At 68.4% G+C, this 55,024-nt stretch carries 56 protein-coding genes, 1 tRNA gene and 1 riboswitch (2 of these 58 only partly in view); of the genes, 19 read left to right on the top strand and 38 right to left on the bottom strand.

Going from position 1 to position 55,024, the window contains the following annotated elements:
* The 3 genes in view from queF to yaaA are tightly spaced (at most 32 nt apart) and all read right to left on the bottom strand, a layout consistent with a single transcriptional unit that may run on beyond the window.
* A protein-coding gene (queF, locus tag Talka_RS08605) for an NADPH-dependent 7-cyano-7-deazaguanine reductase QueF (protein WP_143890704.1) crosses the window boundary here: on the bottom strand, nt 1-668 show its 5' portion. 208 nt of this gene lie to the left of the window's left edge; the window shows 668 of its 876 coding nt (coding positions 1-668); it begins with the start codon at nt 666-668; its stop codon lies off the left edge, out of view.
* A 14-nt stretch (nt 669-682) separates the two neighbouring features.
* Entirely contained in the window at nt 683-1,522 is an 840-nt protein-coding gene (locus tag Talka_RS08600) for a 2OG-Fe(II) oxygenase (RefSeq protein WP_143890703.1), read from the bottom strand.
* A 32-nt stretch (nt 1,523-1,554) separates the two neighbouring features.
* Nucleotides 1,555-2,328, bottom strand: a complete 774-nt coding sequence (yaaA, locus tag Talka_RS08595) for a peroxide stress protein YaaA (protein ID WP_143890702.1) — start codon at nt 2,326-2,328, stop codon at nt 1,555-1,557.
* 152 nt (nt 2,329-2,480) lie between these two features.
* Here yaaA and Talka_RS08590 point away from each other — a divergent pair, with 152 nt between their 5' ends.
* Nucleotides 2,481-5,444, top strand: a complete 2,964-nt coding sequence (locus Talka_RS08590; RefSeq protein WP_143890701.1) for a valine--tRNA ligase — start codon at nt 2,481-2,483, stop codon at nt 5,442-5,444.
* Between the two features lie 59 nt (nt 5,445-5,503).
* On the opposite strand, the gene Talka_RS08585 is transcribed toward Talka_RS08590, so the two are convergent.
* Nucleotides 5,504-5,731 carry a sulfurtransferase TusA family protein gene (locus Talka_RS08585; RefSeq protein WP_143890730.1) on the bottom strand — a complete coding sequence of 76 codons (228 nt, stop codon included), beginning with the start codon at nt 5,729-5,731 and terminating at the stop codon, nt 5,504-5,506.
* Between the two features lie 82 nt (nt 5,732-5,813).
* The gene (gene cysM, locus Talka_RS08580; RefSeq protein WP_143890700.1) at nt 5,814-6,773 is read right to left on the bottom strand and encodes a cysteine synthase CysM; all 960 of its coding nucleotides are present in this window, start codon (nt 6,771-6,773) and stop codon (nt 5,814-5,816) included.
* A 114-nt stretch (nt 6,774-6,887) separates the two neighbouring features.
* Between cysM and Talka_RS08575 the strand changes: the two genes are divergently transcribed.
* Nucleotides 6,888-6,974 (top strand) — tRNA-Leu (locus Talka_RS08575).
* A gap of 105 nt (nt 6,975-7,079) precedes the next feature.
* Here the strand turns inward: Talka_RS08575 and Talka_RS08570 are convergent.
* Nucleotides 7,080-7,901, bottom strand: a complete 822-nt coding sequence (locus Talka_RS08570) for a LemA family protein (RefSeq protein ID WP_185970112.1) — start codon at nt 7,899-7,901, stop codon at nt 7,080-7,082.
* A 156-nt stretch (nt 7,902-8,057) separates the two neighbouring features.
* Here Talka_RS08570 and Talka_RS08565 point away from each other — a divergent pair, with 156 nt between their 5' ends.
* Nucleotides 8,058-9,041, top strand: coding sequence for a calcium/sodium antiporter (locus tag Talka_RS08565; RefSeq protein ID WP_143890698.1), 984 nt, complete (start codon nt 8,058-8,060; stop codon nt 9,039-9,041).
* Here the strand turns inward: Talka_RS08565 and Talka_RS08560 are convergent.
* Nucleotides 8,999-9,946 (bottom strand): SDR family oxidoreductase, encoded by a 948-nt coding sequence (locus Talka_RS08560; protein WP_143890697.1) that lies wholly within the window; start codon nt 9,944-9,946, stop codon nt 8,999-9,001. The genes Talka_RS08565 and Talka_RS08560 overlap by 43 nt on opposite strands.
* A gap of 101 nt (nt 9,947-10,047) precedes the next feature.
* Here Talka_RS08560 and Talka_RS08555 point away from each other — a divergent pair, with 101 nt between their 5' ends.
* Nucleotides 10,048-11,097 (top strand): CDP-6-deoxy-delta-3,4-glucoseen reductase, encoded by a 1,050-nt coding sequence (locus tag Talka_RS08555; protein WP_143890696.1) that lies wholly within the window; start codon nt 10,048-10,050, stop codon nt 11,095-11,097.
* On the opposite strand, the gene Talka_RS08550 is transcribed toward Talka_RS08555, so the two are convergent.
* From Talka_RS08550 to Talka_RS08515, 8 genes are all read right to left on the bottom strand, one after another.
* Nucleotides 11,094-12,131, bottom strand: a complete 1,038-nt coding sequence (locus Talka_RS08550; protein WP_185970111.1) for a putative bifunctional diguanylate cyclase/phosphodiesterase — start codon at nt 12,129-12,131, stop codon at nt 11,094-11,096. The two genes, Talka_RS08555 and Talka_RS08550, sit on opposite strands and share 4 nt — an antisense overlap.
* Before the next feature lie 13 nt (nt 12,132-12,144).
* On the bottom strand, nt 12,145-13,488 hold the full coding sequence (locus Talka_RS08545; protein WP_143890694.1) for a GGDEF domain-containing protein: 1,344 nt from the start codon (nt 13,486-13,488) through the stop codon (nt 12,145-12,147).
* Nucleotides 13,485-14,309, bottom strand: a complete 825-nt coding sequence (locus Talka_RS08540) for a phosphate/phosphite/phosphonate ABC transporter substrate-binding protein (RefSeq protein ID WP_185970110.1) — start codon at nt 14,307-14,309, stop codon at nt 13,485-13,487. The genes Talka_RS08545 and Talka_RS08540 overlap by 4 nt, the downstream gene beginning before the upstream one ends.
* Nucleotides 14,310-14,531: 222 nt before the next feature.
* Entirely contained in the window at nt 14,532-15,119 is a 588-nt protein-coding gene (locus Talka_RS08535) for an SCO family protein (protein ID WP_246100635.1), read from the bottom strand.
* 65 nt (nt 15,120-15,184) lie between these two features.
* Nucleotides 15,185-16,099, bottom strand: coding sequence for a heme o synthase (gene cyoE / locus Talka_RS08530; protein WP_425472658.1), 915 nt, complete (start codon nt 16,097-16,099; stop codon nt 15,185-15,187).
* Nucleotides 16,100-16,104: 5 nt separating this feature from the next.
* Nucleotides 16,105-17,256 carry a COX15/CtaA family protein gene (locus Talka_RS08525; protein ID WP_185970109.1) on the bottom strand — a complete coding sequence of 384 codons (1,152 nt, stop codon included), beginning with the start codon at nt 17,254-17,256 and terminating at the stop codon, nt 16,105-16,107.
* A 21-nt stretch (nt 17,257-17,277) separates the two neighbouring features.
* The gene (locus Talka_RS08520; protein WP_143890692.1) at nt 17,278-17,988 is read right to left on the bottom strand and encodes an SCO family protein; all 711 of its coding nucleotides are present in this window, start codon (nt 17,986-17,988) and stop codon (nt 17,278-17,280) included.
* Entirely contained in the window at nt 17,933-18,664 is a 732-nt protein-coding gene (locus Talka_RS08515; protein WP_185970108.1) for an SURF1 family protein, read from the bottom strand. Before Talka_RS08515 ends, Talka_RS08520 begins: the two co-directional genes overlap by 56 nt.
* 45 nt (nt 18,665-18,709) lie before the next feature.
* On the opposite strand from Talka_RS08515, the gene Talka_RS08510 reads away from it, so the two are divergent.
* Nucleotides 18,710-18,934 carry a twin transmembrane helix small protein gene (locus Talka_RS08510; RefSeq protein ID WP_143890690.1) on the top strand — a complete coding sequence of 75 codons (225 nt, stop codon included), beginning with the start codon at nt 18,710-18,712 and terminating at the stop codon, nt 18,932-18,934.
* A 142-nt stretch (nt 18,935-19,076) separates the two neighbouring features.
* On the opposite strand, the gene Talka_RS08505 is transcribed toward Talka_RS08510, so the two are convergent.
* From Talka_RS08505 to Talka_RS08475, 8 genes are all read right to left on the bottom strand, one after another.
* Nucleotides 19,077-19,958: a cytochrome c oxidase subunit 3 gene (locus Talka_RS08505; RefSeq protein ID WP_143890689.1), complete on the bottom strand. Its 882-nt coding sequence runs from the start codon at nt 19,956-19,958 to the stop codon at nt 19,077-19,079.
* Nucleotides 19,959-20,019: 61 nt separating this feature from the next.
* Nucleotides 20,020-20,235 (bottom strand): DUF2970 domain-containing protein, encoded by a 216-nt coding sequence (locus Talka_RS08500; RefSeq protein WP_185970107.1) that lies wholly within the window; start codon nt 20,233-20,235, stop codon nt 20,020-20,022.
* Nucleotides 20,235-20,843, bottom strand: a complete 609-nt coding sequence (locus Talka_RS08495; RefSeq protein WP_143890687.1) for a cytochrome c oxidase assembly protein — start codon at nt 20,841-20,843, stop codon at nt 20,235-20,237. The genes Talka_RS08500 and Talka_RS08495 overlap by 1 nt, the downstream gene beginning before the upstream one ends.
* A gap of 27 nt (nt 20,844-20,870) precedes the next feature.
* Nucleotides 20,871-20,987, bottom strand: coding sequence for a cytochrome oxidase small assembly protein (locus Talka_RS12005; RefSeq protein ID WP_221933872.1), 117 nt, complete (start codon nt 20,985-20,987; stop codon nt 20,871-20,873).
* Between the two features lie 44 nt (nt 20,988-21,031).
* Nucleotides 21,032-22,657, bottom strand: a complete 1,626-nt coding sequence (gene ctaD, locus Talka_RS08490; protein ID WP_143890686.1) for a cytochrome c oxidase subunit I — start codon at nt 22,655-22,657, stop codon at nt 21,032-21,034.
* Between the two features lie 28 nt (nt 22,658-22,685).
* Nucleotides 22,686-23,810, bottom strand: coding sequence for a cytochrome c oxidase subunit II (coxB, locus tag Talka_RS08485; protein ID WP_143890725.1), 1,125 nt, complete (start codon nt 23,808-23,810; stop codon nt 22,686-22,688).
* A 177-nt stretch (nt 23,811-23,987) separates the two neighbouring features.
* Nucleotides 23,988-24,476, bottom strand: coding sequence for a DUF2244 domain-containing protein (locus Talka_RS08480; RefSeq protein WP_185970106.1), 489 nt, complete (start codon nt 24,474-24,476; stop codon nt 23,988-23,990).
* A 128-nt stretch (nt 24,477-24,604) separates the two neighbouring features.
* Entirely contained in the window at nt 24,605-25,573 is a 969-nt protein-coding gene (locus Talka_RS08475; RefSeq protein WP_185970105.1) for a methyltransferase domain-containing protein, read from the bottom strand.
* A gap of 344 nt (nt 25,574-25,917) precedes the next feature.
* On the opposite strand from Talka_RS08475, the gene Talka_RS11930 reads away from it, so the two are divergent.
* The 6 genes from Talka_RS11930 to nrdR all read left to right on the top strand — a co-directional run bounded on the left by Talka_RS11930 (nt 25,918) and on the right by nrdR (nt 30,628).
* Nucleotides 25,918-26,340: a ComF family protein gene (locus Talka_RS11930; protein WP_185970104.1), complete on the top strand. Its 423-nt coding sequence runs from the start codon at nt 25,918-25,920 to the stop codon at nt 26,338-26,340.
* A gap of 9 nt (nt 26,341-26,349) precedes the next feature.
* The gene (gene trmL / locus Talka_RS08465; RefSeq protein ID WP_143890683.1) at nt 26,350-26,841 is read left to right on the top strand and encodes a tRNA (uridine(34)/cytosine(34)/5-carboxymethylaminomethyluridine(34)-2'-O)-methyltransferase TrmL; all 492 of its coding nucleotides are present in this window, start codon (nt 26,350-26,352) and stop codon (nt 26,839-26,841) included.
* Between the two features lie 30 nt (nt 26,842-26,871).
* Complete coding sequence (locus Talka_RS08460; RefSeq protein ID WP_143890682.1) at nt 26,872-27,306, top strand: DUF1841 family protein; 435 nt, start codon at nt 26,872-26,874, stop codon at nt 27,304-27,306.
* A gap of 551 nt (nt 27,307-27,857) precedes the next feature.
* On the top strand, nt 27,858-28,703 hold the full coding sequence (locus Talka_RS08455) for a lytic transglycosylase domain-containing protein (protein ID WP_246100631.1): 846 nt from the start codon (nt 27,858-27,860) through the stop codon (nt 28,701-28,703).
* Between the two features lie 15 nt (nt 28,704-28,718).
* Nucleotides 28,719-28,857, top strand: a riboswitch (ZMP/ZTP riboswitch).
* Nucleotides 28,858-28,929: 72 nt separating this feature from the next.
* Complete coding sequence (gene glyA, locus Talka_RS08450; RefSeq protein ID WP_143890681.1) at nt 28,930-30,174, top strand: serine hydroxymethyltransferase; 1,245 nt, start codon at nt 28,930-28,932, stop codon at nt 30,172-30,174.
* A gap of 4 nt (nt 30,175-30,178) precedes the next feature.
* Nucleotides 30,179-30,628: a transcriptional regulator NrdR gene (gene nrdR / locus Talka_RS08445; protein ID WP_143890680.1), complete on the top strand. Its 450-nt coding sequence runs from the start codon at nt 30,179-30,181 to the stop codon at nt 30,626-30,628.
* On the opposite strand, the gene Talka_RS08440 is transcribed toward nrdR, so the two are convergent.
* Both Talka_RS08440 and katG read right to left on the bottom strand, forming a co-directional pair.
* A complete protein-coding gene (locus Talka_RS08440) occupies nt 30,597-31,607 on the bottom strand; it encodes a sensor histidine kinase (RefSeq protein WP_143890679.1) in 1,011 nt (336 codons plus the stop codon). The two genes, nrdR and Talka_RS08440, sit on opposite strands and share 32 nt — an antisense overlap.
* A gap of 68 nt (nt 31,608-31,675) precedes the next feature.
* The gene (gene katG, locus Talka_RS08435; protein WP_143890678.1) at nt 31,676-33,856 is read right to left on the bottom strand and encodes a catalase/peroxidase HPI; all 2,181 of its coding nucleotides are present in this window, start codon (nt 33,854-33,856) and stop codon (nt 31,676-31,678) included.
* A 205-nt stretch (nt 33,857-34,061) separates the two neighbouring features.
* Here katG and Talka_RS08430 point away from each other — a divergent pair, with 205 nt between their 5' ends.
* Nucleotides 34,062-34,691, top strand: coding sequence for an NnrU family protein (locus tag Talka_RS08430; protein WP_143890677.1), 630 nt, complete (start codon nt 34,062-34,064; stop codon nt 34,689-34,691).
* A 31-nt stretch (nt 34,692-34,722) separates the two neighbouring features.
* Here Talka_RS08430 and Talka_RS08425 read toward each other — a convergent pair whose 3' ends face one another.
* The 4 genes from Talka_RS08425 to Talka_RS08410 are packed head-to-tail and all read right to left on the bottom strand — an operon-like array spanning nt 34,723 to nt 39,178.
* Nucleotides 34,723-35,919, bottom strand: a complete 1,197-nt coding sequence (locus Talka_RS08425; RefSeq protein ID WP_143890676.1) for an MFS transporter — start codon at nt 35,917-35,919, stop codon at nt 34,723-34,725.
* Nucleotides 35,916-37,019, bottom strand: coding sequence for a chorismate synthase (gene aroC, locus Talka_RS08420; RefSeq protein ID WP_143890675.1), 1,104 nt, complete (start codon nt 37,017-37,019; stop codon nt 35,916-35,918). The genes Talka_RS08425 and aroC overlap by 4 nt, the downstream gene beginning before the upstream one ends.
* A gap of 8 nt (nt 37,020-37,027) precedes the next feature.
* Nucleotides 37,028-38,686: a Na/Pi cotransporter family protein gene (locus tag Talka_RS08415; protein ID WP_246100630.1), complete on the bottom strand. Its 1,659-nt coding sequence runs from the start codon at nt 38,684-38,686 to the stop codon at nt 37,028-37,030.
* Nucleotides 38,687-38,692: 6 nt separating this feature from the next.
* On the bottom strand, nt 38,693-39,178 hold the full coding sequence (locus Talka_RS08410) for a CBS domain-containing protein (protein WP_143890674.1): 486 nt from the start codon (nt 39,176-39,178) through the stop codon (nt 38,693-38,695).
* An 82-nt stretch (nt 39,179-39,260) separates the two neighbouring features.
* On the opposite strand from Talka_RS08410, the gene Talka_RS08405 reads away from it, so the two are divergent.
* The 3 genes from Talka_RS08405 (at nt 39,261) to amt (ending at nt 44,987) form a co-directional block, all read left to right on the top strand.
* Nucleotides 39,261-40,571 (top strand): O-acetylhomoserine aminocarboxypropyltransferase, encoded by a 1,311-nt coding sequence (locus tag Talka_RS08405; protein ID WP_143890673.1) that lies wholly within the window; start codon nt 39,261-39,263, stop codon nt 40,569-40,571.
* 18 nt (nt 40,572-40,589) lie between these two features.
* On the top strand, nt 40,590-41,426 hold the full coding sequence (locus Talka_RS08400; protein ID WP_143890672.1) for an alpha/beta fold hydrolase: 837 nt from the start codon (nt 40,590-40,592) through the stop codon (nt 41,424-41,426).
* A 177-nt stretch (nt 41,427-41,603) separates the two neighbouring features.
* Nucleotides 41,604-44,987, top strand: a complete 3,384-nt coding sequence (gene amt, locus Talka_RS08395; RefSeq protein ID WP_143890671.1) for an ammonium transporter — start codon at nt 41,604-41,606, stop codon at nt 44,985-44,987.
* Here amt and Talka_RS08390 read toward each other — a convergent pair.
* Entirely contained in the window at nt 44,984-46,231 is a 1,248-nt protein-coding gene (locus Talka_RS08390) for a YihY family inner membrane protein (RefSeq protein WP_143890670.1), read from the bottom strand. The genes amt and Talka_RS08390 overlap by 4 nt on opposite strands.
* Nucleotides 46,232-46,250: 19 nt before the next feature.
* On the opposite strand from Talka_RS08390, the gene Talka_RS08385 reads away from it, so the two are divergent.
* From Talka_RS08385 to Talka_RS08370, 4 genes are all read left to right on the top strand, one after another.
* Nucleotides 46,251-46,712 carry a DUF2069 domain-containing protein gene (locus Talka_RS08385; RefSeq protein WP_143890669.1) on the top strand — a complete coding sequence of 154 codons (462 nt, stop codon included), beginning with the start codon at nt 46,251-46,253 and terminating at the stop codon, nt 46,710-46,712.
* Nucleotides 46,709-48,142 carry an FAD-binding oxidoreductase gene (locus Talka_RS08380; RefSeq protein ID WP_143890668.1) on the top strand — a complete coding sequence of 478 codons (1,434 nt, stop codon included), beginning with the start codon at nt 46,709-46,711 and terminating at the stop codon, nt 48,140-48,142. The genes Talka_RS08385 and Talka_RS08380 overlap by 4 nt, the downstream gene beginning before the upstream one ends.
* A gap of 78 nt (nt 48,143-48,220) precedes the next feature.
* Nucleotides 48,221-49,033 carry a thymidylate synthase gene (locus Talka_RS08375; protein WP_143890667.1) on the top strand — a complete coding sequence of 271 codons (813 nt, stop codon included), beginning with the start codon at nt 48,221-48,223 and terminating at the stop codon, nt 49,031-49,033.
* Nucleotides 49,034-49,081: 48 nt separating this feature from the next.
* Nucleotides 49,082-49,498 carry a DMT family transporter gene (locus Talka_RS08370; RefSeq protein WP_246100629.1) on the top strand — a complete coding sequence of 139 codons (417 nt, stop codon included), beginning with the start codon at nt 49,082-49,084 and terminating at the stop codon, nt 49,496-49,498.
* A gap of 128 nt (nt 49,499-49,626) precedes the next feature.
* Here Talka_RS08370 and Talka_RS12240 read toward each other — a convergent pair whose 3' ends face one another.
* The 8 genes from Talka_RS12240 to Talka_RS08335 all read right to left on the bottom strand — a co-directional run.
* Nucleotides 49,627-49,755, bottom strand: coding sequence for a hypothetical protein (locus tag Talka_RS12240; RefSeq protein WP_281289651.1), 129 nt, complete (start codon nt 49,753-49,755; stop codon nt 49,627-49,629).
* The gene (locus Talka_RS08365) at nt 49,752-50,510 is read right to left on the bottom strand and encodes a hypothetical protein (protein WP_143890666.1); all 759 of its coding nucleotides are present in this window, start codon (nt 50,508-50,510) and stop codon (nt 49,752-49,754) included. The genes Talka_RS12240 and Talka_RS08365 overlap by 4 nt, the downstream gene beginning before the upstream one ends.
* Nucleotides 50,503-50,877 (bottom strand): helix-turn-helix transcriptional regulator, encoded by a 375-nt coding sequence (locus Talka_RS08360; protein ID WP_143890665.1) that lies wholly within the window; start codon nt 50,875-50,877, stop codon nt 50,503-50,505. The genes Talka_RS08365 and Talka_RS08360 overlap by 8 nt, the downstream gene beginning before the upstream one ends.
* Before the next feature lie 38 nt (nt 50,878-50,915).
* Nucleotides 50,916-51,287 (bottom strand): cupin domain-containing protein, encoded by a 372-nt coding sequence (locus Talka_RS08355; RefSeq protein ID WP_246100628.1) that lies wholly within the window; start codon nt 51,285-51,287, stop codon nt 50,916-50,918.
* Between the two features lie 21 nt (nt 51,288-51,308).
* The gene (dcd, locus tag Talka_RS08350) at nt 51,309-51,875 is read right to left on the bottom strand and encodes a dCTP deaminase (RefSeq protein ID WP_143890664.1); all 567 of its coding nucleotides are present in this window, start codon (nt 51,873-51,875) and stop codon (nt 51,309-51,311) included.
* Nucleotides 51,876-51,999: 124 nt separating this feature from the next.
* Nucleotides 52,000-53,058: an adenosine deaminase gene (locus tag Talka_RS08345; protein WP_143890663.1), complete on the bottom strand. Its 1,059-nt coding sequence runs from the start codon at nt 53,056-53,058 to the stop codon at nt 52,000-52,002.
* 13 nt (nt 53,059-53,071) lie between these two features.
* Nucleotides 53,072-54,028: an aromatic ring-hydroxylating oxygenase subunit alpha gene (locus Talka_RS08340; RefSeq protein WP_143890662.1), complete on the bottom strand. Its 957-nt coding sequence runs from the start codon at nt 54,026-54,028 to the stop codon at nt 53,072-53,074.
* Nucleotides 54,028-55,024, bottom strand: the 3' portion of a protein-coding gene (locus Talka_RS08335) for a BMP family ABC transporter substrate-binding protein (protein ID WP_143890661.1). The gene runs 155 nt beyond the window's last position; 997 of the gene's 1,152 nt are visible here — the last part of the coding sequence; its start codon lies beyond the right edge, outside the window; the stop codon is at nt 54,028-54,030. The genes Talka_RS08340 and Talka_RS08335 overlap by 1 nt, the downstream gene beginning before the upstream one ends.

The following is a 55,024-nucleotide window of genomic DNA, read 5'->3' as shown; positions in this document are numbered from 1 at the left end:
AAGCCTTCCTGGTCGATCGGCGCGCCGGTGTAGGCGATCTGCACGCTGGCCCAATCCGGCTGGCCCGTTACCGGGCACAGGCTGCGAAACAGGTCGGAGGTCAGCACCTCTTGCACCGGCGGCTGGGTGGCGTCGGCGCGCAGCAGCGCCGTATCCGGCTCATCGTGCGTGCACTCGACATCGAGCCGATCCAAGCTTAGCCCCGGCAGCGCGCCGTGCAGCTCGCCGCCCCATTGTGCAGGTGTCCACAATTGCACTCCAATGTGGCCAGGGGGCTGCTCGCTGCCGCGCCACAGCGCCTCGGTCAAATCCGCGCGCAGCCGCGCGCGCACCTCCTCAAGGCTGGCCATGCGCTCGTGATTGAGGCTGTTGAGGTAAAGCTTGAGCGACTTGCTTTCGATCAGGTTGGGCGTTTCAGCGGGAATGGTGAACTGCGCCATGGCCACCTGCGGCTTGCCGCGCGGGTTCAGCCAGCTCACTTCGTAAGCGGTCCAGACGTCGGCGCCGGTAAACGGCGGCAGCCCTTGCAACGCCAAAGCCTGGCGCGCCGCTGCGCGCGGCAGCGGGCACAGCAGGCCCGGGTCGTAACGGTCAGGGTAGGCGCTGGATTGCCCCAGCGGCGTCGTGTGCAACCACGCGGCAGGCGCGCCGCCTTCAGCCTCTTGCATGGCGTCCTCAAAGGTCAGGGCGTAAACGGCCGTTCGCGCAGCCATTTGGTCGCGACCCACTTTTCGCCTTCCAGCACCGGCGCGCCGCCGTGCAGCGTCAGCGTGGCGGGATCGGGCTGGTCATAGGCGAAAAACACGGCGCTGCCGCGCTGCGGCAACACCTCCAGCCCCACGTCCGGAAAGGTGGTGCCGCCGCCTCGCTCAGGTTCGTTCAGATAGATGACCACCGTGGCCACGCGCTGGCCGCCGCGCGCCGTCAAGCGCGCAGTGCCCGCCGCTTGGGGGTCGAAATAATCGTAATGCGGCTTGTATTGGGCGCCGGCGCGGTAGCGCAGCACCTGCAAGCCCTCGCCGTGCTCCACCGGCCAGTGCAGCAGGCGGCTCAGCCGCGCCTCGATGCGCTCGATCAGCGGCGTCTCGCCGCGGCGGAAAAACATGCCGTCGCTGGTGCGGTCGGGGTTGAGTTCCTCGCCGCCGGTGCTGGTTTGCACCGTGCGCGAGCGCTGCAGGCGCGGCGCCGCCAGCGCGATCAGCGCCTCGCACTCCTCATGCGACAGCACATTGGCCAGCACCGCCAAGCGCGGTCGGCGCAACGTGGCGATCACCTGCACCACGCGGTCGCCCGCATCCAGCGCCCGAGGCCCGCCGTCCAACGCCAAGTGGGGACGGGGCAAAGAGGTCGTCATCGGCAAAGTCGCCAAATGCGCTTGAAGGACCTCCTCCATCGCGGTCAGGGCCACGTCCTCGTCCCAGCCGGCGCGGCGCATCGCGGCCAGCACAGACTGCGGCGTGCAGCCCGCTTGCGCCTGTTGCACGATCCAGGCGCGCAGCTCTGGGGTGATGGTCTGGCTCATCGCGCCGCAGTGTAGCGCGCGGCACGCCGCTTTCAGCCGCGCTCGTCGCGCCGGAACACCAGCCGCTCGGGCGTGGAGGCTTGCGGCGCGTAGCGGTAGCCCTCGCTGTCGAAGCCTTGCAGCGTCTCGACGTCGGCGGCGCGGTGCAGCGCCGCCCAACGCGTCATCAGGCCGCGCGCGCGCTTGGCCAGAAAGCTGATGACCTTGTAGCCGCTGCCGCGCCGCTCCTCGAACACGCAGGTGACGACGCGCGCGCGCAGCGCCTTCGGATCGACGGCCTTGAAGTACTCCTCGCTGGCGAGGTTGACGATGAGGCCGTCGTCCTCGGCGGCGCGCTGCGACAGGTACTCGGCGATGCGCGGGCCCCAGAACTGGTAGAGGTTGCGTCCGCGCGGCGTGCTCAAGCGCGTGCCCATCTCCAGCCGATACGGCTGCATCCAGTCCAGCGGGCGCAGCACGCCATAGAGGCCGCTCAGGATGCACACGTGGCGCTGCAGCCAGTCGAGGTCGTCCGGCCCCAGGCTGCGCGCGTCCAGCCCCTCATAGACGTCGCCGTTGAACGCCAGGATCGCTTGCTTGCTGTTGTGCGGGCCGAACTGCGGCTGCCACGCCTGGTAGCGCGCCACGTTGAGCTGCGCCAGCGCGTCGCTCAAGTCCATCAACTCGGCCACCTCCTGCGGCGACTTTTGCCGCAGGATGGCGATCAGCTCCGCAGCCTGCTCGACAAACAACGGCTGCGTGGCCACTGGGGTGGTGGGCGGCGTCTCATAATCCAGCGCCTTGGCAGGGGATAGAACCAGCAACATTGCGCAAGCCTCCGCAACCGATGATAAGCCCTGCGCGAGGCCGCGTTGCTGTGGCCGCCAGCCTGCTGCCTACAATCGAAGGTTTTTGTTGGCAAGCTTGGGGGCCGAATGGCCCGCCCTGCCCTTGTTGGATTCCTGCCCGCTCGAACGCCATGTCCACCGCTGAACCCGTCGCCCAACCTGCGCTGCAAAGCCTGTCCAAATCGTTTGAACCCGCCGCGGTCGAACGCCGCTGGGCCCAGGAATGGGAAGCGCGCGGCTTTGGCCGCGCGGGCTGGCGCGGCACCGGCCAGCCCCAGCCGGACGCGCCGTCGTTTGCCATCCAGCTGCCGCCGCCCAACGTCACCGGCACGCTGCACATGGGGCACGCGTTCAACCAGACCATCATGGACGCGCTGACGCGCTACCACCGCATGCGCGGCTTCAACACGGTCTGGATCCCGGGCACCGACCACGCCGGTATCGCCACGCAGATCGTGGTGGAGCGCCAGCTGCAGCAGGAAGGCCGCACGCGCCATGACCTCGGCGCCACGCCGGAAGAGGCGCGCAGGAACTTCGTCGCCCGCGTCTGGGAATGGAAGGAAAGGAGCGGCAACACCATCACGCAGCAGATGCGGCGCCTGGGCGACAGCGTGGACTGGAGCCGCGAGTACTTCACGATGGACGAGCGGCTCTCGAAGGTCGTCACCGAAACCTTCGTGCGGCTGTACGAGCAGGGCCTGATCTACCGCGGCAAGCGCCTGGTCAACTGGGACCCGGTGCTGATGAGCGCCGTGTCGGACCTGGAGGTGGAAAGCGAGGAAGAGGACGGCTTCCTGTGGCTGATCGCCTATCCGCTGGCCAGCGGCGAGGGGCAGCTGGTGGTGGCCACCACCCGCCCCGAGACGATGCTGGGTGACGTGGCGGTGATGGTGCACCCGGAGGACGAACGCTACCGCCACCTGATCGGCCAGCGCGTGCGGCTGCCGCTGTGCGAGCGCGAGATCCCCGTCATTGCCGACGCCTACGTCGATCCGGCCTTCGGCACCGGGGTGGTCAAGGTCACGCCGGCGCACGACCCCAACGACTACGCCGTCGGCCAGCGCCATCAGCTGCCGCTGATCAACATCTTCCATCTGGACGCCACCGTCAACGACCAGGCCCCGGCCGCCTACCGCGGGCTGGACCGCTTCGAGGCGCGCCGCCGCATCGTCGAGGACCTGCGCGCCGCCGGGCTGCTGGTGGAGGTGCGAAAGCACCGCCTGATGGTGCCGCGCTGCGCGCGCACCGGCCAGATCGTCGAGCCGATGCTGACCGACCAGTGGTTCGTCGCGATGACCAAGGTCAGCCCGCAGGACCCCACCGGCAAGAGCATCGCGCAGAAGGCCATCGACGCGGTGGCCAGCGGCCAGGTGCGCTTCGTGCCGGAAAACTGGGTCAACACCTACAACCAGTGGATGGCCAACATCCAGGACTGGTGCATCAGCCGCCAGCTCTGGTGGGGCCACCAGATTCCGGCCTGGTACGACGCCGAGGGCAACGTCTACGTCGCGCGCAGCGAGGCCGAGGCGCGCGCGCAGTTCGAGGCCTACGTCGCCCACCTGGGGCCCGAGCAGCGCGCCCCGCTGCTGGAAGCGGGCCTGAAGCGCGACCCGGACGTGCTGGACACCTGGTACTCCAGCGCCCTGGTGCCGTTCTCGACGCTGGGCTGGCCCGAGGCCGCGGAGGGCTCGGGCACCCCCGGCGCCTTGAGCGACTACGACCTCTACCTGCCCAGCACCGTGCTGGTGACCGGCTACGACATCATCTTCTTCTGGGTGGCGCGCATGATCATGATGACCACCCACTTCACCGGCCGGGTGCCGTTCCGCCACGTCTACATCCACGGCCTGGTGCGCGACGCGCAGGGCCGCAAGATGAGCAAGTCCGAGGGCAACGTGCTCGATCCGGTGGACCTGATCGACGGCATCGACCTGCCGGCGCTGCTGGACAAGCGCACCACCGGCCTGCGCAAGCCGGAGCTGGCGCCCGCGATCCGCAAGGCCACCGAAAAGGAGTTCCCCAACGGCATCCCGGCTTACGGGGCCGACGCGCTGCGCTTCACGTTCGCGGCGCTGGCCTCGCTCGGCCGCTCCATCAACTTCGACAGCAAGCGCTGCGAGGGCTACCGCAACTTCTGCAACAAGCTCTGGAACGCCACGCGCTTCGTGCTGATGCACTGCGAGGGTCACGACTGTGGACTCGCCGAGCACACCAAGGACCAGTGCGCCCCCGGCGGCCCGTTCCACGGCTACCTGAGCTTCTCGGCCGCGGACCGCTGGATCGTCTCGCGCCTGCAGCGCGTCGAGCAGGACATCGCGCAGGCGTTCGCGGACTACCGGCTCGATCTGGTTGCCAACGCCATCTACGCCTACGTCTGGGACGAGTTCTGCGACTGGTACCTGGAAATCGCCAAGGTGCAGCTGCAGACCGGCGACGAGGCGCAGCGCCGCGCCACCCGGCGCACGCTGATCCGCACGCTGGAAACGATCCTGCGGCTGGCGCACCCGATCATCCCGTTCATCACCGAGGAGCTGTGGCAGAAGGTGGCGCCGGTGGCCGGACGCGCCGGCCCGTCGGTGATGCTGGCGCCCTACCCCGAGGCGCAGCCGCAGCGCATCGACGAGCGCGCCGAAGCCGAGGTGGCGCGCCTGCAGGCGGTGGTGGAGGCGTGCCGCCGCCTGCGCGGCGAGATGGGCGTCTCGCCCGCCCAGCGGCTGCCGCTGTACGCCGTCGGCGAGGCCGACTTCCTGCGCCGCTGGGCGCCGGTGCTGCAGGCACTGGCCAAGCTCAGCGAGGTGCGTCTGTTCGATGACGAGGCCGCCTGGGCCGCCGCCGCGCAGGCCGCCCCGGTGGCGGTGGTCGGCGAGGCGCGGCTGTGCCTGTTCATCGAGATCGACGTCGCCGCCGAGCGCGCCCGCCTGGACAAGGAGATCGCGCGCCTGCAGGGCGAGATCGCCAAGGCGCAGGGCAAACTCGCCAACGAAGCCTTCGTCGCCAAGGCGCCGGCGGCGGTCATCGAGCAGGAGCGCCAGCGGCTGGCGGACTTTTCCGCCACGCTGGCCAAGGTGCAGGCGCAGCGCGCGCGGCTGGGCTGAATGGCCCCGCCGCAGTGCGGGCAACCCAGCGGCGGGAACGCCACGTTCCCGCCTGCGGCCTAACGGCGCTTCAAAATCGAAATGTGCTCGCCGCCCACCGACTCCTGGTGCAACAGCTCGTTGCCGGTTTGGCGCGCAAACGCCTGAAAGTCCCGCACCGAGCCGGCGTCGGTGGCGATCACCTTAAGAACCTGGCCGCTGGTCATCTCGGCCAGCGCTTTTTTGGCTTTCAAAATCGGCAGCGGGCAGTTCAACCCGCGCGCATCCAGTTCACGGTCGATCTGCATGGTCATCGGCTTGGTTTTTGAAAACTTGCGATTGTAAGCAGCCGGCCCTTGATCCGTCCTGCCAGCCCTCTATGGCCGCCGCTCAGGCTGGAAAGACGCCCGTCGAGAGGTATCGGTCGCCTCGGTCGCAGACCACAAACACGATGGTGGCGTTGTCCACCTGCGCGGCCACCTGCTGCGCCACCCAGCATGCCCCCGCCGCCGAGATGCCGGCGAAGATCCCCTCCTCGCGCGCCAGGCGGCGGCACATCGCCTCCGCGTCGGCCTGGCTGACATACACCAGCTCGTCCACGCCGGCGGGGTCGTAGATCTTCGGCAGGTACTCCGGCGGCCATTTGCGGATGCCAGGGATGCGCGAGCCTTCGCTGGGCTGCGCGCCGATCACGCGGATCGCCGGGTTCTTTTCCTTCAGGAAGCGGCTCACCCCCGTGATGGTGCCGGTGGTGCCCATCGCGCTGACAAAATGGGTGATCCGACCCCGCGTCTGGGCCCAAATCTCCGGGCCGGTGGTCTCATAATGGATGCGCGGGTTGTCCGGGTTGGCAAATTGATCGAGCACTTTGCCCTTGCCCTCGCGCTGCATTTTCTCGGCCAGGTCGCGCGCGTATTCCATGCCGCCGCTCTTGGGCGTGAGGATCAGCTCGGCGCCGAACGCCTTCATCGTCTGCGCGCGCTCGATCGAGAGGTCCTCCGGCATGATCAGCACCATGCGGTAGCCGCGGATGGCCGCGGCCATCGCCAGCGCAATGCCAGTGTTGCCGCTGGTGGCTTCGATCAGCGTGTCACCGGGGCGAATTTCGCCGCGCTCCTCGGCGCGGCGGATCATCGACAACGCCGGTCGATCCTTGACCGAGCCAGCCGGGTTGTGGCCCTCCAGCTTGGCCAGCACCACGTTGCCGCGCGCGCGGTTGTCCGGCTCGCCAATGCGCTGCAACGCCACCAGAGGGGTGCGCCCCACCGCGTCTTCGATCGTCGGATAACGCGGCAGACGGCGACGCTGGCCGGGGCGAGGGTTGTTGGACTGTGACCGATTCGAATTCATGGCGTCAACTCAGCCAGGGCCGGGATCCCTACCCCCGCACACCAGCCGGGGAAGCTTGTCAAGACTGTGCCATAATTTTGCCTTCGGAGACAGTGCGCAACGCCTGCCCCCGATGCCGGAGTGGCGAAATTGGTAGACGCAGCAGATTCAAAATCTGCCGGTGGCGACACCGTGCCGGTTCGAGTCCGGCTTCCGGCACCAGATCCATCCAACAGCGGCTGCGTCAATGCGGTCACTGAGGCCGCGTCAAGCGCAAGCTGCCTACAGCGCGCGGCTGCCGACTCGGCGTCCTGCATTGAACTGCGTTTAACGGTCTTGCGGACGGCCGGAAGAGCTGGCTGACGCCGAAGCCTCAACAACCTGATGCTCCGAGGCAGCGGCAGAAGACGGGGCTGAACGATCCGGGGTCGTCGTGTTGGGGCTGGACGCCACGTCGCTGACGGCAGCCTGAATCGTTTGCATGGTCTTGCGAGCCAACTGAGCGCCGGTGTCCAAGGCTTTGTCCCCGGCTCGCAAGGCAGCGTCCTTGGCGCGACCCAACAGCTCGTGCACGCGCTGCGCATCCACGTCCGAGGCAAAGTTTTCCAGTTTGTGGATGTCCACCACCACATTCTGGCCATCGAACGACAGATAGGGCGCCTCCCGAAAGCCCAGCGCGCTGGCCCAAAAAACCGTAGGCAATGCGCTGCGCTTCGTGTTGTAGTCCTTGACGTTGGCGTTGTAGGCGTGGCGACGCTGCGTCAGCTCGGTTTCGCACTCTTGGATGCTGTCGATCAGCCGCTGGTATTGCTGGTTGGCTTTCAGGTCAGGGTAACGCTGCGCCAGGTTGGACGCCGCCGCCAGGATCAGGCCGGTTTGCTGGTGAAGGCTGGACATCTCGGCCATCGTGCGGTCGCTTTCGGTGACTTGCAGCATGACCAGCTTTTCCGCCTCTTGATACTGGCGCACCACCTCGATGAGCTGGTTGACCAGCGAAATTTGCTTGCGCAGCGCCACCTGGATGTTGGACCACGCTTCGCTGATGGCTTCGGACATGCGCCGCAAGGTGTTGTAATCCAGCACCACTTTGATGAGCAGCGCCAGCGCTGCCAGCAGCAACAACTTGAGTATCCATGCCAAGGTTTCCACCGCTTTTTCCTCCTCTTGTTGTGTTGGCACTGGCAGCGCGCAGCCCGCGCCGCCTTAACCAGTTTACCCGCGAAACGCGGCGCGGTCATGCGTGCCGATCGGGCCCGATGCTAGACTGCGCGGCAGCTTCTCAACGCTCGTTTGTTTGGAACTGGCATGGACGTTTGGATGGCGCCGCTGGCCATCGTGGCTGGCTTGGCGGTGTTGGTCTGGTCGGCGGATCGCTTTGTGGCGGCGGCGGCGGCGATCGCGCGCCATTTCAACCTGCCGCCGCTGCTGATCGGCGCGGTCATCATCGGGTTTGGCACCTCGGCGCCGGAGCTGGCGGTGTCGGTGCTGTCGGCGCTGGAAGGCAACCCTGGCATCGCGCTGGGCAATGCTTTCGGCTCCAACATTGCCAACATCGGCATCATCCTCGGCCTGACCGCGCTGATCAGCCCCATCGCCGTGCAGTCGCAGGTGCTGCGACAGGAGCTGCCAATCCTCACCGCCGTGACCGCGCTGGCCCTGTGGCTGGCCTGGGACTTGACGATCACGCGCGCCGAAGCCGGGCTGATGCTGGCGGTGTTTGCGGCGCTGATGGCGTGGTCGATCTGGCAAGGCATGCGCAACGGCGCCGACCCGCTGGCTGCCGAGACCGAGGCCGAGCTGCAGGCGCATCCGATGCCGATTGCGCGCGCCTGGGTCGAGCTGGCGCTGGGGCTTGCGCTGCTGGTGGCCAGTTCCCGCGCGCTGGTGTGGGGCGCGGTCACGGTGGCGCAGGCGCTGGGCGTCAGCGACCTTGTCATTGGACTGACGATCGTGGCCATCGGCACCTCGCTGCCGGAGCTGGCTTCTTCGATTGCAGCGGCGCGCAAGGGTGAACATGACCTGGCGCTGGGCAACGTGCTCGGCTCCAACTTGTTCAACACGCTGGCGGTGGTGGGGCTGGCCGGCGCGATCGCGCCGATGCAGGCCGAGGCGGCGCTGCTGAGCCGCGACCTGCCGGTGATGGCGGCCTTCACGCTGGCGCTGTTCGTGCTCGGCTGGGGCTGGCGCAGCCGCCCCGGGCGCATCAACCGTGCCGAGGGCGCGCTGCTGATCGCCGGCTACGTCGGCTACTCGCTGTGGCTGGTGCGCGACCAGCTCGCCGCCGCCTGAGCCCAGCCCTCCATCACCGTGGGGTAACGCAAGCGCAGCCGCAGCTCCCGCTTCATGCGATCGTTGCGCAGCCGGCGGGACTCCCGCATAAACGACAGCGTCGGCGCAGGCAGCTGATCGGCGGCCTGCTCACGGGTGATACGCGGCGGGCGGGGCAAACCGAGCAAGTCTGCCACGCGGTCCAGCGCTTCGCCGGACGGGCAAGCCGCGTCGTCCACGATGTGCAACACCCGCTGCGCCCGGCCCAACCACAGCGCGCGCAGGCAGGCGCGGGCCAAATCGTCGGCGTGGATATGGTTGGTCACCACATCGTCTTGCGGGCGCAGCGCAGGGGTGCCGCGCAGCAGACGCTCGCGCAGCCCCCCGGCTCGATCGGGCGCGTAAATACCCGGGATGCGCAACACCGTGACGCGCGCGCCGGTGCGCCGCCCCCACAGCCGCCAGGTCTGCTCCGCGTGCAGCCGCCGCCAGGCGCGCGGCGTTTGCGGGCGCGGGGGGCGGGTCTCCTCGACCCAGGCCCCGCCGCAGTCGCCATAAACCCCGCTGGTGGAGCCATAGACCAGCACCCGTGGCGGGGTGCGGCGCGCCAACGCTTGCGCCAGCGCGCGCGAGCGTGGATCGTCGCGGCGCTGCGCCTCATCCGCAGGGGGCGGCGCCAGGTGCAGCACCCGGGCGGCCAGGCCGGCCAGTCGGCGCAGGCTGGCTGGCTCGTCCAAATTGCCCGCCAGCGGCGTCACCCCGTGCGCGCGCAGCATCGGCGCCCGCGCCGGCGTGGAAGTCAGCGCCAGCAGCCGCACGCGCCCGGCCAGCCTGCGCACGACGCGCAAGCCGACATCGCCGCAACCGACGATCAACACCCGCGCGCGCCGAAAACGCGCCGGCTTGGCGCCACCTACTGCGTTCATGCGGACTCCCAGCGATCCATACGCCGAGCCGAGCCGGGCATCGCGCCGATTTGCGACAATCGCAAGCGCTGTTTCCCGACCCGCACGGCATCCCCGTAAGTATGACATTCACCATCACCGTCCAACCCAGCGGCCGCACCTTCACCGCGACCGAACACGAGACCTTGCTGGCCGCCGCCATCCGCCAGGGCATTGGCCTGCCTTACGGCTGCAAGGACGGCGCCTGCGGCTCGTGCAAGTGCCGCAAGCTCGCCGGCGCTGTCACGCACGGCCCGCACCAGGCCAAGGCGCTGTCCGACGAGGAAGAGGCCGCCGGCCTGATCCTGACCTGCTGCGCCACCGCGCACAGCGACGTGGTGATCGAATCCCGCCAGGTGACGGAAGCGGGAGCCCTGCCGATCAAAAAGCTGCCGGTGCGCGTGCTGACGCTGCAGCGCGCCGCGCCGGATGTGATGATCGTGCGGCTGCAGCTGCCGGCCACGGAGCCTTTTTTGTATCGCGCCGGGCAGTATGTCGAGTTCCTGCTGCGCGACGGCAGTCGCCGCGCCTACTCGATGGCCACCGCGCCGCACGTCGTCGCCGAGCCGCCGCAGCTGGAGCTGCACATCCGCCACATGCCAGGCGGCAAGTTCACCGACCACGTCTTCGGCGGCATGAAGGAAAAGGAGATCCTGCGCATCGAGGGGCCGTTCGGCAGCTTCTTTCTGCGCGAGGATGCCGACAAACCCATCATCCTGCTGGCCTCGGGCACGGGCTTTGCGCCGATCAAAGCCATCCTGCAGCACATGCAGCACGCCGGCATCACGCGCCCGACGTGGCTTTATTGGGGCGGTCGGCGCCCGCACGACCTCTACCAAGACGAGTGGATCCGCGCGCTGGCCCGGGACATGGCCAACCTGACTTACGTGCCGGTGGTGTCGGACGCGCTGCCGCAGGATGGCTGGCAAGGGCGAACTGGGTTTGTGCACCTGGCGGTGCTGCAAGACCATCCAGATTTGTCCGGCTTTGAGGTCTATGCCTGCGGCGCGCCGGTGGTGGTGGAGTCGGCCCGCCGGGACTACGTCGCCGCGGGCTTGCCCGCCGAGGCGTTCTACGCCGATGCGTTCACCTCGGAGGCCGACAAAGCCGCCACCATGACCGCCGACGCCTAGACCGAGCCCACCAGCGGGTGGGCCAACACCCCGTGCTGCTGCAGCAAGGGTGGCAGCAGCGGCGTCGGCTTGGAGAAGTGGTAGCCTTGAAAGGCTTCCACACCCAGCTCCGCCAAGGTGCGCAAGGTGCGCTCGTCTTCGACAAATTCGGCGATCGTTGATTTGCCCAGACCGCGGGCCACGTTGACGATAGCCTGCACCAGCAGCCGGTCTTCACGGCTGTCGGCCACGTTGCGCACGAACTGACCGTCGATTTTGATGACGTCGGCAGGCAGGTGCTTCAAATACGAAAACGACGAAAAGCCAGCGCCGAAGTCGTCCAGGCAAACCCGGCAGCCGGCTGGGCGCATCACGTCGAGCAGCCGGTTGGCGTCGTGCATGTCCGAGATCGCGGTGGTTTCGGTCACCTCCAACAGCAGACGCTGCGGGGCCACGCCATGGTGCTTGAGCGTGTCCAACACAAACGTCGGGAAGCGCACCTCCGCCAGCGTGCGCCCCGAGACGTTGACCGCCACGGCCGGCAGCTCGGGGTGTTGCGCCAGCAGCCGCACGGCCGCCCCCACCACCCAGCGGTCGATTTCGACGATGCGGCCGGTTTTTTCCGCCGGCGCGATAAAGTGCAGCGGCGACACCAGCTGGCCGCTTTCGGGGTCGCGCATGCGCAGCAGCGCCTCCACGTGCGACAGCCGCCCGCATGGGCCGTGGATGCCCTGGAAGTGCAGCTCAAAAAGATCCTCCGCCAGCGCGCGCTCGATGCGCTCGCTCCAGCCCAGCCGCTCGATGGCGCTGGCGTCAATTTGACCATCGTAAAGACGCCAGCCGTTTTTGCCGGCGCTCTTGGCGTGATACATCGCCAGGTCGGCGGCGGCCACCAGCTCGGCCAACGAGCCGGCGTGGTCGGGAAACACCGCAATGCCAAGGCTGGCGGTGATGCGCAGCGAGCGGCCATCGAAGGCAAACGGCAGGCGGGCAATCGAGCGCACGATGCGCTCAGCCAGGTTTTCCAGCTCCTCGATGCGCTCCACCTCGTGCACCAGCAGCGCAAATTCATCGCCCCCCCAGCCGCGCCAGCACCTCGTTGCGGCGCACCACTGTGGACAGCTCGTTGGCCACGCGCACCAACAGCGCATCGCCCGCGCGGTGGCCAAAGTGGTCGTTGAGGTGCTTGAACTCGTCCAGGTCAAACAGCATCAGCGCGCAGCGCGACTGACGGCGGCTGGCGTCCAGCAAGGCGCGCTCCAGCGCCTCCTCAAAGCGGCGCCGGTTGTAGAGGCCGGTCAGCCCGTCGCGCTCGGCCAGGTAAATCAGTTGTTCGGCGTTGCGCCGCTCCTGCGTGACATCTTCATAGAGCCAAAGCCGCCCCAGCAGGCGTTCATCGCCGTCGCGCACCGGACGACACGCCTGCACGATGATGCGGCCATCGCTCATCGTCAGCTCGGTGGAGTCCGACACTTCCTGCGTGCCCGGCACATGCAACACCAAGCGCGAAAAGTGATCCGGCTGGGCCAGCCGCCCGCCGGAGCGGGCCAGCAAGTCACTGGCGCGCTCGCCGATCACCGGCGCTTGCGGGTCGATCATCCACATCCGCCGCAGCGCCTCGTTCAGATAAACCACGCGATCGGCGCGATCGACCAACAACACGCCGGTGCCCATCGCCTCCAGCAAGGCCACCATGCGCGCGCGCTCTTGCTGCACGGCCTCCAGCGCAGCCGCCGTCTCCTGCCGGGCCCGTTCCAGCGTTTGGATGCGCTCGGCGATCTCGCGCGCCATGGCGTTGAACGTGCGGCCCAGGCGATGCAGCTCATCGCCGTCGGCGCGCGCTGGCGCTTGCACCTGCCACTGGCCACGCGTCCAGGCTTCCGCCGCCTGGCTCAGCCGCTCGATCCGACGCGCCAGCCGGTTGGCCGCCGACAAAATCAACAAGGTAGCGGCTGTTGCGGCCAGCGTCACCCAAATCACCGCCACCCGGGCAAATTCATGCCACGCCAGGCTGGCGCGAGCGGTATCCAGCCCCAGTTGGATGCGGGCATCGCCCAGCGCCACCGTAAAGTGGCGCACCGTGGCCGGCGCCGCGTCGGTGGGGTTCAGCCGAGTGGCGTGGGCCAGCTCGCGGCCATCCACATCCTCGACCCTGAGGTAGACCACCTCGGCCACCGCCACCAGCTCGCGCGTGATTTCGTCCAGCGTCACGTAATCGCGCGCGACGATAGGCGCAGCCAGCGCCGCGCGCAGCTCCACCTCCAATGTGCGGGCGCGGCGCTGCACCTGCTCCTCGGCAAACAGGCGGCTTTCGCGCTCCAGCAACGCCACCAGCGCCAGCACCATGACGGCATGGATCAGCAGCACCACTGCCACCAGCCGCCAACGCAACGATCGAGGCCCCAACATCATGATGCCGACACCGCCAACAAACGCTTCAAATCGGCGGCAATGGGATCCAGCGCCGCCAAGTCGGTGCGCGTCACCGCTCGCAGCCCATCGTGACCCAGCCGGCGCATCGCCTCCAGCCCCTCCACGGTTTCGTTGCCAAACCGCAGCAGCGCGCGTTGCCAACGCTCCAACTCGGCCTGCCCCAGGCGACGATGCGCCATGTAAAGCAACGGCGGCGTCGGCGGCAGGCGCACCAGCACCCGAATCCGTTCGGCCTGCTCGCCGCCAATTTGCTTGAGCGCCGTCACCGAAATCACCGCCGCCGCGGCCTCCCCCCGCAACAGGACGGCCAGCGCGTTGGCGTGCGTGCCCATCGGCCGCAAATCCAGCGCCGCCCCGGGCGGCAACCCCGCTTCGGAGAAAAACCGCCGTGCCACCAGCGTCAGCGTGGCCAACGGATCCGAGGTCGTGACGACTTGCCCGCGCAGCTCGGCCACCTCGCGCAGCGGCGAACCGCGCGGCACCACCAACAGCGGCTCCAGGTCGGTTAAAGGCCGCGCCAACGGCACGTAGCCTTGCTCTTGTTCGGCCAGCCGCCCCAGCCCTGGGCTGGTGGCGATCCAGTCGTAGGCCGCGCCGGCGCAACGTTCGTGGTAGGCGTGATACGACGGCGCCGTCTCCAGCCGCACCGGGCGCGCCGCCTCGCGCTCCAGCCACGCGCGCAACGGCTCGTAGAGCTCCACCAAGCGTCGCGCGCTTAAGTAGGGCACCACGCCCAGCGTCCACGGGCGCGACGCGGCCCGCCCCTGCAGCGCGAAGCCCAGTCCCCCCAAGGCTGCCACCGTCAACCACCGCCGTCGCCGCCACCCTGGCGCGGGGTCGCAAAGCAACCCGAATTCCTCGATCCGGGCAGCTGGAGGCGCGGGGACAGCTCGCATGACAACAACCGTGAAACGTCGCGGCCAAGTGCGCGCTGCATCTTAGCGGACGTCGGCGGCATCCTTGCCCGACCGCGTCAAGCTGTTGCGTGCAGGTCACAGTGCGAGCCAGCCCGGAGGGCGGGCTTAGCCAGCGGAAGCCTCCGCCAGCAAGCGACGCACATCGCTGGCCAAACCCTGCGCCCCGCTGCCGTAGCGGTGGTAGAGTCGCAGACGGCCTTGCGTGTCATAGACGTAGCTGCCAGCCGAGTGATCCATGGTGTAGCTGGTCGGCGTGGGGCCATCCACTTTTTTGTAATACACCTTGAACGCCTTGGCCAGCTCCGGTAAGACCGAGGGGTCGGGGCGCAACGCCACAAAGCTCGGATCGAAGCTGGCCACGTAGGCGCGCATCACCGCAGGCGTATCTCGCTCGGGATCGACGGTGATGAACACCCCCTGCATACGCTGGCCATCCGCTCCCAGCAAACGCTTCGCTTCGGCCAGCTCGCCCAGCGACGTCGGACACACGTCGGGACACTGGGTGTAGCCGAAAAACACCACCACGACCTTGCCGCGAAAATCGGCCAAGGTGCGGCGTTGTCCCTCGGCGTCGGGCAAATTGAAATCCTGGGCGTAATCGGCCCCGGTTAAATCGATGCCGTGGAACGCGGGCTGATCGCGACACGCCGCCAGCCACGGCACCGCGGCCCAGGCCGACAGGCCCGCCAACAGACGGCGACGCGTGCGCAGCCAGGCGCGGGCGGCGCCAAGCGGCCCCTCCTCAGCCGGCTGTTGGCTCACAACAGACCTCCCACCAACAGGTAATGATCCACCAGCATGGCCGCAAAAAGCAGGGAGAGGTGAATCAACGAAAAACGAAACGTGCGCCGGGCTTGCGCGTCGGAATACTGACGCCACAGTCGCCAAGCATGGAGGATGAATCCGGCGTTGAGCGCCAGCGCGGCCGCCAAATAGACTTCGCCGCTCATGCGCAGCAGATACGGCAGCAGGCATGCTGCGAACAGGATCAAGGTGTAGAGCAAGATGTGCAGGCGCGTAAACGCCGAGCCGTGCGTTACCGGCAGCATCGGTAGGCCCGACTTACGATAGTCATCCATGCGATACAGCGCCAAAGCCCAAAAATGCGGCGGGGTCCACAGAAAGATGATCAAAAACAGCACCAAAGCCTCGGCGGTGACGGCGTTGGTCATCGCCGCCCAGCCGAGCACCGGCGGCATCGCGCCGGAGGCGCCGCCGATCACGATGTTTTGCGGCGTCAGGGGTTTGAGAATGACCGTGTAAATCACCGCATAGCCCACAAAAGTGGCCAGCGTCAGCCCCATTGTGAGCGGGTTGACGGCCACATACAGCAGCGCCGAGCCCGCGGTGGCCAACACCGCCGAAAACGCCAGCGCCTGCGTGCGCGAAAGTTCTCCGCGCGCGGTTGGACGCCACGCGGTGCGCCGCATGCGGGCATCGATGTGCTGCTCAATGAGGCAGTTGAACGCCGCCGCCGCCCCGGCCACCAGCCAGATGCCCAGGCACGCCAGCGCCATCGTGCGCCATTGCGCGGCGCTGGGCCAGCCGGGCACCGCCAGGACCATGCCGATCCAAGCGCAGAAAACGATCAACTGAATCACGCGCGGCTTCATCAGCGCGTAATACTGCCGCCACACCGCCGGCAGCGGCTTGGGCGCGGGCAGGCTGTCCACCCCGCTCACGCTTGGCCCTCCGCAGCCAACCGAGCAACCGTGGGGGACCCCTCCAACCCCGGGCGGCGGCGGGTTGGCTGCGCCAGCCAGCCGCTGAGCACCACCACCAGCGCCGCCGCGCCGCCGGTGTGCGCCACCGCGGCGATCAGCGGCCACTCCAACACCACGTTGGACAGCCCGGTGACCAACTGCCAAGCGCCAAGCCCCCACAGCCACCAGGCCCGCTCCCGCTGCCCGCAGCGCCACTGCCAAAGCCCTACGGCGGCCAGCGCCAGCAACACCACGTAAGCCGCCAGCCGATGCGTGTAGTGGATGGCCGTCAACGCGGCAAAGGGCAAGGCGTCGCCGCTGCCTTGCTGTCCCAGCTCGCGCCACAGCTCAAAGCCGCGCGCAAAATCCATCTGCGGCCACCACTGCCCCTGGCAGGTCGGAAAGTCGCGGCACGCCAGCACGGCGTAATTGGTGCTCACCCAGCCTCCCAGCGCGATCTGCAACGCCACCAACGCCAACAAGCCCACCAGCGCCGCGCGCAAGGCGGGCGGCGAGTCATCCCGCAACGCAGGGTCAGCCCAACGCACGTTTTGCCAGCGCAGCAGCGCCAGCAACACCATGCCGCCCAGCAAGTGCAGCGTCACGATAGCGGGAAACAACTTCATGGTCACCGTCCAGGCGCCAAACGCCCCTTGCAGGCACACCCAGGCCAGCGTCAGCCACGCCCAGACCACCGGCGTGGGACCGCGGCGACGCTCGAGGGTGCTGACCACGGCCATCACCAAGATCAACCCCCCCACCGCTGTGGCCAAATAGCGATGGATCATTTCGATCCACGCTTTGGACCACGTCACCGGGCCGGTGGGCATGGCCGCCTGCGCCGCCGCGATGTCGGCCCGCGCCCCGATCGGGCTGGCCGCGCCGTAGCAGCCCGGCCAATCTGGGCAGCCAAGGCCGGAATCGGTCAAACGGGTAAAGGCGCCAAACAAGACCAAGTCGAAAGTCAGAAACAACGTCAGCGCCGTCAGCGCGCGCAGCCTTTGCATCGGCGTGGCCCCCCGGTGACGCAACCACACCCACAACAGCGGCCCCGCCGCCAACAGCGTGCCTACCAACAACAGCCGAAAAACCGGCGTCCAATCGACCCACGTTTCCACCGCGTCCACGCTTCGCAGGCTCCTGCCCTTTTAAGGCCGACCCGGACGATCCCAGGAGCTGGACGCACGCATCAGGCGTTCCAGATCCCGCCGCATGCGGCTCGGGTCCGCCTCGGCGGGAAAACGCATCATCCAGTGCCCCAGGGGATCGACCACATACAGGTGGTCGCTGAGGCGATGGCCCTCAGCTGGTTGCAGCCACTGTGCCAGCTCGCGCTCGTCCACCCACAACACCACGGCTGGCGCCAGCGCTGCCGCCAACCGCTGCGGAAATTCACGGCTGCCGGTGCGCAGCCAGACCCAATCCATGCGGTCTTTGTCTTTGCCCAGGCTTTCACGCAGCTGGCGTTGCAGATAAAGATGTCGCTCGCACTGCGCGTCGCAGGCGCTGTCGGCCACGCTGATAAACAGCCATTGATCCCGCAGAGCCGTCAGCGGCACTGGCTTGCCTTGCGGATCCAAACCGACGATGGCCGGCAGCGGGCGCTGCGGCTCGATCAGCTCGCCGTAGTTGCGCCGACCTTCCGGCCGGATCACGTAATAAGTGACATACGATGCGATCACCGGCGAGGCGGCCACCAGCAACAGCAGCAGCATCTTCAGCCGCCCCGCGCGGGTGGCCGCAGGATCGCGCACCAAGGCCGCACTGGGCTGCGGCAGCGTGTGCACCGTCAAGGTCAGCGGCTCATCGGGCCAAGGGGATGCGCCGCCGGCGGGGGAGGAGGATTTGGAACCAGACATACAGCGCCACGATCAGGCCCGCCAGCGCAAACCACTGCACCGCGTAGCCCACATGTTTTTCGGGAGGAACCGCCACGACGGGCCAATCCCGCTGCAGCGGCACGCCATCCAGCGTGCTTTCCACCGGTTCGGTCTGCTGCACCGAAACCGGCATCAACGGCAGATTCCATTCGACCGCCGCAGCCCCAAGGTCGATATTCTGCCGAATCGGCCCCGGCGCCTCAGACCCAAGTTGCCATAGCTTCGAGGGCGGAGGCGCCAGCCGCCCCAACACCTCCACGTCTTCGCCCTCCGGGGTGGCCAGCGATGGCGCCGGACGGCGCGGATCGGTGGGCCGCGGCAGCCAGCCCCGCTGCACAACCACTGCAGTCTCCCCCTCGGGCGCGCGCAACGCCGTCAGCGCGATCCAGCCGGCTTGGCCATGGCGGGGGCGATTGTCCAGCCACACCAACGTGCCAGGAACCCAACGCCCTCGAAGCCGCACCATACGCCCATAAAACGTGTCAAGGGTGCCATCGGCCGCGGCTTCGCGTAAGGATTGCCAGTTCAGCGGCTGCGCTGATTGCTGCGCTTGTTGCTGTGCCAGCAGCGCTCGTTTGAATTCGGCCCGACGCCATTGCCAGACGCCCAGTGATGTGGTCAGCGCCACCGCCGCCAGCGCAGCCACGGTGATCACCCAACGGGAGGCTCGGATATGCATCAAGCGAGATAATGACACATCATGAAAGCCCTTGTTTGGATCGCTTTTGCGGGTATTGTGGCCAGCCTGGCCAGCGCCTTGGTGGCGATGATGCGCGGAGATTCATCCAGCGGCGACGCTCGACGCTCCAAGCGCATGGCGCGTGCGCTGACGGTGAGAATCGGGCTTTCCGTGCTGTTGTTTTTGGCGCTGCTGCTCAGTCATTGGATGGGCTGGATCCAACCCACCGGCTTGCCGTTGCGTTAGGGCAATCTCCGCAAATCCAACTTGGCGTCGCCGGCTGCGCCACACAACACCTTGCCAAACAACGAAAAAATACACCGGGCGGTTCGCACCCGACGTGACCACCGCCCGTCAAAAAAGGGAAGCTGCACGCCCCCTTTTGGGTTTACATCCAGTAAACCAGGACGTAGAGAAACAACCAGACCACATCAACAAAGTGCCAATACCAGGCTGCCCCCTCAAAGCCAAAATGGCGGTCTTTGGTGAAATGTCCCTTTTGCAGCCGCAGCGTGATCACGATCAACATCAGCATGCCGATGAACACGTGCAGGCCGTGGAAGCCAGTCAACATATAAAACGTCGAACCAAAGATGCCGGAGCTGAGCTTCAGGTTGAGCTCGGTGTAAGCATGAAAGTATTCGTAGCCCTGCACCACCAGAAACGTCGCGCCCAACAACACCGTCAGCCACATGAAGGCCACGGCTTTGCTGCGTCGATCCTCTTGCAGCGCGTGGTGCGCGATCGTCAAGGTCACGCCCGACGTCAACAGCAGCGCCGTGTTGATCGTCGGCAGCCAAAATGGTCCCACGGTTTGGAACGGCTCGACGATGCCAGCCGGCGAAGCGGTGGCGCCCGGCTGCACCGAAGGCCACACGGCTTGAAAGTCGGGCCAAATCAGCGCATTTTCGAGGTTGCCCAAAGTAGGCACCGAATGCGCCCGCGCCCACCACAGCGCCGTGAAAAACGCGCCAAAGAACATCACTTCGCTGAAGATGAACCAGCTCATGCTCCAGCGATACGACACATCGATCTTGCGGCTGTATAGCCCGGCTTCGCTCTCACGCACCGCATCACGAAACCACTGGTAGAGCACCACCAGCCACCAGGCCAAGCCCAGCGCGAGCGACCACTTGCCCCACTCCACGCCGTTGATCCATTGCCCGGCGCCCAAAATGACGAAAAACAAGCCAAAGGCGGCCAACGCCGGATGGCGCGACATGCCCGGCACATAGTAATACGGCGCGCTGCCGTGGGTGGTCGAAGCCATGCTCACTCCTTGCAAACTTTGACTTTGTCTGACGAAATCTTTTTTCCCGAACCGCAGGCCGTCACGCTGCAGCTGCAATCCGATGCACGATCACCATCAACAGCACCACAAACGCCACGGTCAGCACCACGGCTGTGGCCATCACCGCGATGGGATTGAGGCGCTGCACGTCCTGCTCAAAATCTGCGCGACGGCGCAGCCCCAAAAAACTCCACAACACCGCTTTGATGGTGGCAGACCACGAAACGGGGCGTCGATGCACTGAGGGCGGCGCCATCATGAGGCTCCTGCTTGCGGTCTGGGTGCCGCTGCCGTTGGCGGTGGGGGCATCGGCGAACCCACCTCGAAGAACGTATAAGACAGCGTGATCGTTTTCACATCCTTCGGCAACTTGGGATCGATCACAAAAGCCACGGGCCATTCGCGCTTTTCCCCCGGTGCCAGCGTGTATTGGTTGAAGCAAAAGCACTCCAATTTGTTGAAATAGTTGGCCGCCTGGCGCGGCGCGTAGCTAGGAATGGCTTGCGCGGCCATCGTGCGGTTTTGCACGTTTTGAAACTCATACATCACCGTGGCCAACTGCCCTGGGTGCACTTCCATCGAGCGCACGGCAGGCTTGAAGTGCCAAGGGCCTCGCACATTGGTGTCGAATTCGACCGTGATCGTGCGAGAGGCATCCACCTGGGTGTTGACCGGGTCGGTGCGGGTTTTGCCTGGCAGGTTGCGTTCGCCCAGCGCCAGAATGTTGATCCCAGTCGCTTCACAAATCGCGCGGTAGATTGGCACCAGCGCGTAGCCAAACGCAAACATCCCCAGCGCGACCACCACGAGTTTGCCGGTCATGCGCAAGTTCTCGGCGCGCCTGAAGCGGTTTTGAACTGCCATACCTGCCGCCTCAAACCCGGTTCTGCGCTAACGACCCAGCCAGACGATCTTGGCCACGAAGCCCAAAGCGAACGCCAGAGCCACGGAGGCCAAAATCCAAGCCAACCGCACATTTTGACGTCGCCGATCGTCGGGCTGGGTCATGGTGGCTGTCACTCCAAAACCGTTGCCTTGGTTGCCTCCTGGCCTCAGCCGATCACGCGCGTGGCGGTCGCATCGAGCTTGGGCGGCGTCTCAAAGGTGTGGTGCGGAGCTGGCGAGGGAACCTCCCACTCCAAGCCCTCGGCGCCTTCCCAAGGCTTTTGCGGCGCTTTTTGACCTTGGCCGCGCATCATTGGCAGCACCACGAAGAAGAAGAAATAGACCTGCGCCAGACCGAAAGCGAAGGCGCCGACCGAGGCAATCGCATTGAAATCCGCAAATTGCATCGGATAGTCGGCATAGCGGCGCGGCATGCCAGCCAGACCGAGGAAGTGCATCGGGAAGAAGGTGACGTTGAACGAAATCATCGACCACCAAAAGTGAATCTTGCCGCGCAGCTCGTCATACATCACACCAGTCCATTTCGGGCCCCAGTAGTAAAAACCGGCAAACATGGCAAACAGGGAACCCGCCACCAGCACGTAGTGGAAGTGCGCCACCACGTAATAGGTGTCTTGGAAGTTGATATCCAGCGGCGCCATCGACAGCATCAAACCAGTGAAGCCGCCCATGGTGAACACGAAAATGAAGCCGACGGCCCACAGCATCGGGGTCTCAAACGTCATGGATCCTTTCCACATCGTGGCGATCCAGTTGAAGATCTTCACGCCGGTCGGCACCGCGATCAGCATGGTGGCATACATGAAAAACAGCTGCCCCGTCACCGGCATGCCGGTGGTGAACATGTGGTGCGCCCAAACGATGAACGAAAGGATCGCAATCGAAGCCGTCGCATACACCATCGAGGTGTAGCCAAAGAGTTTTTTGCGGGCAAACGCCGGCACCACTTGGCTGATGATGCCAAAAGCCGGCAGAATCATGATGTAAACCTCGGGATGCCCAAAGAACCAGAAAATGTGCTGATACAGAACCGGGTCGCCGCCGCCGGCCGGATTGAAGAAGCTGGTACCAAAATGCCGATCGGTCAGCGTCATTGTGATGGCGCCAGCCAAAACCGGCATCACTGCGATCAGCAAATAGGCCGTGATCAGCCACGTCCAGGCAAACATCGGCATTTTCATCAGCGTCATGCCGGGCGCGCGCATGTTCAGAATGGTGACGATGATGTTGATCGAGCCCATAATGGAGCTGGCGCCCATGATGTGCATGGCAAAAATCGCGGCGTCCATCGACGGGCCCATCTGCAGCGTCAGCGGCGCATACAGCGTCCAGCCGGCCGCAGGCGCTCCCCCCGGCATGAAGAATGAGCCGACCAGGATCAAGGCGGCCGGCACCATCAGCCAAAAGCTGAAATTGTTCATGCGGGCAAACGCCATATCGGAGGCGCCGATTTGCAACGGCAGCATCCAGTTGGCAAAGCCCACAAACGCCGGCATGATGGCGCCAAACACCATGATGATGCCGTGCATCGTGGTGAGCTGGTTGAACAGCTCAGGGTTGACGACCTGCAAGCCCGGCTGGAACAGTTCGGCACGGATGCCCAACGCCAGCAACCCGCCGATCATCAGCATCGTGAAGCTGAACAGCAGGTAGAGCGTGCCAATATCCTTGTGATTGGTAGCAAACACCCAGCGCCGCCAACCCGTCGGCGCGTGGTGGGCGTGATCGTGGTCGTGCGCGTGCGCACCCGGATGATCCAACACTGCACTCATGGCTACACCTCGTCAAAAAACCTTGAAATCATTGGCGCGCCGCCACCACTTCCTTGGGCTGCACCACGTCGCCGGTCTGATTCGACCAGTTGTTGCGCGCAAAGGTCATCACCGCCGCCAATTCAACATCTGATAGCTGTTTCCAAGCTGGCATCGCCCCACCGCCAGCGCCATGCAGCAGCACATTCAACATCTTGCCGTGGTCGGCGTCCGTGACGATGGTCGAGCCGTCCAACGGCTTGATCGCGCCGCCGCCTTGCCCATTGGCTTGATGGCATGCGGCGCAATGGGCGGCATACACCTGTTCGCCGCGCGCTTTCAGCTCCGCCAGCGTCCACTCTTTGTTGGGGTCGTCCGCTTTAGCGGCCATGGCTTTTTTCTGCTCGGCCACCCAGCGCGAATACTCCTCTTGCGTCACCACCTTCACGTGGATCGGCATGTAGGCGTGCTCCTTGCCGCACAGCTCGGCGCATTGGCCATAGAAGTCGCCCGTTTTTTCGGCCCGGAACCACGTGTCGCGCACGAAACCCGGAATAGCGTCTTGCTTGACACCGAACGCCGGCACCATCCAGGCATGGATGACGTCGTTGGCCGTGGTGATGATGCGCACTTTTTTGCCCACCGGCACCACCAGCGGGTTGTCCACTTTCAGCAGATAGTCGTCGGTCGGCGGCACCTTGCCGCTGTCGGACATGATGCGGTGCTGCGGATCCAGAGTCGAAAGAAACTGGATCCCCTCGCCCTCACCCTTGAGGTATTCATACCCCCACTTCCACTGCATGCCCACCACTTTGATGGTGAGGTCGGCGTTGGAGGTATCTTTTTGCGCGACGATCACCTTGGTGGCCGGCAGCGCCATGCCGATTACGATCAACAGCGGCACAATCGTCCAGCCCAGTTCCACCCAGATTGGTTCCGGCAGCTCCTTGGCCTGGTGCCCCACCGATTTGCGGTGCTTGGCGATCGAGTAAAACATCACGCCAAACACAACCACGAAAATCGTCGCGCAAATGCCCAGCATGAACCAGTGCAGCCAGTGCTGCTCTTCCGCGATGCGCGTGGCCGGCGGGTGAAAATTCAACTGATTCACCGCCGGCCCCCCCGGCAAATCGTTGACCGCCGCTTGCGCCTGCCCCGCCCAGACGGCGGCCATGGCCGCCGCCGCGCTTAGGGCACCGCAGACCCGGCGCACCAGGCCCCACGGGTCCAACCGCCCGTCATGATTGGCTTGCTTCATCGTGCTCACGTCAGTGGTCCCGAATATAAGCGTTGATTTATGTCAACGCCGATTACACCAAACTTCCTCACACCCGCGCCTTCGGACTATCCCCTAGGCCGCGTCTGGGCGCGCTCCCTCTGACTGTGCCAACGCCCAGCGCAGCTCGCGAGCCAGCTGCTGCCGCAAAGCGGGCTGAATGTGCCGCCCCACGGCGACCGCTTGCGACCCTGCTCGCAGCCAGACCAGCTGGCCCGTGGCAGCCGGCGCCTCCACCCTCACCCAAGGGCGCGGCAGCTCGACGGCGCGGACCCGTCCGGCATCCCAACACCGCACGCGCAGCGCCGACTCGTTAAGTTCAAGCTCCTCCCGATCGCTGGCGTGCCGCGCCATCCAGCCGAAAGCCAGCATCACCGCGGCTAGTTCCACCGCCGCAAACGGCCACACCAGAACGGCGCCCCGCCCGATCCAAAACGCCGCCACGCCAAGCACCGCAACCACGGCAAACGCCCAGGCCGCCAACAGTTGGCGCGGCGTCAACGCTCCGTTGCGCCGCAGCTGCCAAAACCAGCCTTGCGCGCGCAGCTGGCCGAGTTGTGGCATCCCTGCTAGCGAACCTTGGTGATGTTGCACCCCTGGCTCCCGCGCCATCGGCGCAACCGCGCAAAGCATGGCTGCGCCCGACCGTCTTGATAGAGCTCAAACGCCATCGTGGCGACGTTTGATCTACATCAATTGTAGTCCGGGTCGGCCCAAGTTGCAGAGCTCTGCGGGGCTGGGACGCGGCGGCGCGCCAGCTGCTCTCTCAATTGCTGCAGCGGAATCGCAGCTTGCCCCGCCGCGGGGCGGGGGCGGGCGGGCTTGAGCGCATGGCCATAGATCACTTCGACGGTGAGCATCAGGCGACCTTGCGCATCGCGCGGCAGCTCGCGCTCCAGCGCCCGCAGCCAAACGTCGCGCCAGCGGCGCGCGCGCAAGGCTCGATACCGTGCGGGGTGCCAGTTGCGTCCCCAGGCGCGCAAATCGGCCAGAAGCCGCTCGGCATTGACATATGTCAACGTGAGGCGCTCCATGTCCATGACCGGCTCGGCGTAGCCTAGCCGCACCAGCAGGTCGCCCCAGTCGTGCATGTCCACGTAGTCTGCTGCGGGCGGCGGCCAACCGTGCGCGGCGTGCACCGCCCGCAGCTCACGCGCCGTATCAGGGCCCAGGCACGACAGCATGACAAAGCCATCCGGCGCCAGCCAATCCAGCCAGTGCTGCAGCCACTGGCCCGGATCGGGGGCGGCGTGCAGCGCCATGTTGGCCCAGACCAGCTGCACGGGTTCGCCCACGGCGCCGTCGGCGGCTGCGCGCGTCGCCTGCGCGTCGCGCGGATCGCGGCGAGCCAGCCAGCGCCCCAGCCACGATCCGCGCCGCCCTGCCGCCTGCTGCGACCACACGCCCGGGCCAGCCAGCCACAGCTGCGCCTGGGGGTAGCGTTGCGCCACCTGCTGCAGCGCCTGCTCGCCGGACCAGCGCGGCGCCCACGCGAGCCAGGCTTGCGGCTGCAGACGAATCCACTCCAGCCGCTGCGCCATACGCTGCCCGACCCACTCGTGCAACCAAGGGCTGGCGGCGGGCTTGCGCTGCCACCAGCGCGCCGCCGCCCCAGGATCCAGCCCGGGCGGGACGTTGACCGAGGGCGGCGTGGTTTGCATGGAGCGCGCAGTATAGTGAGGCAACGCAGCCCACGACGATGCGACGGCTTTTTTCCCTCGATTGGCGCTCAAGGTTGCCCGCGCGCTGTGAGCTTTGCGGGGACGGGCCGCACGGCCCCATCTGCCCCGATTGCCACCGTGACCTGGCTCCACTCGTGCCGCGCTGCCCTAGCTGCGCGCTGCCGCTGCCGCCAGGGCTTGAGCTCTGCGACACCTGTCGCCAGGCGTCATCTCCACCGTGGCAACAGGCGCATGCGCGACTGGATTACCGCGAACCGTGGCGTCGCTGCATCCTGAAACTGAAAACGCCCCACGGTTGGGGTTGGGCGGATGCATTAGCGCGCTTGTGGCTGGATGACCCGCACATCGTGGCCTTGCTGCAAGAGGCCGACGGCTGGCTGCCGGTGCCATTGAGCCCTCAGCGACTGGCTGAGCGCGGCCACAACCAGGCTTGGTCCCTGATGCAAGCGTTGGCGCGCCGCACGCGCACACCCCCGGCTCAGGCCCAAGTCCTGCGGCGAGCTGCGCAAGCGCCTGTGCTGCATTATTTGGATGCCGTCAGCCGACGCCAGTGGGAAACGCAACTGTTCCAATTGGCTCCTTCGGCTCAACGCTGGGTGCGGGGGCGACACCTGGTGGTGGTGGACGACGTCATGACCACTGGCACCACCTTGCGCGCCGCCTGCGCGGCCTTGCTGCAAGCAGGCGCCGCCAGCGTCCGCGCGCTGGTGCTGGCCCGCACCCCAGCGCCGGAGCACGGCGCATAATCGCGCGCCATGTTTCATGTGGTGCTGGTTGCGCCGGAAATCCCTCCCAACACCGGCAACGTCATCCGCTTGTGCGCCAACACCGGCTGCACGCTGCACCTGGTGGAGCCGCTGGGCTTTTCAATGGATGACAAATTGTTGCGGCGGGCCGGGCTGGACTACCACGAATACGCCGACGTGCGCCGACATGCCAGCTGGGAAGCGCTGTTGCTGGCGAAACGACCGGCCGCCAGCCGGCTGTGGGCGTTGACCACGCGCGGGCAACGCCACGTGCACGAGGTGGCGTTTGCGCCCGGCGACTGGCTGGTGTTTGGCTCGGAGTCGCGCGGCCTGCCTGCGGCGCTGCTGCAGCGCTGGCCCGAGGCCCAGCGGCTGCGCTTGCCGATGCGGCCAGGACAACGCAGCCTCAACTTGTCCAACGCGGTGGCGATCACCGTGTTCGAAGCCTGGCGGCAGCAAGGTTTTGCAGGCGCCGCGCCCCCGCCCCAGCCTCCGACCTGAATTTTTCCAAGCTGCGCGACAATCGGGGGCATGCTGCCTCCAAGCCAAGCCGATGTGCGCCGGTTTTTTTGCGGCGCCTACGCCAAGGGCCGCCAGGGCCTGCCAATGGAGCCGCTGGAGCTGCTGGCGTGGCGCTGGATCGAGCTGCATCCGGAATATCACGCCCAGCTCGCTGACTTGGAGACGGCGCTGGCACGCATGCAGGCGGCGGATCCTGCCCGCGACAACCCGTTTTTGCACCTTTCGATGCATTTGTCGATCAGCGAGCAGTGCTCGATCGACCAGCCGCCCGGCATTCGGCAAGCCGTGGAATTGCTGGCCGCGCGCCATGGCGACCTGCATCAAGCCCATCACGAGGTGATGGAGTGCCTGGGTCGCATGATTTGGGAAAGCCAGACCAGCGGACGCCCACCCGATGGCGCCACCTATCTGGCCGAGGTACAGCGGCGCGCCACGGCACGCTAAGCCCTAGCTGACCTCAGCGTCGCAGGGCGCGCCAACCAAGCCCCCCCGCCAAGCTGCGCCCCATCGACGCAGGATCCGCACTCGAGAAGGCTAAGCCCTGTGCGAAAGCAGCCGCGGTGACGGCGACTGCGTGACGGCGACTGCGAGTTCACCCGCAGCGATCACCTGAACTTGACGCGAAAGTTGCCCGCGGCGGCGTGACGCCGTTGCGCCGCGTGAGCTTAAGCGACCCTAACGCCCAAACAGCGTTCGTTTATCTATCAAAATACGCATTTCTTATGATTGAATTTTTTAATCTTTAAAAACTTAAACATCGAAAAGAATAAACTTTCACCCGAAGCGCCATCGCCATCCTTCACAAAAAACATCTTTTAGTTATAAAAATAATCTTCAAAAGTCTTGACTTAGCATGAAGTGAACCCTACGATCGCGCCCCGTTGCCAGCGCAGCCCGTTGTTCGCACGCCACACCATTCGGGAAAACACGAATACTCACTCACAAAAAGCAGCGTGCACTGCGCTCGGCTTGGCGTTGACGAAAGGAGCTACGGCATGAAGGCATGCACCGATCCGACCCATGCCGCCGCGCCTGCAGCCCCCGGCTGGCACGAGGCGTGGCGGCGTGCCTGGCGGACGCTGCACGGCAGCATGTCCGCTGTGGGCGCGTTGACGGTGGCGCTGGCCCTGCTGTTGGCAGGGCACCCTTCGCTGCGCGCCGATGTGGAGCAGGCCGTCACCACATGGCTGTTGCAGCGGCAAGGCGACGCCGATGAGGGCGCCGAAACAGGCTCGGACGACCCCGGGCGTTCTGCCACGGAAACGTCCGGCAAGCTGCCGCCGGAGCAGGCTCGCATGGCCGATTGGCTGGCGCGCAAATACCGGGTCGCGGCTGAACCGCTGGCCGTTTTGGTGGCGGAAGCGCACGCCGTGGGGCGTCAGCTGGGGGTGGAGCCGGCATTGCTGCTGGCGGTCATGGCGCAGGAGTCGCGCTTCAACCCCTTGGCGGCCAGCCCCTGGGGAGCCCAAGGCTTGATGCAGGTGCTGACGCGCGCTCATTTGGACAAATTTGAGCCTCATGGCGGCCCGCAGGCGGCTTTTGACCCGGTGAGCAACCTGCGCGTCGGCGCGCAAGTGCTGCGCGAGTCGATTGCGCGCGCCGGCGGCTCGGTGCCCGGGGGGCTGCGCTTGTATGTCGGCGCGATCACGGTGGATGCCTCCGACTACATCAGCCGTGTTCTGAGCGAGAAGGAGCGACTCAAGCGCGTGGCGGCGGGCCAGCGCGTGCCGTTCAACGCGGTGGTGCCGATTCCGGCGCTGACGCCGCCCCCAGCGCAGGACGCCTCGGTGGAAGCCCGCGCGCAACCTTCCAGTAGCGATACAGCGCAGCAGCCATCCTGACCTTGTTGATAGAATGGGTTGGCGTGCAACTGGCGATAGGCTCACCGCGTCATGGCGTTGCCGCCTTCGGGTGAGCCGACGTGGATCACCACGGGGAAGCGCGCAGCGTGCGGTCAACGCCGCAGCCATCTAGCCGTTCGCCTGGGCAGCTCGCGTGGACTTGCCACCTGCGATCAGCATGGCTTTGGTCCCAAGGCGAGCTTTTGCGTTCGAGTCCTGCGCCATCATGTTCAGTCGCCACATCCTCATCGAGCAAACCGACCCCGAGCTTTGGGCCGCCATCCAGGCCGAAAACGCCCGCCAGGAAGCCCACATCGAGCTGATCGCCAGCGAAAACTACGCCTCGCCGGCGGTGATGGCCGCGCAGGGCACGCAGCTGACCAACAAGTACGCCGAGGGCTACCCGGGTAAGCGCTACTACGGCGGCTGCGAGCACGTGGACGTGGTCGAGCAGCTGGCCATCGACCGGCTCAAGCAGCTCTTCGGCGCCGAGGCCGCCAACGTGCAGCCGCACTGCGGCGCCAGCGCCAACGAGGCGGTGTTCCTCGCGTTCCTGAAGCCCGGCGACACCATCATGGGCATGAGCCTGGCCGAGGGCGGCCACCTGACGCACGGCATGGCGCTGAACATGTCGGGCAAGTGGTTCAACGTCGTCTCCTATGGCCTGAACGACCGCGAGGAGATCGACTACGAGGCGCTGGAGGCCAAGGCGCGCGCGCACCGGCCCAGGCTGATCATCGCCGGCGCCAGCGCCTACAGCCTGCGCATCGACTTCGAGCGCATCGGGCGCGTGGCGCGCGAGGTCGGCGCGATCTTCATGGTGGACATGGCGCACTACGCCGGCCTGATCGCCGCCGGGGTGTACCCGAACCCGGTGCCGCACGCGGACGTGGTCACCTCCACCACGCACAAGAGCCTGCGCGGCCCGCGCGGCGGCATCATCCTGATGAAGGCCGAGCACGAGAAGGCGATCAACAGCGCCGTCTTCCCCGGCCTGCAGGGCGGCCCGCTGATGCACGTGATCGCCGCCAAGGCGGTGGCGTTCAAGGAGGCGCTCAGCCCCGCGTTCAAGGCCTACCAGCAGCAGGTGGTCAGGAACGCCCAGGCGATGGCCGAGACGCTGCAGCAGCGCGGCCTGCGCATCGTCAGCGGCCGCACCGAAAGCCACGTGATGCTGGTGGACCTGCGCGCCAAGGGCATCACCGGCAAGGAAGCCGAGGCGGTGCTCGGCCAGGCGCACATCACGGTCAACAAGAACGCGATCCCGAACGACCCGGAAAAGCCGATGGTCACGAGCGGCATCCGGCTGGGCACGCCGGCCATGACCACGCGCGGCTTCACCGAGGCCGAGGCGCGCCAGACCGCCAACCTGATCGCCGACGTGCTGGACGATCCGCGCAACCCGGCCACCATCGAGCGCGTGCGTGCGCAGGTGGCGGAGCTGACGCGGCGCTTCCCCGTCTACGGGTGATGCGATGAAGTGCCCCTTCTGCGGACACGCCGACACCCAGGTGGTGGAGACGCGCGAGTCCGACGACGGGGTGTTCGTGCGCCGGCGCCGCCGCTGCGGCGCGTGCGACCGGCGCTTCACCACCTACGAGCGCGCCGAGGTGACGTTTCCGCAGGTGGTCAAGAAGGACGGCCGCCGGGTCGATTACGACGCGGCCAAGCTGCGCGCGAGCCTGGCGCTGGCGCTGCGCAAGCGCCCGGTCAGCACCGAACGGCTGGACGCCGCCATCGCCCGCATCGAGGAGCGGCTGCTGGCCGACGGCGCGCGCGAGGTGCCGTCGCAGCAGTTGGGCGAATGGGTGATGCAGGAGCTGCGCGAGCTCGACCAGGTGGCCTACGTGCGCTTTGCCAGCGTTTATCGCAGCTTCGAGGACGTGGACGCCTTCAGGTCGCTGATCGACGAGGTGCGGGGCTGACCCCCGCGTCGGCGCCGGCGCGGATCGGCAGCCGCACCTGGGCGACGAACTCGCCCTCCGACTCGTAGGTGCGCAGGCGCGCGGCGCCGCCGTAGAGCAGCGCCAGCCGCTCGCGAAGGTTGGTGAGCGCCAGCCCGTTGCCGCGCGTGGCGGCTCCAGTTGGCGGCAGCGGGTTGCGCACGAACAGCACCAGGTGGTCGTCGTCGCGGAACGCCTCCACCGTGACGCACGCCCCTTGCGGGCGCGGCTCCACGCCGTGGCGGATGGCGTTTTCCACCAGCGGCTGCACCGTCAGCGGCGGCAGCAGCGCGTCGGCCGGGGCGGTGTCGACGTGCCATGCCTGATGCAGGCGCTCGCCCAGCCGCACCTGCTCCACCGCCAAGTAGGTGCGCGCCAGCGCCAACTCGTCGGCCAGCGACACCAGCGTGCGCGGCTCGGCCAGCAGGGCGCGGTAGAGCTCGGCCAAATCCTCCAGCAGCGCCTCGGCGCGCGCCGGATCGCGGCGGATCAGCGCCAGCACGCTGTTCAAACTGTTGAACAGAAAGTGCGGTCGCATGCGGCTTTGCAGCGCCTGCAGCCGCGCCTGCGCCAGCGCCGGCGACAGACGGTGGTGGTGCCAGTCGAGGTAGCCGAGCAGCGCCGCTACGGTGAAGGCGGCCGCCGCGGCCAGCTGCCAGGGATCGAGCACGGTGCGCGGCACGAGGCGCGGCAGCAGCGCCGCCCACGCCAGCGCCAGCAGCGCCGCCAGCATCAGCGCCAGCGCCACCGCGACACGGTAGGGTCGCCGCTGCCACCAGGCGGGCGCGGCGGCCAGCGCCGCCAGCGTCAGCGCCGGCGCCAGCGCCCACGCCAGCGGCGCCCACCACGCCGGCGGCCCCTGCCACCACGCCGCCCAGGCGCCGGCGGCCAGCACCCACGCCAGCGCGCGGGCCAGCACCGGCGGCTGACGGAAATGAGGAAAGCGAGGCGGCAAGCTCATCGCGCCATCCTACCGCGCCGCGCGGGGCCGCGCGGCGGCCGGCGTCGAAGGCATCCCGGCGCTGCGGCTCATGGCCGCAGATCGTAGCGGTCGGCCTCCATCACCTTGACCCAGGCGGCGACGAAGTCGCGCACGAACTTCTCGCGCGCGTCGTCCTGCGCATAGACCTCGGCGTAGGCGCGCAGGATGGAGTTGGAGCCGAACACCAGATCGACGCGCGTGGCGGTGTGGCGCACGCGGCCGCTGGCGCGCTCGACCAGCTCGTAGCGGTTGGGGCCGACGGGCCGCCACGCATAGGCCATGTCGGTCAGCGTGACGAAGAAATCGTTGCTGAGCACGCCGACGCGCTCGGTGAAGACGCCGTCGGCGCTGCCGCCGAAGTTGGCCCCCAGCACCCGCAGGCCGCCAACCAGCACCGTCATCTCCACGGCGGTGAGGCCCAGCAGCTGCGCGCGGTCGAGCAGCAGCTCCTCCGGCGCGACGGCGAAGTCCTGCTTCAGGTAGTTGCGAAAACCGTCGGCCACCGGCTCCAGCCATTTGAACGACGCGACGTCGGTCCACTCTTGCGTGGCGTCGCCGCGGCCGGGGTGGAACGGCACCTCCAGCGGCACGCCGGCGGCCTCGGCCGCCATTTCGACGCCGACGTTGCCGGCCAGCACGATCACGTCGGCGACGCTTGCGCCATACTGCTGCGCGATCGGCTCCAGCACCGCCAGCACCTTCTCCAGCCGCGCCGGTTCGTTGGCGTGCCAGCCGCGCTGCGGCGCCAGCCGGATGCGCGCGCCGTTGGCGCCGCCCCGGTAGTCCGAGCCGCGGAAGGTGCGCGCGCTGTCCCACGCGGTGGCCACCAGCTCGCCGACGGTCAGGCCACTGGCGCGGATGCGCGCCTTGACCGCGCCGATGTCCCAGTCCTTCGGCCCCGGCGGCACCGGATCCTGCCAGATCAGGTCTTCCTTCGGCACTTCCGGGCCGATCCAGCGCGTGCGCGGCCCCATGTCGCGGTGCGTCAGCTTGAACCAGGCGCGCGCGAACACCTCGGAAAAGTAGGCGTGATCCTTCCAGAAGCGCTCGGCGATCGGGCGGTAGATGGGGTCCATCTTCAGCGCCATGTCGGCATCCGTCATGATCGGCAGCGTGCGCCGCGTCGGATCCTCGGGGTCGGGCGGCATGTGCTCCGGGCGGATGCCGATGGGCTGCCACTGCCAGGCGCCAGCCGGGCTCTTGGCCAGCTCCCACTCGTAGCCGAACAGCAGCTCGAAATAGCCGTTGTCCCAGCGCGTCGGGTTCGTCGTCCAGGCGCCCTCGATGCCGCTGGTGACGGTGTCGCGGCCGATGCCGCGCGTCGCGTGGTTCATCCAGCCCAGGCCCTGCTCCTCGATCGGCGCGCCCTCCGGCGCCGGGCCGAGCCGCTCGGCACGGCCGTTGCCGTGCGCCTTGCCGACGGTGTGGCCGCCGGCGGTCAGCGCCACCGTCTCCTCGTCGTTCATACCCATGCGGGCGAAGGTCTCGCGCACGTGCAGGGCGGTCTTGAGAGGGTCGGGCTGGCCGTTGACGCCTTCCGGGTTGACGTAGATGAGTCCCATCTGCACCGCCGCCAGCGGGTTTTCCAGCGTCTCGGGGCGCTCCACGTCGGCGTAGCGCTGCTCGCTGGGGGCCAGCCACTGCGCCTCCGAGCCCCAGTACACGTCCTTTTCCGGGTGCCAGATGTCCTCGCGCCCGAAGGCAAAGCCGTAGGTCTTCAGGCCCATCGACTCATAGGCGACGTTGCCGGCCAGGATCATCAGGTCGGCCCAGCTGATCTTGTTGCCGTATTTCTTCTTGATCGGCCACAGCAGCCGGCGCGCCTTGTCGAGGTTGGCGTTGTCGGGCCAGGAGTTCAGCGGCGCGAAGCGCTGGTTGCCGGTGTTGGCGCCGCCGCGGCCATCGGCTGCGCGGTAGGAGCCGGCGGCGTGCCAGGCCATGCGGATGAACAGGCCGCCGTAGTGGCCGTAGTCGGCCGGCCACCACGGCTGGCTGTCGGTCATCAGGCGGCGCAGGTCGGCCTTGAGCGCCGCCACGTCCAGCGTGCGCACCGCCTGCCGGTAGGCAAAGCCCGGCAGCGGGTTGGTCTTGACGTCGTGCTGGTGCAGGATGTCGAGGTTGAGGGCGTTGGGCCAGCGGGCGGTGGGTTGCTGGGCCGGCTGCTGGGTGGTGGCCGATCCGTGGTGGAACGGGCAGCCGCCGGTGGCGGTGCGCTGGGGGGCGTTCATCGTGGGGCTCCTTTCGTCGGGACGGGATCGCGACCGGAAACCTCTTTCATAGCACTTGGCTATTTACTTTCAGCTTCCGATCGACGTCAGTGTACGCCGCCCGATCCCCCGCGGTGGTCGTTTTTGCCTATGCAAGTCATAGCCCCCCGCCGTCCGCCGCTATGATGAACGCATGCGGCGCATGGGGCGCCGCGGGAGCGTCGCGATGCAGTGGCTGGTGCTGGGGTTGATCGTCTTCCTGGGCGTGCATTCGGTGCGCATCGTCGCCGACGACTGGCGCGCGCAGGTCATCGACCGCGTGGGGCTGGGGGCATGGAAGGCGGCGGTGTCGCTGGCCTCGCTCGCCGGGCTGGCGCTGCTGGCCTGGGGCTACGCGCTGGCGCGGCAGGCGCCGGTGGTGCTGTGGGATCCGCCGCTGGCCGCGCGCCACGCCGCCGCGCTGCTGACGCTGCTGGCCTTCGTGCTGCTGGTGGCGGCCTACGTGCCGGGCAACGGGCTGAAGGTGCGGCTGCGCCACCCGATGGTGCTGGGCGTCAAGCTGTGGGCGTTCGCGCACCTGCTGGCCAACGGCACGCTGGCGGACCTGCTGCTGTTCGGCGGCTTTCTGGTGTGGGCGGTGTTTGACTACCGCGCCGCGCGGCGCCGCGGCGAGGGCCCGCCGGCAGCCGCCGACGGCGAGAGCGAAGACGACACCCCCGACACCGAGCCGGATCCGCGCCACGTCGTCTCGCCGGCGGCGACGGTGGCCACGCTGGTGGCGGGCGTGGTGGCGTGGGCGGCGTTCGCGTTCTGGCTGCACGCGGCGCTGTTCGGCGTGGCGCCGTTCGGGCGCTGAGGCCCGCGCGGCCACGGGGTGGCGGCACGGCTCAGGCCGGGCGCGCCGTCTCGTGGCGGCGCAGCCGCCACGCGCAAGCGGCCGCCAGCAATGCCGAGACGAGCGCCGCGACGAACACCGCCGGCAAGCCGAAGCGCGCGCTGATCCAGCCGCCGGCGGCCCCCGCCGTCACGCCGGCCAGCCCGTAGCCGATCACCGAATACAGCGCCTGGCCGCGCGCGCGCAGCCGGCCCTCGAAGTGCCGGTTGACGAAGCCGATGCACACCGTGTGGTGCGCGGCGAACGTGATCGCGTGCGCGGCCTGCGCCAGCACCAGCCAGACCAGTGAACCAGCCCCCCAGGCGGTGGCGCCCATGCGCAGCGCCGCCAGCAGCGCCGCCAGCAGCAGCCACTGCCCGTCCGACAGCCGCGGCAGCCAGCGCCCCTGCGTGAAGAACCAGGCGATCTCCACCCCCACCGCCGTGGCCCACAGCAGCCCGATGACGCCCTTGCTCCAGCCGGCGGCGTCCAGGTGCAGCGAGAAAAACACGTAGAGGAACACGTGCGCCAGCACGTGGAAGAACAGCGCGGCGAAGAACCACGCCACCACCGGCTGGCGCAGCCGCGCGGCTACGCCCTGCCCCGCGGCCCCCGAGCCCAGCGCCGGCAGCGGCCCGAGCGCCGGCAGCCGCGCCACCGCCAGCACCACCAGCAGCAGCGTCGCGCTGGCCCACAGCGGAAAGCTGGCCAGGCCGTGGCGCTCGAACCACGCGCCGGCCAGCAGCACCGTCACCAGAAAGCCCAGCGACCCCCACAGCCGGATGCGCCCGTAGCGCGCGGCGTCGAAGCCACCGTGGCGGCTGACCGCGTGCGCCAGCGCCGCCTCCGACAGCGGCATCATGCCGCTGGTGTGGGTGAACAGCAGCAACAAAACGAGCGGCAGCCACCACGGCGCCGGCTGCCACGCCAGCCCCAGCGTCAGGACGAGCCCCGCCAGCGCGCACCAGCGCAGCCAGCGCAGCGGGTCGCCGTGGCGGTCGCTCAGCCACGCCCACAGGTACGGCGCGAACACCCGCGTGGCCGACTGCAGCGCGGTGAGCAGCCCGATCGCCCACAGGCCGTAGCCGAGCTGCTGCAGCCACAGCGGCAGGTAGGGGTTGAAGAAGCCGATGTGCGCGAAGTAGCCCGCCGACAGCGCCGCAAACGGCCACAGCGGCGGCGCTGCGCCGCCAGGCGGGGCGCTCGTCATGCCTGCGGGGCCTGCGCCGGCACCGGCCCGGGCTGCACGCGCACGTCGCCGCACTGGGCGCGGTGGCGCAGCGCGTGGTCCATCAGCACCAGCGCCAGCAGCGCCTCGGCGATCGGCACCGCGCGGATGCCGACGCAGGGGTCGTGCCGTCCCCTGGTGACGACCTCGACCGGCTGGCCGGCGGTGTCGATCGACGGCCGCGGCACGAGGATCGAGCTGGTTGGCTTGATCGCCAGCGTGACGACGATGTCCTGCCCGGTGCTGAGGCCGCCGAGCACGCCGCCGGTGTGGTTGGAGGCAAAGCCCTGCGGCGTGATGGCGTCGCCGTGCTCGCTGCCGCGTTGCGCCACGCAGGCGAAGCCGTCGCCGATCTCCACGCCCTTGACGGCGTTGAGCCCCATCAACGCGTGCGCGATGTCGGCGTCGAGCCGGTCGTAGATCGGCGCGCCCAGCCCCACCGGCACGCCACTGGCCACCACGCGCAGCCGCGCGCCGACCGAATCGCCGGCCTTGCGGATCTCGGTCAGGTACGCCTCCAGCGCCGAGACGTCCGCCGACGGGGCGAAGAATGGGTTGGCGTCCACGTGCGCCCAGTCCTCAAACGGCACCTGCACCGTGCCGATCTGCAGCAGGCAGCCGCGCACGACGGTGCCGTAGCGCTGCCGCAGCCACTTGCGCGCCACCGCCCCGGCGGCCACGGTCGGCGCGGTCAGGCGCGCGGAGGAGCGCCCGCCGCCGCGCGGGTCGCGGATGCCATACTTGTGCCAGTAGGTGTAGTCGGCATGCCCCGGTCGGAAGGTCTGCGCGATGTCGGCGTAGTCCTTGCTGCGCTGATCGGTGTTGGCGATCAGCAGCGCGATTGGCGCGCCGGTCGTGCGGCCTTCATAGACGCCGCTCAGGATCTGCACGCGGTCGGCCTCCTGCCGCTGGGTGACGAACTTGCTGCGGCCCGGGCGGCGGCGGTCGAGCTCGGGCTGGATGTCGGCCTCCGACAGCTCCAGGCCCGGCGGGCAGCCGTCGATGACGCAGCCGATCGCCGGCCCGTGCGACTCGCCGAAGTTGGTGACGCGAAACAGGGTGCCCAGGGTGTTGCCGCTCATGCGCGGCATTATCCCGCAGCGGCGGCGCCGGCCTGCGCGGCCAGCCGCTGCGCCTTGGCGATCTGCTGCAGGCCGCGGCGCAGCTCGCTGCAGGCGCGCAGCCAGGCGTCCATGGCGTCCAGCGCCAACTCGCCGCGCGCGCCGGCGTGCAAAAGCGCCGCCTTCAGCACGGCGTAGGCGTCCTCTGCCTCGGTCAGCGCCGCCTCCAGCGCCGCAGCGCCGGCGGCGGGGTCCGCCGCGGCCTCCAGCGGGGCCAGCAGCGCCAGCGCGCGCTGGCGGAAGGCCGCCAGCTCCAGTTGCGGCACACCCTGCACCGGCTGCGGCCACGGGGCCAATGCCTCGGCGGCCTCTTCGGCCTGCTCCACCGCCACCTCGGCGTAGCGCGCCACGCGCAGCAGGTCCGGCAGGCGTGCGGCGCTGTCGGCGCCAAGCTCGGTGCGCTGCAGCCGCACGATGAAGTCGGCCACCGCGCGCGCCAGCCCGCGCGCCACGTCGTGCGCACTGGCCAGACGCGCCTGCGCCGCGGCCTCGTCGGCGCCAGCGCCGCCGCCCAGCGCCGGCAGCTCCAGCACGGTGCGCAGCGCGCGCGCCGCCAGCCCCCGCAGCCGCGCCAGCTCGCGCCGCAGCGCGTCCAGCGCCAGCACCGGCACCGTCAGCACCGTCGGGTCCAGGTGGCGCGGGCGCGCCTCGTCCTCCTCGGCGCGGCGGAAGCGCTGCTGCAGCCACGCGGTCAGCCGCCCCGCCAGCGGCCACATCAGCACCACGCCCAGCACGTTGAACGTGGTGTGGAACAGCGCCACCGTCAGCGCCGGCGAAGGCTGCAGGCCCAGCGCCTGCTTGAACTCGAGCAGCCAGCGCACCAGCCACGGCAGCAGCGCCAGCGCCACCACGCCGGTGATGACGTTGAACAGCACGTGCGCGCTGGCGGCGCGGCGCGCGTTGGCGGTGGCGCCCAGCGCCGCGATGACGGCGGTGACGGTGGTGCCGACGTTGGCGCCGATCACCACCGCCGCCGCCCCCTGCGCGCTGATCAGGCCGGCCTGCGCGGCGCTGAGCGCCACCGTCAGCGAGGCGCTGGAGCTCTGCATCAGCACCGTCAGCACCAGGCCGATGGCCAGCTGCGCCAGCACCATCGTCCAGCCGGTGCCGGCGGGCAGCTCGATGCGCCGCGCCACGCCGTCGAAGGCGTCCTTCAGCACCTCGATGCCGAAGAACAGCAGACCGAAGCCCGCCAGCGCGGTGCCCAGCGCCCCGCGGCGCGTGCCGGCGCCGCTCAAGCGCAAGGCCACGCCCAGCCCGATCAGCGGCAGCGCCAGCGCGTCGATCTTGAAGCCGAAACCCAGCACCGCGACGATCCAGCCGGTCATCGTGGTGCCGACGTTGGCGCCGAACAGCACCCACAGCGCCCCGCCCAGCGTCAGCAGCCCGGCGTTGACGAAGCCGATCGTGGCCACCGTGACGGCGCTGGAGGACTGCACCAGCGCCGTCACCAGCACGCCGGCGGCCAGGCCCCGCAGCCGCGTGGCGGTGGAGGCAGCCAGGATCCGTTCCAGCGCCGGGCCGGCGGCCAGGCGCAGCCCCTCCGTCATGAGCTCCATGCCCATGAGGAACAGGCCGACGCCGCCCAGCAGCCCGGCCAGCAGGTTGAGCGCCCCGTCGCCGCCCACCGTGGCTCAGACGGCGCCACCGGCTGCAGCCGCGGCCTGTGGACGCGCCGCCGCTTCCTCGTCCGGCCAATCGCGGATGTAAGCTTTCAACAGCCGGTTTTCGAAGCTTTGCATTTCCACCACCGCCTTGGCGACGTCATAGAAGCTGATGACCCCCATCAGCACCCCGCCGTCCAGCACCGGCATGTAGCGCGTGTGGTGCTCCAGCATCATCGGGCGCACCTGGTCGAGCTCCGTTTCAGGCGTGCAGGTGATGGGGTGGTCGTCCATCACGGAGCGCACCGTCCGTTCCCCCAGCACCCCACCCTGACGCGCCAGCGTTGCGATCACCTCGCGAAAGGTCAGCATACCGACAAGCTGACCGTGCTCCATGACCGCCAGCGAGCCGATGTCAAACTGCGCCATCGTCTCCACCGCGCAGGTGAGCTTTTCGTCCGGCGACACGGTGTAGAGCGTGCCGCCCTTGACGCGCAGGATTTCGCGGACTTTCATCGTGGGACTCCTGTTGTCTCGGGGGTGCTTGCCGCCGGCGCAGGCGGTGCGGCTACTATAGACCACCCGACAAGGAGACACCATGCCCGGTTACGCCGATCCTGGCCTGACCACCCTGGCGCTGCACGCCGGCGCCGCCCCTGACCCTGTCACCGGCGCATGCGCGGTACCGATCCACCCGACGACGGCGTTCGTCTTCAAATCAGCCGATCATGCTGCGTCGCTGCTCAACCTGGAGCGCGCCGGCCACGCGGACGGCCACCTCAGCAACCCGACCACCGCGGCGCTGGAACAGCGCGTGGCCGCGCTGGAAGGCGGCATCGCCGGTCTGGCCACCGCCAGCGGGCCGGCGGCGCTGCATCTGGCCATCGTCACGCTGATGGGCGCGGGCGGCCACATCGTCGCCTCTGATGCAATCGGGGGGAGCCGTCGCAGCTTGCTGCAGCAGGCGCTGCCGCGCTTGGGCATCGAGACCACCTTCGTGCCGCCGGGCGACCTGGACGCCTGGCGCGCGGCGGTGCGGCCCCACACCCGCCTGTTCTTCGCCGAAACGCTCAGCCAATGGGGAGCGGATGCGCTGGACATCCCCGCGGTGGCCGACATCGCGCACGCCGCAGGCGTGCCGCTGCTGGTGGACTCGACGCTGACGACGCCGTGGCTCGTCCAGCCGCTGTCGCTGGGGGCTGACTTGGTGCTGCACTCGGCAGCTGAATTGCTCAGCGGCCACGGCGCGGCGATGGGTGGGCTGCTGGTCGATGGCGGCGCGTTCGATTGGGAGGCCGCGCACGCGCGCGACGGGCGCTTCGCGGAGCTGACCGAGCCGGACGCGAGTTTCGACGGCCAGGCATACACCGAGGTTGCGACGGTTGGAGCATGGGCCTTGCGCGCGCGCCACGTGGGGCTGCGCGACTTTGGCGCCTGCCTGAGCCCGCACACCGCGTGGCTGATCCTGCAGGGCATCGAGACGCTGCCGCTGCGCATGGCGCGCCACATGGCCAACACCGAGCGGGTGGTGGAATTTCTGGCGGCGCACCCGCGGGTGGCGCGTGTGCGCCATCCGCTGATGCCGGACCACCCGAGCCATCGGCTTGCGCAACGGCTGCTGCCGCGCGGCGCCGGCAGCGTGTTCAGCTTCGAACTCAAGGGCGGGCGCGCGCAGGGCCGCGCCTTTGTCGAAGCGCTCAAGCTTTTTCTTCACCATGCCCATGTCGGCCACAGCCGCAGCGGCGCGCTGCATCCGGCCAGCGCCACGCACGCCCGCCTCAGCGACGAAGCGCTGGCCGCCGCCGGCATCGGGCCGGGCACCATCCGCCTGTCGGTTGGGTTGGAAGACGCCGACGACCTGATCGACGACCTCAAGCGCGCCTTCAAGGCCGCCGAAAAAGCCGCCTGACCCCGGGGAGCCCTGACCATGCGGATCGATGTTCACGGCGCCCCTCTCTACGCCTACACTGGCGGTTGCCCCTTCGACCCTGCCCGCCCAACGGTGGTGTTCATTCACGGCGTGCTCAACGACCACAGCGTCTGGATCCTGCAGAGCCGCTACCTGGCGCATCACGGCTTCAACGTGCTGGCCATCGACCTGCCGGGTCATGGCCGCAGCGGCGGCGAGCCGCCGGCCTGCGTCGCCGACGGCGCGTGTGCGGTGCTCGGGCTGCTGGACGCGCTGGGCGTGGAGCGCGCGGCGCTGGCGGGCCACAGCTTCGGCTCGCTGATCGCGCTGCAGGTGGCGGCCGACGCGCCGCAGCGGGTCTCGCACCTGGCGCTGGTTGGCACCGCCTGTCCGATGCGGGTGTCGCCCGCGCTGTTGGACGCGTCGCTGAACGCGCCCGAGAAAGCCATCGCGATGGTCAACGTGTTCAGCCACTCGACCCTGGCGCCACCGCCGTCGGCGCTCGGCCCCGGCGCATGGTCCTACGGAGCCTTGCGCGCGCTGATGCGCCGCGTGCTGGCGAGCAACCCGCGCGTCAACGTGTTGCACCGGGGCTTGATGGCCTGCGACACGTATCAAGACGGCGAGGCCGCCGCGCGGCGACTGGCCTGCCCGGTGCAGTTCATCCTCGGCACGCGCGACCCGATGACGCCGCCGAAGGCCGCGCAGCCGCTGATCGACGGCGCGCGCGCCGCCGGCGTGCCGGTGGAGGTGGTGCGGCTGCCGGCGGGCCACGCCCTGATGACCGAGGCCCCGGACGGCGTGCTCGATGCGCTGCGCGCCTTCCTGGGACGGATGCAGGCGCTGCCGGCCTGAAGAAGTCGTCCGGCTGACACGGCTCGGCACCCCGGGCGCACCAGACCGGTGCACCGGATGGGTGCGTGGCCATCGACCGCGCGGTGCACCTCGCCTTTTTCGGCTCGCGGCGCCCGGCACACGTTTTGCTCCCATCCCCCATCGGGGGGCGTCGCCTCCCCGCTGGAGGGGACACCGATGTCGGCCATCGTCGATCTGCTGTGGGTGCTGCTGTGCGCGGGCCTGGTCTTCGTGATGCAGGCCGGCTTTCTGTGCCTGGAGTCGGGGCTGACGCGCACCAAGAACTCGATCAACGTCGCGGCCAAGAACCTGTCGGACTTCGCGGTGGCGGCGCTGCTGTTCTGGGCGGTGGGCTTCGGCCTGATGTTCGGCCCGAGCATGGCGGGCTGGATCGGCACCGGCCTGTTCGGCCTCGCGGGCCAACTGCCGGACGAGCCGCGGCTGCTCGGCTTCGTGCTGTTCCAGATCATGTTCTGCGCCACCGCGGCCACCATCGTCTCCGGCGCGGTGGCCGAGCGCATGCGCTTCGGCGCCTATCTGGCGCTGTCGGCCTGGGTGTCGCTGGTGGTGTACCCGGTGTTCGGCCACTGGGCCTGGGGCGGCGCGTGGGATGACGGTACACGCGGCTGGCTCGCGGAGCTGGGCTTCGTGGACTTCGCCGGCTCCACCGTCGTGCACAGCGTCGGCGGCTGGGTGGCGCTGCTGGTGGTGATGCGCATGGGGCCAAGGAGCGGGCGCTTTCCCGCCGACGGCCCGCCGCCGGTGATCCCGGCCGGCAACCTGCCGCTGGCGATGCTGGGGGCGCTGCTGCTGTTCTTCGGCTGGCTCGGCTTCAACGGCGGCAGCACGCTGGCGTTCGATGCGCGCGTGCCGGGCGTGCTGCTGCACACCACGCTGGCCGCCGCGGCCGGTGCGGTGGCCGGGCTGTGGGTCGGGCGCTGGCTGCACGGCTACTTCGAGGTGCTGTACCTGATCAACGGCCTGATCGCCGGGCTGGTGGCGGTCACGGCCGGGGCGCACGCGCTGTCGGCGCCGGCGGCGCTGCTGGTCGGGGCGGTGGGGGCGCTGGCGATGGCCGCGGCCAACGAGTGGCTGCTGCGCCGGCGCATCGACGACGCGGTCGGCGCGATCCCGGCGCACCTGGCCGCCGGCGCCTGGGGCACGCTGGCGGTGGGGCTGCTGGGCGACCCGGCGGCGCTGGGCACGGGACTCGACCGCAGCGCGCAGGTGGGGGTGCAGCTGCTCGGCATCGTCGTCTGCGGGCTGTGGTGCGCGCTGGCCACCGCGCTGTTCCTGTGGCTGGTGCGCGACCGCGACCTGCGCGTCACGCCCGACGAGGAGCGCGGCGGCCTCAACGTCGCCGAGCACGGCGCGCGCACCGAGCTGATCGAGCTGCTCGACGCAATGGAGGCGCAGCGCCGCAGCGGCGACCTCAGCGCCCGCGTGCCGGAGGAGGACTTCACCGAAGTCGGCCAGATCGCGCGCGCTTACAACCGGGTGATCGCCGCGCTGCAGGCGGCCACGCAGCGCACGCTGGCGCTGGTGCGCGAGATGCGCGACGGCCTGCTGACCTTCGAGCCGGACGGCACGCTGCTGAGCCTCAACCCAGGCGCCGAGCAGCTGCTGGGCGTGCCGGCCGGCGAGGCGCTGGGCCGGCCGCTGCCGGAGGTGCTGCGCCGCGCCGGCCACGCCAACCCCCCACCGCTGGAGCGGCTGACACGGCCCGGCACGACGCTGGAGCTGCGCATGGCGCGCGGCGGCGCGCGCACGTTCTACGAGCTGTCGATCGACGACTTCCACCAGGACGGGCGCACGCTCTATTCAGCGGTGCTGCGCGACATTTCCGACCGCAAGCAGGTCGAGCTGCAACTGCAGCGCGAGCGCGACCTGGCGCAGGTGACGCTGGCCTCGATCGGCGACGGCGTCATCACCACCGACGAGGCCGGGCTGATCCAGTACCTGAACCCCGTGGCCGCGCGCCTGACCGGCTGGCCGGCGCACCAGGCGCGCGGGCAGCCGGTCACCACCGTCTACCGCCTGCTGGACGAAGGCGGCGGAGAGCCGCTGCCGAATCCGGTGCGCGAGGTGCTGCACGGCAAGACGCCGGCGCCGCGGCGCGAGCACGCGCTGCTGCTGCGCCGCGACGGCGAACGCATCCCGGTGCTGGACACCGCCGCGCCGATCCGCAGCCGCGACGGCTTCCTGCTCGGCGCGGTGCTGGTGTTCCACGACGTGACGGTGACGCTGAACCTGGCGCGCGAGCTCAGCCACCAGGCCACGCACGACGCGCTGACCGGCGTGCCGAACCGGCGCGAGTTCGAGCGGCGTCTGACCGAGCTGCTGTCGCGCCCGGATCAGACGCGGCACGTGCTGTGCTACCTGGACCTGGACCAGTTCAAGGTCGTCAACGACACCTGCGGGCACGTGGCCGGCGACGAGCTGCTGCGGCAGGTGACGCAGCTGATCCGCAACCTGCTGCGCAGCGCCGACACGCTGGCGCGGCTGGGCGGCGACGAGTTCGGCCTGATCCTGCAGGGCTGCGACGCCGAGCACGCGCTGCCGGTGGTGCAGCGCATCCGCGAGGCGATCGCCGACTTCCGCTTCGCCTGGGGCGAGCGGTCGTTCGCGATCGGGGTGTCGATCGGCATGGTGCCGATCGGCCCGCTGGAGCGCGAGCCTGGCCCGCTGCTCGCGGCGGCCGATGCGGCCTGCTACGCCGCCAAGGAGGCCGGGCGCAACCGCATCCACGTCTATCAGCCCGATGATCGCCAGCTGCTGGAGCGGCAGGGCCAGATGCAGTGGGTGGCGCGGCTGCAGGCGGCGCTGGACGAGGACCGGCTGCGCCTCTACGCCCAGCCAATCGTGCCGCTGCACGGCGACGGCGGCGCGCCGCACGTCGAGATCCTGGTGCGGCTGGAGGAAGACGGCCGGCTGATCCAGCCCGGCGCCTTTCTGCCGGCGGCGGAGCGCTACGGCCTGATGCCGCGCATCGACCAGTGGGTGGTGCGCAACACGCTGGCGTGGCTCAGCGACCGGCTGCGCCAGCAGGGGCGGCTGGAGGGCCTCTACGCCATCAACCTGTCGGGCGCGTCGCTGTCGGACGAGCGCTTCCGCCAGGACCTGCAGGCGCTGCTGCAGTCGATGCAACTGCCGCCTGGCACGGTGTGCTTCGAGATCACCGAGACCGCGGCGATGGCAAGCCTTTCGACGGTTGCGCACTTCATCGGCGAGGTCAAGCGCCTGGGCTGCCTGTTCGCGCTGGATGACTTCGGCAGCGGGCTGTCGTCGTTCGCCTACCTGAAGAACCTGCCGGTGGACTTCCTCAAGATCGACGGCAGCTTCGTCAAGGACATCGAGAGCGACCCGATCGACCTGGCGATGGTGCAGGCGATCAACGCCATCGGCCACGTGATGGGGCTGCGCACGGTGGCGGAGTACGTGTCGTCGGAGGCGATCCTGCAGCGCGTGCGCGAGCTGGGCGTGGACTTCGCGCAGGGCTACCACGTCGGCCAGCCGCAGCCGCTGGACGCACTGGCGCCGGTGCGGCGCATGCCGCGCTAGGCCGGCGGCGAGCGCCGCGGCGGCGGCAGCACCGCCGCCACCGAGGTGGCCTCCAGCGGCAGCGCGCGCCAGACGCCGACGGTGGCCTCTTCCTGCGCCAGCCACAGCACGCGCGCCAGCTCCGCCAGCCGGCGCTCGCGCAGATCGACCAGCAGCACCCAGCGGCCCTCCTCGTCGCTCAGGCGCCCGACCCAGCCCAGCGCCTGCAGCGCGCGCAGCGGCTGCTGCAGGTGCAGCGGATCGACGCGCAGCCGCCGCGCCAGCGCCTCCAGCGCCAGCCCCGGGCGCGCGCCGGCGCGGCTGGCCTGCAGCTCCGCCAGCAGCTCCAGCGCCAGCTGGAACGGCCAACCCGGCGTGCCGCCGCGGCGCGCCACCCCCGCCAGCAGGAACGGCAGGTAGGCCACGATCACCGCCCCCAGCAGCACGATCAGCCACACCAGGTACAGCCACACCAGCAGGATCGGCACGGTGGCGAACGTCCCGTACACCGCCGAGTAGGTCGGCACCGTGCGCAGGTACCACGCCAGCGCCTGCTGCGCCAGCTCGAACGCCAGCGCGACGAACACCCCGCCGACGAGCGCATGGCGCAGCCGCACCTGGGCGTTGGGCACGTAGCGGTACAGCGCCGCCATGCCCAGCGCCAGGGCGGCAAACCCGGCCGCATCTAGCGCCCAGCGCACGCCCTGGTGCGCTGCCGGCAGCCAGCCGCGCGACACCGACAGCGCGTAGGAACTCGCGCTCAGCATCAGCGCCAGCACCAGCGGCGCCAGCGTCAGCACCGCCCAGTACACCAGCACCCGCTGCGCCAGCGGCCGCAGCCGCGGCACGCGCCAGATGTCGTTGAGCTGGCGGTCGATCGTCAGCACGAGCGCCAGGGCGGTGACCAGCAGCACGATCGCCCCGCCCAGGCCGATCTTGCCGGCCTGGCTGGCAAACTGCCAAAGATAGTGGCCAACTTGGCGCGCGATGTGCGGCGGCACCAGCGCCTCCACCATCCAGCGCTGCACGCGCTGCTCCATCGCGCCGAACGCCGGAAACAGCGCGAACACCGCCAGCGCCACCGTCACCAGCGGCACAAGGGAAATGGTGGTCGTGAACGTCAGGCTGCCGGCGGCCACCGCCAGCCGATCCTGCGCGAAGCGCTCGCGCAGCGTCAGCCACGTGGTGCGCCATGGAAAGGCACGCAGCGCCGCCCAGCCGCGCCGCAGGCGCGCGGTCCACGCGGGGGCTGCTGTCTTGACCATGCCGTTATCATGCCAGCCGATGATCGAACGCGCCGTGCCCGCCCCTGCCGAAGCCGCCCGCGCCGCCCCCGACGCCGCGGTGCGCGCCGCAGCCGGGCGCACGCGCGCGGTGGCGGTGGCGGCGCTGCTGGCGCTGATCGCGCTCGGGCTGGCGTGGGAGCTGTGGCTGGCGCCGCTGCGCCCGGGCGGATCGTGGTGGGCGCTGAAGGTGCTGCCGCTGACGCTGCCGCTGGCCGGGCTGCTGAAACAGCGGCTTTACACCTACCGCTGGATGAGCCTGCTGGTGTGGCCGTACGTGGCCGAGGGGCTGGTGCGCGGACTCAACGAGGCGGGCCTGTCGGCCGCGCTGGCGTGGGGGCAGACCGCGCTGTGCATGCTGTTGTTCGCCGCCAGCGCCGCACACGTGCGGCTGCGCCTGCGCGCGGCGCGGGCCCGACAGGCCGCGCCGGCCGCGGAGCCTTTTGAAGGGGGCGCGCCATGAGCTCGCCAGCCGGCCACGACGCGCTGTTGGCGGCGCTGCGCGCCGCCGTCGGTTCGGCGCACGTGCTCACTGCCGCTGACGTGGATCTGGAACCGTGGGAGCGCGACTGGCGCCGCCGCCACCGCGGTCGGGCGCTGGCGGTGGTACGCCCCGGCAGCACGGACGAGGTCGCCGCCGTAGTGCGCGCCTGCGCGGCGCACGGCGCGCCGATCGTGCCGCAGGGCGGCAACACCGGGCTGGTGCTGGGCGGCGTGCCGGATGCCAGCGGCACCCAGGTGGTGCTGAGCACCGCGCGGCTCAACCGCATCCGCGCACTGGACGAGGCCAACCTGACGCTGACCGTGGAGGCCGGCTGCGTGCTGCAGGCCGCGCAGCAGGCCGCCGAGGCCGCCGGGCTGTGGCTGCCGCTGAGCCTGGCGGCCGAGGGCAGCTGCACGATTGGCGGCAACCTGGCCACCAACGCCGGCGGCACGCAGGTGCTGCGCTTTGGCAACGCGCGCGACCTGTGCCTGGGGCTGGAGGTCGTCACCGCCGACGGCCGCATCTGGAACAGCCTGCGCGGCCTGCGCAAGGACAACACCGGCTATGACCTGCGCCACCTGTTCATCGGCAGCGAAGGGACGCTGGGCATCATCACCGCGGCGGTGCTCAAGCTCGTGCCGCGCCCGGCGGCGCAGCTGACCGCCTGGGCCGCGGTGCCCGATCTGGCCGCCACGGTGGCGCTGCTGGGCGTGGCGCAGCGGGGGCTCGGGCCGGCGCTGACCGGCTTCGAGGTCATGAACGCCTTCGCGCTGGCGCTGGTGCGGCGGCACTTCCCCCAACTGGCGGTACCGCTGGCGGGCGTGGCGCCCTATGCCGTGCTGCTGGAGACCAGCGACGCCGAAGGCGAGGCGCACGCGCGCGCGCGGCTGGAGGCGGTGCTGGAGCAAGCACTGGAGGACGGCTGCGCGGCGGATGCCGTGGTGGCGGAAAGCCTGGCGCAGGCGCGCACGCTGTGGCACATCCGCGAGAGCATCCCGCTCGCACAGGCCGAGGAGGGGCTCAACGTCAAGCACGACATCAGCCTGCCGGTGTCGCGCATCCCCGCCTTCTGCGCCGAGGCCGAGGCCGAGCTCGCGCGGGCGGTGCCGGGCGTGCGGCTGGTCAATTTCGGCCACTTGGGCGATGGCAACCTGCACTTCAACGTCCAATGCCCCGAAGGTGCGAATGCCGCCGCCTTCCTGCGCGAGCACGAGGCGCGCATCCACGAACTGGTTTACGACGCGGTGCAGCGCCACGGCGGCTCGATCAGCGCCGAGCACGGCATCGGGGCGCTGAAGGCCCGCATCCTGCCGCGCTACCAGGACGCGGTGGCGCTGGACCTGATGCGCGCCGTCAAGCGCGCGCTCGACCCCGCCAACCTGTTCAACCCCGGCAAGCTACTTGCCTAGAATCTCGATTTTGGTTCAAACAAGGGCCAAGAGGGCTTTTCGACACCCGGCTCCAGCCGGGTTTGCCACCGCGCCGCCATGACCGCCCGTCCCATCCGCCGCCAATACGAAGATTTCATGCGCCACGTCTTCGAGCACGGCACGCCGAAGACCGATCGCACCGGCGTGGGCACCCGCAGCGTGTTCGGCTACCAGATGCGCTTTGACCTGGCGGAGGGCTTTCCGCTCGTCACCACCAAGAAGCTGCACGTCAAGTCCATCGTGTATGAACTGCTGTGGTTTTTGCGCGGCGACAGCAACGCGCGCTGGCTGCAAGAACGCGGCGTGACGATCTGGGACGAGTGGGCGCGCGAGGACGGCGACTTGGGGCCGATTTACGGCGTGCAGTGGCGCCGCTGGCCCACCCCCGACGGCGGCCACATCGACCAGTTGGCCGAAGTGGTGCAGCAAATCCGCACCAACCCCGACAGCCGCCGCTTGATCGTCAGCGCCTGGAACGTCGCCGACCTGCCGCGCATGGCGCTGGCGCCGTGCCACGCGCTGTTTCAGTTCTACGTCGCCGACGGGCGGCTGAGCTGCCAGCTCTACCAGCGCAGCGCCGACGTGTTCCTCGGCGTGCCGTTCAACATCGCCAGCTACGCGCTGCTGACGCACATGGTGGCGCAGCAGTGCGACCTGCAGCCGGGCGAATTCATCTGGACCGGCGGCGACTGCCACATCTACCACAACCACGTCGAGCAGGTGCAGCTACAGCTCGCGCGCGAGCCCTACCCTTACCCGGAGCTGCGCATCCGCCGCCGGCCGCCGACGCTGTTTGACTACGAGTTCGAGGACTTCGAGTTCGTCGATTACCGCCACCACCCGCCGATCAAGGCGCCGGTGGCGGTCTGACCGACGGCCCGCCGCGCGCTGCTGACGCGTGCCCAGACGCTGGGCCAGGTGGCGCTGACCCTGATGTGGGGCGTCAACGGGCCGGTGATGAAGCTGTCGCTGCAGGAGCTCTCGCCGCTGTCCTTTCACGCCGTGACGATGACCGGCGGGGCGCTGCTGGCCGCCGCGTTCGAGCCGTGGCCGCGCGGGCGCTTCAGCCCGCGCATGTGGGGGCTGCTCGCCTACGGCGTGTTCATGAACGACGGCTTTGCGCAGATCATCTGGTTTTCGCTGGCGCGGCACCTGCCGCCGGCCACCCGCGCGATGAGCATGATGATGGTGCCGCTGATCGGCACCGCCCGCGCCACCGTCATCGCCGGCGAATGGCCGCGCTGGACCGGCGGCGTGGCGGTGGTGTGCGTGATGGCGGCGATCGCCGCGGTGCTGGCGCCGCCGGCGGCGTGGCGGAGATTTTCTCAACGATAAATGTTGGGCCTAAAATTTTTGATGCAGAGTCCAGCTACGTCCGCCACAAAGCCTAAATGGTGCAGCCGACACCGACTAGTCGTTGCAGGGCAAGCGGGGCGCCTCGCAACCACCGAGCAGGGGATTAATCAGACCTTACCCAAGCGACTTTTAAAAATCTGATTGTTGCGAACCGCCAATTCAGAAACAAACATCTCGGCACGATAAATATCTTCAAAATAATGACCCACCAAGACATTTCCCTTGATCAGATTCATAACATCTTCCTCAGTTCTGTAATCTTCAAAAAAAGGTTAATTAAACGGAGCATTCGAACAGAAACCCAAAGAATAGCGTCTGGCAACGACTCATTTTCCTCATCAACCCAAGAAATCCAAATAATTTTATCAATAATCTTGACGACAATATCAACCCCAAGCTCTTCAAGCCACAGCGGATTTGATGGTTGTTTCGCACATACAAAGGCCTCGAGAAGAGGAGCCACGTCAGAAAAAAGCGATTTGACAGAAAACTCGCCGGACAAAAAGAATTGAGACCTGAAATAACGGATCCGCTCAAAGTCCGCATAAAACAAATCACCCTCGCTCGAACTACTATCATTGAGCACGGATTCAGCCACATCTTCATCAATTTCATCATCAAGAGACTCTGCCTCACGTCGGCGTGCCTCTTCAATGTATGGCAAGGTCAGCATAATGCCTAACGTCGACAAATACCTCAATCTCACCAAATTGCTTAGACTGGCCTCCGCCGCCTTGAATGGAGCCGACATTTGCAGCGTCTGAGTATAAATAGCCCAGCACGCCAAAAAAATGCCAGTAACAGCGGGGATTATGGCTGCAAATCCACTAGCTCCCTGAAAATCCCAAACCCCGGCTCCGTACGACGATTTCTGAAAAACCAAAATACCCAGCGACAAAGCAAGAGTCGCGACCACTGCCACGACAGCAACAACAATCAGGATCTGCTTAAAATTCCCCCTCATTTGGAGCTCACCCTCCACTTCAAGCACAGATACCCGCAAGGAACGTCACCCAACCCGGATGCAGGTCGTCCATCTCGACATCCAGCGCCGCCGCCAGTCGGGCCAGCAGATCGGCCGACGGCGCAGCCTTGCCGCGCTCGATCATCGACAGCATCTGGCGCGTGCAGCCGACGCAGTCAGCCAGCGCCTGCAGCGTCAAGCCCCGGTGCTCACGCCACAGCCGCAGCGGATGCTCACCGGCCAAGCGACGCTCGACGAAGGCCCGCGGCAGGGTCTCCTCGCCGCGCGCGACGGCCTCCTTGAAGTCGGCGATATCCTGCAATTCCTCCAGCCGCTCCAGCAGCGCCGCCCACTCGGCAAAAGGCACCACGGCGAAGGCTGGCCGGCCATCCATCTCGATGATTTGCGCACGCTTTGATCGATCGAAGACAGTCACTCCACGATCACATAGACCTTCGTGACCGTCTCCAGCACCTCGAACGCGCCGGCGAAGCCCGGCGGGATGTGGATCGATTGGCCCGGGCCGGCTTCCTCGAAACCGCCGCCGTCGCGGTGCACGCGGCAGCGGCCTTCCAGCACGGTGAAGATCTCGCGCTCGGTGGGGCCAAAGGCGATGCGCCACTGGCCCGGCTCGCAGCGCCAGACGCCGGTACCCAGCGTGCGCGCGCCCGCGAGCGGCGCCTCCAGCACGTTCCAGGTCTCGCGCCTTGGGTTGCCGACCAAGCGACGGTCGGGCTTGGGGTAGGACACTTCCGGCGCCCCCAGCATCGGGTGGCCGAAGGTGAGCAGGTCGCGGGCGGACATCAGGACCTCCTTCGTCCGGGCTCACGCCCGCGGCAGCGTTACGCCGCGCTGGCCTTGATATTTGCCGCCGCGGTCTTTGTAGGAGACCTCGCAGACTTCGTCGCTTTCAAAAAACAGCACCTGCGCGCAGCCTTCCCAGGCGTAAATCTTGGCCGGCAACGGCGTGGTGTTGGAAAACTCCAGCGTCACGTAGCCCTCCCACTCCGGCTCAAACGGCGTGACGTTGACGATGATGCCACAGCGCGCGTAGGTGCTCTTGCCCAGGCAGATCGTCAGCACGTTGCGCGGAATGCGGAAATACTCCACGGTGCGCGCCAGCGCAAAGCTGTTGGGCGGGATGATGCAAAAATCCCCATGAAAATCGACAAAGCTTTTTTCGTCAAAGTTTTTGGGATCCACCACCGTGCTGTGCAGGTTGGTGAAAACCTTGAACTCCGGCGCGCAGCGAATGTCGTAGCCGTAGCTGCTGGTGCCGTAGCTGATGACCTTGCGGCCCTCCACCTCGCGGATCTGGCCCGGCTCGAACGGCTCGATCATGCCGTATTCTTCCGCCATGCGGCGGATCCACTTGTCGCTCTTGAGGCTCATGGTGCTGTGCGCTAAAAACAGTGCCGGCCATTGTATCGAGCGGCTTGGGCTGGCGTTGCAGCTGTAAACCTGCGAGGCAACAGCCGATGCCTGGCCACCGATGGGCCTCGGCGCCTCTTGCTCGTCAAGCGGCGGCTGCGGCAAACGCCTGTTGCAGCGCGGCCAGGCGCCGCGCGCGCGTGGCCTCGTCGAGGAACGCCGCCTCGAAGCCGTTGGCCAGCAGCCGCCACGCCGCGCGCGCGTCCAGCCCCAGCGCCTGCACCGTCTGCACCAGGTTGTCGGCGACGTAGCCGCCGAAGTAGGCCGGGTCGTCCGAGTTGACGGTGACGCACAGGCCGGCCTCCAGCAGCGTGCGCAGCGGGTGCGACGCCAAATCCGGCACGACGCACAGCCGCACATTGGACAGCGGGCACACCGTCAGCGGGACACGCTGGCGCGCCAGCCGCTGCAACAGCGCCGCGTCGTGCACCGCCTGCACGCCGTGGTCGATGCGCTGCACCTGCAGCAGATCCAGCGCCTGGCGGATGTAGTCGGGCGGCCCCTCCTCGCCGGCGTGCGCCACCACGTGCAGCCCGAGCGCACGGGCGCGCGCGAACACCCGCTGAAACTTGGCCGGCGGGTGCCCCAGTTCGCTGGAATCCAGCCCCAGGCCAATGAAGTGCTCGCGCCACGGCAGCGCGGCCTCCAGCGTCGCCAGCGCCTCGTCCTCGCTCAGGTGGCGCAGCACGCACAGGATCCAGCGCACCGTGAGGCCCAGCTCGGCCTCGGCGCGCCGCTGCGCCGCCACCAGCCCCTCGAACACCGCCGCCAGCGGCACGCCGCGGGCGGTGTGCGTCTGCGGATCGAAGAAGCACTCCGCGTGCACGACGCCGTCGGCCGCGGCGCGCTGGAAGTACGCCCACGCAAGGTCGTAAAAGTCCTGCGCGTCACGCAGCACGCTGGCGCCGGCGTAGTAGAGATCCAGAAAGCTCTGCAGGCTGGTGAAGGCGTAGGCCGCGCGCACCGCCTGCACATCCGCATACGGCAGCGCCACGCCGTGGCGGCGCGCCAGCGCCAGCATCATCTCCGGCTCCAGCGTGCCCTCGATGTGCAGGTGCAGCTCGGCCTTCGGCGCGCGCTTCAGCAGCTCCTCAAGCCGCTGCGGGCCGATGCGCTCGAAAGCCAGGTCGGGTTCGGGGATCATCGCGCGCCCCTGCTCAGCAGACGCCGAAGGTGATGCCGGCCGTGCGCAGGTAGCGCCGGTAGGCGGCGCTCAGCCGGTCGGCGGCGCACATGGCCTCGCCGCCGCAGAGCGGCAGGCGCTTCGGGGTCTGGGATTCGAGGATCGGACGGTCCTGCGCGAAGATGGCGCTCTGGAAGTCGCGCAGCGCCTCGTCCGGGGTGGTGGTGTCGGTGGTGTGCTGCACGAACCAGACGCGGCAGGTTTCCGGCGTGGTCGGGCAGGCCCACATCAGGTAGGCGTCGGCCGGGGCGTCGCCCTCGGGCTGCTTCTGCAGCAGCGCCGCAAAGGGGCTGAGCACCTCGTAGCGGTAGCGCACCCAGGCGCCGCCCTGCGCGCTGGCGGTGGCGCGCGGCTGCCAGGCCGGGTAGTCCGGCACGACCGGGCGGCCGTCGGCGGTCGGCGTCACCTCGTACGGCGGCACCTCGGCGTGCGTCGGCGCGCCGAGCCAGCCGTCGTGCACGTACGCAAAGTGCGCGGTGTCGAGGAAGTTCTCGATCGCGCGCGGGGCGCTGGTGGCCACATCGAACGGCCCGTGCACGACGCGCCGCGGCGGCAGAGGGGGCAGCGCCGGCGGCGCGGGCGCGGCCGGGGTGCCGAGGCACACCCACAGCAGCCCGTGCGCCGGCACCACCGCGTGGCGGCACGCGGCGTGGCTGGCAGATGGCGCAAAGCCCGGCAACGCCGGGATCGCCCGGCAGCGCCCGTCGCCGTCGAAGCGCCAGCCGTGGTACGGGCACTGCAGCTGCCCGCCCACCACCGCGCCGAGCGACAGGCGCGCGCCGCGGTGCGGGCAACGGTCGGCAAACGCCTGCACCGCGCCCGCGCCGTCACGCCACAGCACGAGCGGCTCGCCCAGCAGCGTGACCGGCAGCGGCGCCGCGCCGACGTCGCCGTCCAGCGCCACCGGCCACCAGTGGTCGCGCTCGACCATCACTTACCGGCCGGCACGCGGCCCTCGACGCCCTTGACGAAGAAGTTGACCTTGTCCTTCCAGTCCTGGTCGGCCTTGACGCCCTTGGCCAAGACTTCCTTGCCGGTGTTGTCGAAGATCGGGCCGGTGAAGACCTCGAACTCGCCGCTCTTCAAGCCCGCTTTGACCTCTTCGACCTTCTTCCTGGCCTCTTCCGGCACCACGTCGGCGATCTTGATGAGGTCGTTGACGCCCTCCTTGACGCCCAGCACCGTGCGCTTGCTCTGCCAGGTGCCATCCAGCACCTCCTGCACCGCCTGGATGTAGTACGGGCCCCAGTTGACGATGGCCGAAGCCAGGTGCGCCTTCGGGCCAAAGCTGCTCATGTCGCTGTCCCAGCCAAACGCATACTTGCCGTTCTTCTCGGCGGTCTGCAGCACCGCGGTGGAGTCGGTGTTTTGCAGCAGCACGTCGGCGCCCTGGTTGATGAGGCTTTGCGCCGCTTCAGTTTCCTTCGGCGGATCAAACCACGAATTGACCCAGACAACCTTGAGCTTGATGTCGGGCTTGACGGTCTGCGCCCCCAGCACAAAGGCGTTGATGTTGCGCAGCACTTCGGGGATGGGGAACGACCCGACAAAGCCCAGTGTGCCGGTCTTGGTCATGTGCGCGGCGATGATGCCAGCCATGTAGGTGTCTTGATAAAAGCTGGCGTCATACACGCGCATGTTCGGCGCGGTCTTGTAGCCGGTGGCGTGCTCGAACTTCACATCCGGAAACTCTTGCGCCACCTTCAGCATCGGCTCCATGTAGCCGAACGACGTTGCGAAGATGATCTTGTGACCCTGCGCGGCCAAGTCGCGGATGACGCGCTCGGCATCCGCCCCCTCCGGCACGCTCTCGACGAAGGTGGTCTGCACCTTGTCGCCAAAGTGCGCCTCCACCGCCTTGCGGCCGAGGTCGTGCGCATACGACCAGCCGGCGTCGCCGACCGGGCCAACGTAAACCCAGGCAGCC

It is taken from the genome of Tepidimonas alkaliphilus (genome assembly GCF_007556595.1).
GTDB classification, from domain to species: Bacteria; Pseudomonadota; Gammaproteobacteria; order Burkholderiales; family Burkholderiaceae_C; genus Tepidimonas; species Tepidimonas alkaliphila.
This window is presented reverse-complemented; position numbering and strand designations above follow the sequence as displayed.

Excerpts from the sequence above, each read along its gene's own strand:
- Talka_RS08600 (WP_143890703.1), bottom strand. The coding sequence starts at position 1,522 with ATGAGCCAGACCATCACCCCAGAGCTGCGCGCCTGGATCGTGCAACAG.
- yaaA (WP_143890702.1), bottom strand. The coding sequence starts at position 2,328 with ATGTTGCTGGTTCTATCCCCTGCCAAGGCGCTGGATTATGAGACGCCG.
- Talka_RS08590 (WP_143890701.1), top strand. The coding sequence starts at position 2,481 with ATGTCCACCGCTGAACCCGTCGCCCAACCTGCGCTGCAAAGCCTGTCC.
- Talka_RS08585 (WP_143890730.1), bottom strand. The coding sequence starts at position 5,731 with ATGCAGATCGACCGTGAACTGGATGCGCGCGGGTTGAACTGCCCGCTG.
- cysM (WP_143890700.1), bottom strand. The coding sequence starts at position 6,773 with ATGAATTCGAATCGGTCACAGTCCAACAACCCTCGCCCCGGCCAGCGT.
- Talka_RS08565 (WP_143890698.1), top strand. The coding sequence starts at position 8,058 with ATGGACGTTTGGATGGCGCCGCTGGCCATCGTGGCTGGCTTGGCGGTG.
- Talka_RS08560 (WP_143890697.1), bottom strand. The coding sequence starts at position 9,946 with ATGAACGCAGTAGGTGGCGCCAAGCCGGCGCGTTTTCGGCGCGCGCGG.
- Talka_RS08555 (WP_143890696.1), top strand. The coding sequence starts at position 10,048 with ATGACATTCACCATCACCGTCCAACCCAGCGGCCGCACCTTCACCGCG.
- Talka_RS08545 (WP_143890694.1), bottom strand. The coding sequence starts at position 13,488 with ATGATGTTGGGGCCTCGATCGTTGCGTTGGCGGCTGGTGGCAGTGGTG.
- Talka_RS08520 (WP_143890692.1), bottom strand. The coding sequence starts at position 17,988 with ATGTCTGGTTCCAAATCCTCCTCCCCCGCCGGCGGCGCATCCCCTTGG.
- Talka_RS08510 (WP_143890690.1), top strand. The coding sequence starts at position 18,710 with ATGAAAGCCCTTGTTTGGATCGCTTTTGCGGGTATTGTGGCCAGCCTG.
- Talka_RS08505 (WP_143890689.1), bottom strand. The coding sequence starts at position 19,958 with ATGGCTTCGACCACCCACGGCAGCGCGCCGTATTACTATGTGCCGGGC.
- Talka_RS08500 (WP_185970107.1), bottom strand. The coding sequence starts at position 20,235 with ATGGCGCCGCCCTCAGTGCATCGACGCCCCGTTTCGTGGTCTGCCACC.
- Talka_RS08495 (WP_143890687.1), bottom strand. The coding sequence starts at position 20,843 with ATGGCAGTTCAAAACCGCTTCAGGCGCGCCGAGAACTTGCGCATGACC.
- Talka_RS12005 (WP_221933872.1), bottom strand. The coding sequence starts at position 20,987 with ATGACCCAGCCCGACGATCGGCGACGTCAAAATGTGCGGTTGGCTTGG.
- ctaD (WP_143890686.1), bottom strand. The coding sequence starts at position 22,657 with ATGAGTGCAGTGTTGGATCATCCGGGTGCGCACGCGCACGACCACGAT.
- coxB (WP_143890725.1), bottom strand. The coding sequence starts at position 23,810 with ATGGCCGCCGTCTGGGCGGGGCAGGCGCAAGCGGCGGTCAACGATTTG.
- Talka_RS08480 (WP_185970106.1), bottom strand. The coding sequence starts at position 24,476 with ATGCCACAACTCGGCCAGCTGCGCGCGCAAGGCTGGTTTTGGCAGCTG.
- Talka_RS08475 (WP_185970105.1), bottom strand. The coding sequence starts at position 25,573 with ATGCAAACCACGCCGCCCTCGGTCAACGTCCCGCCCGGGCTGGATCCT.
- trmL (WP_143890683.1), top strand. The coding sequence starts at position 26,350 with ATGTTTCATGTGGTGCTGGTTGCGCCGGAAATCCCTCCCAACACCGGC.
- Talka_RS08460 (WP_143890682.1), top strand. The coding sequence starts at position 26,872 with ATGCTGCCTCCAAGCCAAGCCGATGTGCGCCGGTTTTTTTGCGGCGCC.
- Talka_RS08455 (WP_246100631.1), top strand. The coding sequence starts at position 27,858 with ATGAAGGCATGCACCGATCCGACCCATGCCGCCGCGCCTGCAGCCCCC.
- glyA (WP_143890681.1), top strand. The coding sequence starts at position 28,930 with ATGTTCAGTCGCCACATCCTCATCGAGCAAACCGACCCCGAGCTTTGG.
- nrdR (WP_143890680.1), top strand. The coding sequence starts at position 30,179 with ATGAAGTGCCCCTTCTGCGGACACGCCGACACCCAGGTGGTGGAGACG.
- Talka_RS08440 (WP_143890679.1), bottom strand. The coding sequence starts at position 31,607 with ATGAGCTTGCCGCCTCGCTTTCCTCATTTCCGTCAGCCGCCGGTGCTG.
- katG (WP_143890678.1), bottom strand. The coding sequence starts at position 33,856 with ATGAACGCCCCCCAGCGCACCGCCACCGGCGGCTGCCCGTTCCACCAC.
- Talka_RS08430 (WP_143890677.1), top strand. The coding sequence starts at position 34,062 with ATGCAGTGGCTGGTGCTGGGGTTGATCGTCTTCCTGGGCGTGCATTCG.
- Talka_RS08425 (WP_143890676.1), bottom strand. The coding sequence starts at position 35,919 with ATGACGAGCGCCCCGCCTGGCGGCGCAGCGCCGCCGCTGTGGCCGTTT.
- aroC (WP_143890675.1), bottom strand. The coding sequence starts at position 37,019 with ATGAGCGGCAACACCCTGGGCACCCTGTTTCGCGTCACCAACTTCGGC.
- Talka_RS08410 (WP_143890674.1), bottom strand. The coding sequence starts at position 39,178 with ATGAAAGTCCGCGAAATCCTGCGCGTCAAGGGCGGCACGCTCTACACC.
- Talka_RS08405 (WP_143890673.1), top strand. The coding sequence starts at position 39,261 with ATGCCCGGTTACGCCGATCCTGGCCTGACCACCCTGGCGCTGCACGCC.
- Talka_RS08400 (WP_143890672.1), top strand. The coding sequence starts at position 40,590 with ATGCGGATCGATGTTCACGGCGCCCCTCTCTACGCCTACACTGGCGGT.
- amt (WP_143890671.1), top strand. The coding sequence starts at position 41,604 with ATGTCGGCCATCGTCGATCTGCTGTGGGTGCTGCTGTGCGCGGGCCTG.
- Talka_RS08390 (WP_143890670.1), bottom strand. The coding sequence starts at position 46,231 with ATGGTCAAGACAGCAGCCCCCGCGTGGACCGCGCGCCTGCGGCGCGGC.
- Talka_RS08385 (WP_143890669.1), top strand. The coding sequence starts at position 46,251 with ATGATCGAACGCGCCGTGCCCGCCCCTGCCGAAGCCGCCCGCGCCGCC.
- Talka_RS08380 (WP_143890668.1), top strand. The coding sequence starts at position 46,709 with ATGAGCTCGCCAGCCGGCCACGACGCGCTGTTGGCGGCGCTGCGCGCC.
- Talka_RS08375 (WP_143890667.1), top strand. The coding sequence starts at position 48,221 with ATGACCGCCCGTCCCATCCGCCGCCAATACGAAGATTTCATGCGCCAC.
- Talka_RS12240 (WP_281289651.1), bottom strand. The coding sequence starts at position 49,755 with ATGAATCTGATCAAGGGAAATGTCTTGGTGGGTCATTATTTTGAAGAT.
- Talka_RS08360 (WP_143890665.1), bottom strand. The coding sequence starts at position 50,877 with ATGGATGGCCGGCCAGCCTTCGCCGTGGTGCCTTTTGCCGAGTGGGCG.
- Talka_RS08355 (WP_246100628.1), bottom strand. The coding sequence starts at position 51,287 with ATGTCCGCCCGCGACCTGCTCACCTTCGGCCACCCGATGCTGGGGGCG.
- dcd (WP_143890664.1), bottom strand. The coding sequence starts at position 51,875 with ATGAGCCTCAAGAGCGACAAGTGGATCCGCCGCATGGCGGAAGAATAC.
- Talka_RS08345 (WP_143890663.1), bottom strand. The coding sequence starts at position 53,058 with ATGATCCCCGAACCCGACCTGGCTTTCGAGCGCATCGGCCCGCAGCGG.
- Talka_RS08340 (WP_143890662.1), bottom strand. The coding sequence starts at position 54,028 with ATGGTCGAGCGCGACCACTGGTGGCCGGTGGCGCTGGACGGCGACGTC.